This is a genomic window from Prevotella corporis DSM 18810 = JCM 8529 (assembly GCF_000430525.1).
Classification (GTDB): Bacteria; Bacteroidota; Bacteroidia; order Bacteroidales; family Bacteroidaceae; genus Prevotella; species Prevotella corporis.
Window position 1 is genome coordinate 173,015 of the sequence record NZ_AUME01000001.1, and the last position, 51,772, is coordinate 224,786.

A 51,772-nucleotide genomic window follows, 5' to 3' on the forward strand; every position below is an offset into this window, starting at 1 on the left:
ATTCGGTCTTACCCTGACTTTTCATCTCTTCCATGGCCGTGTTCAGTAGGTTGATACCTTTTTCAAGGGTGCGGAGGAATGAGTCTTCCTCTTCCTTTATCACACGGGCGATGAGCTCGCGCTGAGCTGGGAGCTCTGGATAGGCTTCTCCCATCTCCTGAATGAAAATGTTGAGCAGTTTGAAGATAAACGCTTCCTTCTGTCCAAGGAAAGTATAGGCATAGCGTACGGCACGGCGCAGGATTCGTCGGATGACGTACCCCGCTTTGGCATTACCAGGAAGTTGACCGTCGGCGATAGAGAATGCCACGGCACGCATGTGGTCTGCCACCACGCGCATGGCGATGTCAATCTTCTCCTGCTCGTCTTTTGCCTCTCCGTTCTCACCAGAAGGTGTGGTAAAACCATACTTTTTCCCGCTCAGTTGTTCAATTTGCTTGATGACTGGCTGGAAGATATCGGTGTCGTAGTTTGAGCTTTTGCCTTGCAACATACGCACCAGACGTTCGAATCCCATACCTGTGTCGATGACATTCATTGCTAACGGTTCGAGCGAGTTGTCCGATTTGCGGTTGAACTGCATGAAAACGATATTCCATATCTCAATAACCTGTGGGTCGTCCTTATTGACGAGCTCCCGACCAGCCATCTTTGCCTTTGCTTCAGCTGTGCGCGAGTCAACGTGTATTTCGGAACAAGGGCCGCATGGTCCAGTTTCGCCCATCTCCCAGAAGTTGTCGTGCTTGTTGCCGTTGATGATATGGTCTTCGGGCAAGTGTTTTGCCCAATACTTGGCAGCTTCGTCGTCTCGCGGGATGTTTTCTTCGGGACTACCTTCGAACACTGTCACGTAGAGGTCGGCTGGGTTTAGGTGCAACACATCCACAAGAAATTCCCACGCATGGTCAATGGCCTTTTCCTTAAAGTAATCGCCGAAACTCCAGTTGCCGAGCATTTCAAACATCGTATGGTGATAAGTGTCGTGTCCCACCTCTTCGAGGTCGTTGTGCTTACCGCTCACACGCAGACATTTTTGTGAGTCAGCGCGTCGGCGTGGCTCTGGATCTTTTGTTCCGAGGATAATATCTTTCCACTGGTTCATACCAGCATTGGTAAACATCAGCGTAGGGTCGTCCTTTATGACCATAGGGGCGGACGGTACGATGACGTGTCCTTTCGACTCGAAGAATTTCTTAAACGAATCGCGGATTTCATTAGCTGTCATCATCTTATTATTCTTAATTTTATAAAATTCATTGAAAAGTGTTGCAAAGATACGGACTTTTCACTATTTTTGCAAATGAAATGGTAAATGATTGACCGATAGTTGGCAAGGCTTTTCGTTCAACTCTTTGTGTCAAGTAAGGAAAAATAAGCAGCTATGGCAGAAAATTCACGTAAACTCTATTATTCCATCAAGGAAGTGGCGCAACAGTTAGCCGTATCAGAAAGTTTGCTCAGATATTGGGAGACAGAGTTTCCGCACCTTCGACCGAAAACCACGGGCAACCGTGTGCGCCAATATACCGAGAAGGACATTGAGCAAATCAAGGTCATTTACAACCTTGTAAAGGTACGTGGATTCAAGATTGCCGCTGCCAGGAAGATGCTTCAGGAAAACCGGATGGGGGCTGACAAGAGTCAGAAGATAATGGAAAGTCTCATCTCCGTGCGTGACCAGCTGAAGGAACTCAAACTGCAATTAGACGGATTGGTGTGACAAGCCGATTCGATGGCATAAAAAGCATTAAGGCTGAACAGTGTTGTTCAGCCTTTTTTATTTGTCAGTGGATGCATCTTCAATAAAGTTTTATGATAGGATAATGACACTTTTGTGTAAAGATTATTCATAAGAATTTAACAATTCAAATCTCCCGGTTCAGTATAGATGGGATAGGGGAGTGCACTGTTTTAGCTTTAAAATTCTGATTCATGAGGGTGGATTTAGCCTATTCTTGGCTTTTTCTGTGCGAAACCATAGCTTTCGTCGGTCGGAACTATAGCTATTCGTAAGTAAAACCATAGCTCTGGCGCAACGATAGCTATGCTTTTGATGATGAAATGTTGACAAAACGCACGATGGAAGATACACTATTATTGAGACATGTCTTTAAACAGATTGATTGTCAGTAGTTTATAAACCTGTCTAAAAATTGCGTATTTTCAGGAAGCTCTTGAATGTTTTGAGAAAATAGGCTGAATTTTCGCCCTTTTGTAAAGAAAATTCAAAGATTCGATTGCTGCATAGTCTGAAAAAAGAGGATACGCAGCGTACCCTCTTTTTCTTATGAGTGTGTTTTTTTCGCAATTTAGTTGAAGAAGTATTTTACACCAATCTGCAACATCCAGCACTGGTTGTAGTTCTTGTCGAACGACCATGTCTTTGTAGGAGCATTGCCCTCCTTGTCTTTTCTCATCGAGAAGTAAGGAACGTTGTTGGCATCTATCTTGTCAACTTTTAGGAACTGACCGCTGAAGCTGCCGTTCATGTTCTTCTCCACTCCCCACTTTGAGTTGAACAAGTTGCCTATGTTCATCACGTTGGCACTCAACTGAAGGTTGTGGCGTGTGTTGCCGATGTTGAAGGTGAAGTCGTGTGCCCAGCGGAAGTCGAAACGATGGACGAATGGCGCGCGTGCGCTGTAAGCCTCCGCATACTCGCCCTTGTGGTTCTTCAGGTAAGAGTCCTGATTCACGTAGTTCCAGAAGAGTTGGCGATCAGACTCGTGTGTGAAATGAATCTGGCTGTCGTCGGCCGGAATGTACATCAAGTCGTTGGCAATCTTGTCGTTGTTGATGTCGCCGTAGTAAAAATAGCTGTAGCCCCTTGGAGAATAGCCGGTGTAGAAGAGTGCGAAATGGTCGTGATTATAAGTGTAGCTCACTGAAGCTATCAGGCGATCGGGAATCACATACTGCGAGTTCTGCAGTGCGTCGCTGTTCGGACCGTTGACGGTGTAGAGTCCTTGCCATGCCGATGATGCGTTGGAGCCGGGCATTCCCGACACCTCCTTCATCACTGTGTGGGTATAGGCTGCCATGATGCTCAGGTTGTCGATTGGCTCTGCGTTCAGTGTGAGGTTGAATGTCCAACCATAGCCTTTGTGCGTGTTCTCCAGCACGCAAGCATCGCTCACCTTATTATATGTGAAGTTGGTCGGATAGAGATAGCGGTTGTCGGCTCCGTTGAGGCGTTCCCATGTGGGCATCTCCGCATCCTTGATGTTCCAGTTCACCAGACGAACGTCGTTGATTTTTTTTGTATAGGTGAACTCTGCTGTTGCGGTGAAGGGGAACGAGGTGGGTATCTGATAATCAACGGCAATCGATGATTTCCATACCTGTGGCATCTTGAAGTCGCTGGCGATGGCGGCGATGGAACTTGGCACCGTGCCTTGCTCTGGTGTGATGCTTTCCGGCGCACCGAGCATGTCTCGCATCTGGTTCACATCGGTAAGGATGCCTCCTGTAAACTTGTCGAGTCGTGGGTCTCTCGATGTTACGACGCCGTTGGTGTATCGTGTCACGGCACTCACGAGGTTTTGGACCATACCAGAGTTGGAGGGCATGTTGGTGAAGAACACCAATGGCAGGCGACCGGTGAAGATACCTGAGCCACCACGCACTTTCAGCGTGCGGTCTTTGAACACATCCCATGTGAATCCGAAGCGTGGCGATATCTGAATGTTGCTCTTGGCCCACTTTCCGGTGTCGATGTGGCGACCTCCGAAGTCGAGTTCGTAGATGGCATTGTTACGCATGATGTCGTCATCGTCATAAGAAATGTTGTCGAATCGTATGCCGCCTGTCAGTTTCAGGTTGTCGAGCACGTTCCACTCGTCTTGCAGATAAAGCCCATACTGATTGAAACTGACTTCTGCCGCTGGATTGAGGTTGCCTGCATAGCCATAGGTTAGTGCAACAGCCTCAGGCGCAGCACCTGTGAGGAAATCATTGAGGCTGCGGTAGCGGTAATAGCCTGTTCCGTTTCGCATGTAGGAGTTATTAGCCATCTGATGCTCGAAGCTCAATCCTGCCGTCAGTTTGTGGCTGCCCAGATAATAAGTGAAATTGTCGGTGATGGTCGTAATCTTATTGTTCACACCATTGTTGTAAGTGAACAGCTCGTAACCGAGGCTCATGTACGGCTCAAGGGTCTGCTTCACGTTGTATCCGCCGAAGTCAACAGCGATGTTTTGTCCCGTTTTGGAATCGATTGTGGGGTAATCGCCCGTTGAGTAGTCGTACATGATGTCGATGAATGGGAATGGCGACGAGTTGCTGCCACGCATATCCTTGATGTTTGTGTAGGTAACGAGCAGTTGGTTGGAGATATTCTTGCCGAAACGACTGTTCAAGTCGGCAGAAATGGAGTTGATTTTATTCTCCATCGAGTACATGGAGTTTGCGAAGGCCATGGAATACTGCGATAAACGGTTGAATCCTCTCAGTCGGAAGCCAGTGTTGCCTGAATTTCCGTTGGTGGGGTTCCATGCCTTGTTGGTTGTTGTGTTGTAGCGAAGGGCAAGATGGTGGTTCTGATTGATGTTCCAGTCAAGACGAGCGAGAAACTTTGTGTTGCTCTCATCTGCAGGAAAGGCATCGTATGCCCCTGTATCATAGCCGTATTTGCTTCGCATGAACTCTTGAACTTTCTGCATATCGGCAATGGTGGTTCTTGAAATGTAGTCTGTTTTTCTGGCTACACCATCTGCAGAAGGATGCCAGCGGTTGGCCACTGATGGCACCTTGGAGGTCTCGAAGTTGGCAAAGAAAAAGAGTTTGTCCTTCAGAATCGGACCACCCAGTGTGAATCCGTAAGTGGTGTTGCGGTTGGTGCCGCGTTCTCCGAGGTCGGTGTGGTCAATGCGGTTACCGTGCATGTTTTCATTGTTGTGGTAAATGTAGGCTGCTCCCTTGAAAGTGTTTGTGCCTGATTTGGTCACGGCGTTGATACCTCCGCCAATGAAGTTGGTCTGCCGCACATCGTAAGGAGCGATCACCACCTGTACCTCGTCGATGGCATCCATTGAGATAGGATTGCCTCCTCCGGGGAGTGCCGACGAGAGACCGAAGTTGTTGTTGAAGTTGGCACCGTCGAGGGTGAAGTTGGTCGAACGTCCATCGCCGCCGGCGAAACTCATGCCGTTGGCATAAGGAGATATGCGCGCAATGTCGGATATGCTGCGATTGATGGTAGGCAGCGCTGTCATCTGTGCGTTGCTGATGTTGGTGGTGGCACCGGTCTTTTCGAGTGAGAACTTGCTGGCCTTGCCCGTAACGACAACCTCGCCCAGCTCATTGGCATCCTCTGAAAGCGCCGGCGACAGCTTATAGACCTCGCCGAGCTGAAGCATGATTCCCGTATAGGTCTTCGATTTGTGCCCGACATAAGATACGGTGACGGAGTAGGGACCACCGGTGCGCATACCTTGGATTTCGTAGCGTCCGTCGATGTTTGTGACACTGGCATAGCGTGTGCCTGAAGGCTCGTGTACAACTTGTACCGAAGCCCCAATCAGAGGCTCGTTGCTGCCAGATAATGTAACCTTGCCTCCGAGAGCGGAGGTGGTGACCTGTGCTGAAAGGGTCGATGCGAACATCACCAACAGCGCAAACAGGAATAGTAATCTTTTCTGCATTGTGGAATGAATTATAAAATTATGGTTTGTTTTTTACGTTTACCTTATTAATTACGGTGCAAAATTAGTTAAGGAATGTTTCTATCGTGTTACATAAAAATTAAAAACTCGTTGAAACTTCTTTAAACCTCTCTGTTTTTCTGTATTACACTCTGCGGACTGTATTTGAGCATCAGTCAGCCTTTCTTTATGAATAATCGGAATTTGGCCTATTTTACGCACTTGTAAGGTGTGGTGACGATGTCCGATAACCATCCTGAAAGGCGCTAAAAGAGTGTTAGTTGTTTTTAACTAAAAAAGTTTTCGAATAATTTTCCGATGCATTATCTTTGTAACAATTATTTTATTCAAAATTAAGATGAAGAAAGTATTGGTATTAGTAGTTGCTTGCGCCACAATGGTTGCATGCCAACAGAAAGGTAAGACTACCGAAGAAGCTGCAGCAAAAGACAGCGCTTCTGTAGAAGTTGTTGATTCCATGCGCTATGCTGGTGAGGTTCCAGCTGCTGATGGTCCAGGCATTCGCTATGAATTGGCTCTGGCTGCCGACAGCACTGACGGTTTCAGCATGACAGAAACTTATCTTGCTGCTAAGAAGGACGGCAAGGACGATGTGAAGAAATTCACAGGTAAGGCTGAGAAAATCGAAAAAGACGTGAAGGGTGAGAAGAAGGTTGCCTACAAGTTCACATTGGGCAAGGACGGGGCTGCTTACTTCATGGTTGTAAACGATTCAACTCTCCGCATGGTTAACGATCAGTTGGAAGAGTCTGCTAACAAGAGTCTCAACTACGATTTGAAGTTAGTGAAGTAATTGATTCTGAAAAGAAGAACGAAAGAATAAGGGATGTGCCTGATGGCGCATCCCCGTTTTATTTGTGGTTGCAGATAGATCAGGTTATTTCCTGGACATTCTGCATATCGTTGATCTGTTTCAGGCTCTTGATGATGATTCTCACGTCCTCACGGTCGTGAACACGGAGCTCGATACTGCCTTGAAAAATCCCATTATCGGTGGAGAGGGTGATTTTGCGTATGTTTACTCCGAATTTATCGGATATGACCTTTGAGAGCTCGTGCAGCATACCTTTGCGGTCGATTCCCTGAATCGCAATCGTTGCATCGAAGAACAAGCGCTTGTGCATATCCCATTTTGCATCGAGGATTCGTGGACCGAAGCTTGCCTTGAGTTTGGAGGCAACAGCGCAGGAACGTTTGTGAATCTCTATATGCCCTTTGTTGTCGATGTAACCAAGAATATCGTCGCCGGGGATAGGATGGCAACAATGGGGGAAAATGTATCGGCTGATATTGTCCTCATTGATGAAGATGGGTTTCTTTTTGTTCAGTCCCTGATCAACCACAATCAACCCATCCTGTATGTTAGTAGTGGAGTCGTTGGTAGTGAAGGAGCCTTCCTTTTGCGATGACCTCTTCAAGAAAGGAACGTACTTTCGCCATTTGGCAGAGTAACCCTCGCTGTTCGGCTTTCGCTTGCCTTGCAATTCATCAAGGTCTGTATCTCCGAGTATAATGCTTTTCTCTCCGATGGCACTGAAAAGGTTGGCGTGCTTAGGAAGCTTATGCAAGTCGCAGAGCTTGTCGAGAACAGAGGTTGTCATCTCATAGTCGTGCTCTTTCAGCCAATTCTCAAGAATCTCTTCTCCTTGTTTCTGTATCTCCCTGTTCTCTCTTCTAAGGATGGCGAGAACCTTGCCTTTGGCTTTGGCAGTCGAGACGAAATTGATCCACGACTCATTGACGCGCTGTGCCTTCGAGGTGAGTATCTCTACCTGATCGCCACTCTGCAGTTTATGGCTCATAGGTACAAGCTTGTGATTCACTTTGGCACCGATGCAGTGGCTTCCGAGGAAGGTGTGAATTTGGAAAGCGAAGTCAAGGGCCGTACATCCCGCTGGCATCATCTTGATTTCGCCCTTTGGTGTGAACACGAATATTTCTGAAGCGAAGAGGTTCAGCTTGATGGCATCGAGGAAATCCATTGCGTCTGGCTGCGGATCATCAAGAATTTCCTTGATGGTGTGAAGCCAGTCGTTCAATTCTCCCTCATCCTCGGTGATCTCATTGGAGCCTTCCTTATATTTCCAGTGTGCCGCAAAGCCCTGTTCTGCAATCTCATCCATCCTGTCGGAGCGGATTTGTATTTCTATCCAACGTCCTTGCTTGGACATCAATGTGACATGGAGGGCCTGATAACCATTGGCTTTTGGATGGTTGACCCAGTCACGTAAGCGGTCGGGATGGCTCTTGTAAAGTTTGCTGATGGCAACATAAATCTGGAAGCATTCGTTGACTTCTTCCTGTCTGCTTTTCGGCGTAAATATGATTCTTACGGCAAGGATATCGTAGATTTCTTCAAAAGTAACGTGCTTGTTTTGCATCTTATTCCAAATGGAATAAGGGCTTTTTACACGTGCCTTGATCTTATATTTCAATCCCATTCTGTCCAGTTCAGCACGAATTGGGGCTGTGAACGTGTCGAATAATGTATCGCGTTGTTCCTGGGTTGAGGCTATTTTCATTTCAATAGCTTTGTATGCGTCAGGATGCTCATAGCGGAAACTCAGGTCTTCAAGTTCTGTCTTGATTTTATTGAGTCCGAGTCGGTTGGCCAATGGTGCGTAAATGTAGAGAGTTTCGCCCGCTATCTTGTATTGTTTGTTGGCTGGTTGTGAGGCCAGAGTACGCATGTTGTGCAGTCGATCGCAGATTTTGATGAGGATGACGCGTATGTCGTCACTCATGGTGAGCAGCAGTTTCTTGAAATTCTCTGCTTGGGCGGATGCCTGTTCTCCAAATATGCCGCCTGATATCTTGGTAAGGCCATCCACTATCTGAGCTATTTTCGTGCCGAAGATGTTTTGAATGTCCTCAACGGTATAGTCTGTGTCTTCTACAACGTCATGAAGCAGGGCTGAACAGATACTTGTCGAACCCAGACCAACCTCCTTGCAAGCTATCATGGCTACCCCGATAGGATGCAGAATGTAGGGCTCGCCTGAAAGCCGGCGTACCCCCTTGTGCGCCTGTCGTGAGAAATTGAATGCCTTTGTGATAATATCCACTTTCTTGCGGTGCGGTGAGGCAAGATAAGTGTCTAAGAGAAGCTGGAAAGCCTCGTCCACCATCTTTTCTTCTGCTGACTCTTCAATATCGGTTTTCTCAATTTCTTTATCCATATAATCCTCCTAACATGATATTAAGGTGAACCTTTCTAATAGGCGGTTTTGATTCCTTTATCCCCTCCGCTCCCAGTATGGGCTTCGTTGGCATTGGCAGCCATGCTTGTCTGTGTGCCAACCGTTGTCTGTAGTTCTTGGTAGAGCAGTGGGGCAACACTGTTGAAGCGGTCAACCTCTTCTGCTGGAAGTACGAGGGTTGCAACACCGTTGTTTGTTTTTACGATACCTTGTTTATATTGTGGGTTCAAGGTTTTAAGATCTTCGATGCTCATTTCCATGATATTTGCGATTTTGGTGAACGAGACATCTTGGGTAATCTGTACTTTTCCTGGTATTTGCGGTAGTCCAGTCGTCTCTGGGTATAGATTATAGTCTCCAAAGTAGGTCATTACGTAGTTGGCGGCAATGAAAGCCGGCACATAACCTCGTGTTTCCTTTGGCAAGAACTTGTAAATTTTCCAGAAATCAACGCTCCCCCCAGCCTTATCAATGGCATTTCTAACACGGTTCGGGCCGCAATTATAGGCTGCCAGGGCCAATGTCCAGTCGCCAAAACTTCGGTAAAGGTCGCTCAGCATGCGGGCTGCTGCATAGGATGATTTAATCGGGTCGCGTCTTTCATCAACGTAACTGTTGATACAGAGGTCGTATTGCTTCCCCGTTGTACTCATGAATTGCCACAATCCTACGGCTCCTACACGTGAAGTGGCATTAGGATTGAGGCCTGATTCAATAACGGGAAGATATTTCAACTCTAATGGAAGGCCGTAAAAGCGCAACGCTTCCTCAAAGAAGTGATTGTAATATTTTGCACGTGACAGCAGATAACAGGTTGATCTGCGCCCCGACTTGACATACCTGTCGATGTGTCTCTTCACTTCCTCATTGTAGGTCATAGGTATTGAGCTTGGCAAACGTTTGATACGGCGACTGATGGCATCCGTCTCAGTCTCTGTTTCTCTCTCATTCGCTCTGAAATAGCTGTGGCTTCCTTGCTGTTGGTAGAACTTTTCATCAGTAAACTCCACCGATAGCGGATCCTCCTCGACTATTGGGATATAAATTTCCATCGTTCTGCCATTACTGTCTGTCACTACTTGGCTTTGAGCCAGCATCGTACAGTTGGCATAGGTCGATAAGAGTGCTGAAAGTATGTATATTTTCTTGACCATTCTATTAATTGTGGGGACTTGCTATGGATTTGCCCGTCAGAAAGTAAGGCTGCATCCAATGCCTAATGCTGAGCTCTTCAGCGGATTGCCTGAACCTATCATTGAATTGTCGTTGATGATTGCCGGTGCGATATGTAGTGACAAATCGTCTGAAATATCGAAATCGGACAACGATGCATCCACGTAAGCGTCGATAACGGAAAGCGCGTATATTCCTATGGTGGCGAAAATACTCAGGTCGCGCCATCTACGGTAACGGTCTTTTCGCTTTTTGAACAAGTCTTGATAATATTGCTTGTTACCTTCATTGACTGCATTTCCCAAGTGGAGGAAGTCATTGTAACTCTGTGTCGAGGGATCGCTGTCCATAATATCGACGTATGCACGTGAATAATCACGATACATTTGGTTATTCCACGTCATTGCATAGATGCAACCTGCAATTCCGCCGTAAAAGATAGGCAGTTTCCAGTATTTCCGATTGTAAATCTGTCCTGCTCCAGGCAGCACTACGGCCAGCCACAGGGCTTTCTTGGGATTTGGCCGCCATTTGCTCCAATCGCGGTTGATTTTTGCACTGTCCTGTATTGATGTGCCCTTGAGCCTTGCCTCTCTATCGGGTGATAGCAGCAGTGTGTCCATTGCGTCGTGCGGTGGAATATCTATCACCGTAACGGCTACAGAGTCACCTGGGTAGATGACTTTGATGGGTTCTTCTTTTGTGGATTGTGCCATCATTACGGCCGGAGTTGTGAACACCAGCAAACCCAGCAGCAGCCATTGGCGAAATATATTGTTCAGACTCTTCACTTGCGCACAACCGTTCGTTCAACTATCATTTTATTTTGTCCATCACAGCCATGATATGTTCTAACTCTTCCTCAGATGAGAAAGGAATGCTGATTCGGCCTTTCCCATTGGCATTGTAGCTCATTTGGACTTTTGTGTCGAAGAAATCTGACAGTCGCTTCTTGAGAATGTTAAATTCTTCTGGCAGTTTGGATTTGGTTGCTATTTTTTTCTTGGCTGTCTGAATGTCCTCTCCGTTCTTCAGTTGTTGGCAGAAATCCTCCACCTTTCTCACACTGAAGCCGTTTTTCTGTATTTCGCGGAACAATTTCAACTGAAGCGATGGGCTATCGAGCGAGAGCAGCGCGCGGGCATGCCCCATGTCTATTTCTTTCTTCTGCAAAGCCATCTGCACCTGTGCCGGGAGTTTCAGCAATCGGAGATAATTGGCTATGGCTGCGCGACTCTTGCTGACACGTTCTGCAACCTTTTCCTGTGTCATTCCGCTTTTCTCAAGCAAGTGCTCGTATGCGAGGGCAATCTCAATGGCATTTAAATCCTCACGCTGGATGTTCTCAACTAAGGCAAGTTCCATCACATTCTCATCCTTGATGGTTCGGATGTAGGCTGGAATAGCCGTTAGACCTGCCAGCTGAGAGGCTCTCCAACGGCGCTCACCGGCGATAATTTGAAACTTATTGTCGTCCATCTGTCGAAGTGTAATCGGCTGGACGATACCCAGCTCCTTGATGCTGTTGGCCAATTCTTCAAGGGCTATCTGATCGAACTCCCTTCGGGGCTGGTCGGGATTTGGCTCAATCTGGTCTAACGCAATCTCATTGATGGTTGAACTGCCCTGTGTGCTGACCGCTTCCGTAGAAATCAAAGCGTCAAGACCTCGTCCGAGGGCATTTGTTTTGGAACCTTTGTTGTATTTTTTATGAACTGCCATGCTGATTTGTAGGTTTACAGATTACTTTTTCAACTTCAGAATGAACTTTTTTTATTTTTTTCGATTATCTCCTTTGCAAGTGAGAGATGATTCTTTGCTCCCGTTGATTCGGCATCGTAGAGGATGACGGGCAAACCGTGGCTCGGACTTTCAGAAAGTTTCACGTTGCGTTGGATGACGGTTTTGAATACCAACTCTTGGAAATGGCGCTTCACTTCGTCGTAAATCTGTCGGGCCAATCTGAGACGGCTGTCGAACATGGTTAGCAGGAAGCCTTCAATCTCAAGTTTCGGATTCAGTTTGCTTTTGATTATCTTAATGGTGTTTAGTAGTTTACTGATTCCTTCCAATGCAAAGTATTCGCATTGGACGGGAATGATGACCGAGTCGGCAGCTGTCAGTGCATTGACGGTAATCAATCCTAATGAGGGACTACAGTCAATAAGGATGAAATCGTAGTCATTCCGAATCGGAGCAAGCAACTTGCTGACCATATTCTCACGGTCGTTTATCTTCAACATTTCTATTTCCGCACCCACTAAGTCGATGTGGCTCGGCACGATGTCAAGCCCTTCGATGTCTGTGGTGTAGATTGCATCGCGGATATCAGCATGGTTGATAATGCATTCATATAGCGAGCAATCCACCTCCTTGATGTCAACACCCAGTCCGCTCGAAGCGTTTGCCTGTGGGTCGGCATCAATGACGAGTACGCTTTTTTCCAATGTTGCGAGCGACGCTGCAAGGTTGATGGTTGAAGTGGTTTTACCCACTCCTCCCTTTTGATTGGCCAATGCAATTATTTTTCCCATTTCTTTCCTTATCCTTACTTGATTTGGCGACAAAGATACATATTTTATGCGAGATTAAGCTAATTCTAAACCTTTTTTCGTAATTTTGCAATCAAAAGAAAGCTAAAGTTATGGATTTTAAGAGACCCCTGATTCTTATTTCAAATGACGATGGATACCACTCCAACGGAATCAAAACGTTGGTGTCGTTCCTTGCTGATTTTGCCGAAGTTGTGGTTTGTGCGCCTGAAGCTGCAAGGTCGGGTTATTCGTGTGCCTTTTCAGCGACTGATCATCTTTTGCTGAAACGGCGTCATAACATTCCCGATTGCGAGGTTTGGTCGTGTACTGGAACACCAGTAGATTGCGTTAAGCTGGCCATCGACCAGCTTTTGGATGGGCGTAGGCCCGATTTGATACTCGGTGGCATTAACCACGGTGACAATTCGTCTGTGAACAATCATTATAGTGGCACGATGGGGATTGCGCGTGAGGGATGTATGAAATTTATTCCATCCATCGCTTTCTCAAGCTGCGACTATAATCCTGACAGCGATTTAACTCCCCTTCGACACTATGTCCGAAAGATTGTTAAGAAGGTGCTGGCCGAAGGATTGCCAAAGGGAATATGTCTGAACGTCAATTTTCCCAAGACCGATTCCTTTCTTGGATTGAAAGTGTGTCGAATGGGGTACGGGAGTTGGGTAAAAGAGGTTGTTCGCTGCGTTCATCCAAGAGGTTTCGATTATTATTGGATGGTCGGCAAATATCTGAACACTGAGCCTCAAAAAACGGATACTGACCAGTGGGCTTTAGACCATGGGTATGTTTGTGTGACGCCGGTAACCATCGATGTAACAGATTATAACATGCTTCGTTCGATGAAGGACTGGGAAGATTAGCTTTCCTCCGTTTTTTTTGTGATTTTTGAGAAATATTGTGAACCGTTAGCTTATGAAATACTATATAATTGTTGGCGAAGCTTCGGGCGATTTGCATGCCTCACGGCTGATGATGTCGTTAAAGGAGTATGATCCAATAGCCGAGTTTCGATTTATTGGTGGCGACTTGATGTCTGAAGTAGGCGGCCATCGTGTCCGCCACTGTAAGAATTTGGCTTACATGGGTTTTATTCCCGTATTGCTGCACTTGCCCACCATCTTCCGGAATATGAAGATGTGCAAAGAAGATATCGTGAAATGGCAGCCCGATGTTGTTATCCTTGTTGATTATCCAGGCTTTAACCTGAATATCGCCAAATACGTAAAGAAGAACACGAGGATACCTGTCTATTACTATATCTCGCCAAAGATTTGGGCTTGGAAAGAGTGGCGCATCCGATCTATCAAGCGTGACGTCAAGGAGATGTTCTCCATACTCCCATTTGAAGTGCCATTCTATGAAAAGAAACACAATTACAAGATTCACTATGTGGGGAATCCAACGGCTGAGGAAGTGGCTTCTTTCCGTAATCGCTACACTGAGAGTAAGGATGAGTTTGTGAGTCGGAACGGTTTATCTGATAAACCGATAATTGCCATCTTGGCTGGTAGTAGAAAACAGGAGATAAAAGACAATTTGCCCGCTATGTTAGAGGCAGCCAAGCACTTCGAGGACTATCAGTTGGTTATTGCCGGTGCTCCATCTATTGATAATTCATTTTATCTTAAATACGTAGGTAAAACACCTGCGAATATAGTAAAAAATGAAACTTATGAGCTGCTTTCGCACTCCATAGCTGCCCTTGTTACGAGTGGAACTGCAACTTTAGAGACGGCGCTCTTCAATGTTCCGCAGGTAGTGTGCTACAAAACTCCTCTGCCAGCTTTGATTCGGTTTGCTTTTAATCACCTCATCAATGTGAAGTACATTTCTCTCGTCAATCTGATTGCCGACCGAGAGATTGTGCAAGAGTTGCTTGCCGACCGTTTTAGGGTGTATAACATAGCCAATGAGCTGTATAGAATTTTACCGGGGCAGACTGGACGCGAGGAGATGTTGCAGAATTATCAGCTGTTGCACGAACGTTTAGGAAATCAAAGCGCACCCGATAACGCTGCAAAGATTATGGTCAACTTACTACAATTGTAGTCTTATCAATTTAAAACCCTAGTTTCGGCTTTGTCAATGATGCCTTATGCCAGCAATCGACAGGCCCTTTTATTACATTAATTTGCCTTGTCTGAGCACATGCATTAACAATGGGGTTGTGATAGGTGAGCTTTTGCATTGTCATAGATGAGCTATGGTCTTGCCATTGGTCACCTTTTGCAAAAGCTTCTCTCTTATTATTTGTTTTGTTTTCTAATCGATTAATTGTCAGTGTTTTAGGTTGTAGTTGTAGAAGTTGTAAGTTCTATTGGCCTTGCCTTTGCTAACTCGTGCAAAAAATCGTCAAAAATAGTGCTGGAAATAAGGGCTTCTTTTTATCATTAGTATGGTAAACTTTTGCTGTTTTTTGAAATTTACCCCCAGTTAGATATAAATCCTTTTGGCATACCTTTATTGCGAACGTCAGGAAGCCTCATTCTCATCGTGTAACTGTGAAATTGTGGTCTAATGGTCGGATTTGGGCTATATATAAGTAAGTGATGGTTTGTAGCCGGTTGCAGCACCGCCTCACCTATTCTTTGGCCCTAAACGAAAGTTAAAAGTGGATAAACTCCATTCGCATCCAGCCAATTACTTGATGCAATGCCTATTAAAAGGCCTCTGCTTTAAAAGATAGTTAGTGCATACAGATACACCACTGCTGCTGGAATGGCCATCAGCGACGAGTCGAACCTGTCGAGCATACCACCGTGTCCAGGCAGAATGTTTCCGCTATCCTTTACTCCCAATGTGCGCTTGAAAAGACTTTCCACTAAATCACCCCATGTTCCGAAAACCGCAACGACGATTCCAAGTCCTATCCACTGGGGAATGGTGAGCATATTTACACCGCTTTCGTTTGTCGTAGAATAGCCTATGAGTGCGGCTACGATGACGACGAGGATTCCGCCACCGATGCTTCCTTCCCAACTCTTGGCTGGACTGATGCGGGGGAACAGCTTGTGCTTTCCGAAAAGTGAGCCAGAACAATAAGCTCCTGTGTCATTGGTCCATAGGAAGATGAAGATGCTCAATGGCAATAGCATGTCGATGGTCATCTGTCCGTTTGCGTCTCTTTGGAAGGCGAGGACGTTTATCATCGAAATCGGGAGTGCAATGTACATCTGTCCCAGCATGGTGTAGGCCCAGTTCATAATCGGATTCTCATTCTTTAGGTAGAGCTCGGCTATGAAAAGGTAGATAATCGTCAGAATGTATGGGACAAACACGCTGAATCCCTCAACGAACCCAAGTCGCTGACCAGCCAATGCCACGAAGAAATAGACCCCTGCCACTGTTGAGATGAAGCGATTGATGCTCACATGCTCTATTTGTGATATGAGACCAGTGTACTCCCATATTGTCATGCCTGTGATGGTGGCGAAAAGCACCACCATATAATGGGCCGAAAGGAAACCTGCCACCATGATGGCCACGAAGAGAATACCTGTGATGGTGCGTGTTATGAGGTTCTTCTGTTTGTCTGTCATTATTCTTCTGCTCTGTTGTTAGCTTGGTTTGCATCAACGTCACCAGTCATATCGTTGTTGTCATCTGCCTCGCTATCGTTGTTTTTTTTCGCAGCTTCATGCTCTGCTTGCGCTTGTTTGACGCTCTCTGGCATGTTCTCTAACTGTAATTGTGACTTGTCTTCCAAATCCATCAGTTCCTGAGTGCGGCTCACCCAAGGACGCTTACCGAATATTTCCTCAACATCCTCTGCCATGATGACTTCGCGTTGGATGAGCAACTGCGCCAGACGGTTATGCCCCTCCTTGTGTTCGCTAAGAATCTGTTTGGCGCGGGCATACTCTCCGTTCACCATCTTTAGCACTTCTTCGTCAATTGTCTTGGCCGTGGTCTCCGAATAAGGCTTCTGGAATCCTGGATCCTCATTATTATAATAGCACACGTTGGGCAGTTTGTCGCTCATACCAGCATAGGCAATCATTCCGAAGGCGCTTTTTGTGGCACGTTCGAGGTCGTTTATAGCCCCTGTTGAGATGTGTCCGGTGAACAATTCCTCTGCGGCGCGCCCTCCCAGCAGAGAGCACATCTCGTCGAGCATCTGTTCCTTGGTGGTGATGGGTCGTTCTTCCGGCAGGTACCAAGCAGCTCCCAAAGCCTGTCCACGAGGAACGATACTCACTTTTACGAGCGGATTGGCATGCTCACAGAACCAACTGATGGTTGCGTGGCCAGCTTCGTGTAGGGCTATAGTACGCTTTTCCTCAGCGGTCAGTATCTTTGTTTTCTTTTCCAGTCCGCCAATGATGCGGTCAACTGCGTCGAGGAAGTCCTGTTTGCCAACAACGGTTTTGTCGTGACGGGCCGCAATCAGTGCGGCTTCGTTGCAAACGTTGGCAATATCGGCACCGGAGAAACCTGGAGTCTGGCGTGCCAGCAAGTCGATGTCTAAGTTCTTGTCGAGTTTCAGCGGACGCAAGTGTACTTGAAAAATAGCTTTTCGCTCTGGCAAATCAGGTAAATCAACATGTATTTGGCGGTCGAATCGGCCGGCACGGAGCAATGCCTTGTCGAGCATATCCACACGGTTGGTGGCTGCCAGCACAATAACGCCACTGTTAGTACCGAATCCGTCCATCTCGGTCAGTAAGGCGTTGAGCGTGTTCTCTCGTTCGTCGTTGCCGCCCATTGACGGATTCTTCGAGCGGGCGCGGCCAACGGCGTCAATTTCATCGATGAAAATGATGCAGGGGGCTTTCTCTTTTGCCTGTCGGAACACGTCTCTGACGCGGCTTGCCCCCACTCCTACGAACATTTCGACGAAGTCTGATCCGCTCATTGAGAAGAACGGCACGCCCGCTTCTCCTGCTACAGCCTTCGCCAGCAAGGTTTTACCAGTTCCTGGAGGACCTACGAGCAGCGCTCCCTTAGGTATCTTTCCACCAAGTTCAGTGTATTTCTTTGGATTTTTGAGGAATTCGACAATCTCCTGTACCTCTTGTTTGGCCCCTTCCTGTCCGGCAACGTCCTTGAACGTTATGCCCAGTTCGCCTGCCTTCTCGTATAGTTTGGCCTTCGATTTGCCGACGCTGAACACTCCGTTGCCTCCGCCTGATCCACCGCTCATCCTTCGCATGATGAATATCCAGAATCCGATGATGAATATCCATGGAATGAGGCTGATGAATATCTCTTTGAACCCATTCTCATCTTTGTTCTCATAGCTGTAACCTTTGATTTTCTTCTTCTGTACAGCCGTATTGAGGAATGCTTCCAGATTGTCGATAGAACCTATCTCAACTGTGATATATGGATTCTTGCCAACTTGATCTGTGCCTTGTTTGAAAATTTCACGGATATGTTCAGGGCTGACATACATTTTGAGCGAGCTTTCATTCTTGTTCACAACTACATGGGTAGCATAACCCTTGTTGATGTATGTCTGAAAAGCGGTGTAATCTTTTTGGATACCTTGATTACCTGAAAGTACATTCTCAGCTCCGCCTGTTGAAAAGAATATCAATGCGATGGCGATGGCGAGCACATAAAGCCAGTTCATGTTGAACTTTGGCATCTTAGGCATGTTAGGTTTGTTGTTCGGATTCTGATTGTCCATTTATTACATAGAATATTTGATGAATAAAACTGACCGTTCCGGCAAGCGTCCTTAATCCAAATCCTCAATTTGCGTCAGCGTAGCGTCCTCCCAAAGGTGTTCCAAGTCGTAGTAAGCTCTTGTTTCGGGGATGAAGATGTGAACCAGAACATCGACAAAGTCAATGGCCACCCATTGGTTGTTTCCCAATCCTACGCAGTTTACTGGCTTTTCGCCGTGATGTTCGCGTACATAGTCGCCCACTGACTCAGCTATCGCTTCGACCTGCTGTGGCGAATTGCCGTGACAGATGACGAAATAATGGCAGATTGTGCCGTCGATCTTTGATAAGTCTGCAATTACTATGCCATGTCCTTTTTTCTCTTGAATACCTTTGGTAATGGAATTTACTAATTTCTTTGTCTCGTTCATTAAATTGATTATGAATTAAGTGCCACAAAGGTAGTGCAATTCGGGTGAAGAGCAAAATAAATTTGTTTTATTTTACATATTCTCTTAAGCGGTTGTTTGTCTGCTATGCTGCAAATGTAACCAGCAAGGGTCGGTGGGAGGGTTAAAAATCGCCATCTGTACGCTTTTTAACTAAAATTCTTTTGATTTTCTTTGGTGGTTCGTAAAAAGATAGTACCTTTGCAAACGCAATTCAAAATAGGAGTTGTTACATATTGGGATATGGTGTAATGGTAACACTACAGATTCTGGTCCTGTCATTCCTGGTTCGAATCCGGGTATCCCAACTGAATCGAAAGGCAGATGATTGAAATTCAATCATCTGCCTTTTTCATGGTGGTATTCTGTGCCTCCGCAAAGTTGTCATAGTGCGTCAAAGTGTTTGGTTGTAAACTTTTCCGAGTTTTCGGCTCACCGCCTGGCAACCCACTGGGGAAAAACGAACAGGCAGCCTCTGTCGGTTTGTGGAGGCTGTCTGTTGAAAGATGGGTATTCAGAGGCAAAAACGCTGTTTCTTTTGTAATCGGAAACAGGTCTATTTGTAAGAAGCCTTCAGAATTTCGACAATCTCAGCGTGGTTGAGTGGCTCTCGGTCGAGTGCCACCAGTCCACCCATTACCTCCAATGCATTGGTGGCCATCTTGTCAAACTCTTCGGGCTGTATGCCATATTCGCTCATTTTCAAGTCATCTACCTTGCACGCTTTCTTCAAGTTGTCTAATGCGGTGATGAAATCTTCAGGCTTGGTGGCATCCTCCTTGCCGAGGAACTTCGCCATGTTGACGAAGCGTTCGTCGCAGACATGCTTGTTGATGTGGGTGGTGAAGAACGCCTTTGAAATCATGATAAGGCCCGCACCGTGTGGCAGTTCCTCATGGTAAGCGCTCAGTGCGTGCTCTATGGAGTGCTCTGCGGTGCAGCCACTGGTATCCATGGAGTAGCCGCTCATGGTGTTGGCAAAGGCCATACGTGCCCGTGCCTCCATGTTGTTGCCGTCTTTGAAGGCGATGGGGAGGTAAGTACCGATGTTGCGGATGGCAGCTTCCTGAACCATGTCGGAGAAAAGGTTGCTCCGATTGGAGATGTAGCCTTCCAGACTGTGGAAGAGAGCATCGAAGCCTTGATAGGCGGTGAACTGTGGCGGAACGCTGGTCATGAGCTCCGGATCGACGATGGCATAGACGGCAAAGGCTCGCGGGTCGCCGATGCCCAATTTTTCGTTGGTCTCTGGATTGGTGATTACTCCTGCTGCGTCAACTTCCGAACCCGTTCCTGCCGTCGTGGTAATGGCAATCCACGGTAGCGGATTGTTCACCGCAGGCTTGCCCTTGCCCGTCCGCCCTGTGGCATAGTCCCAAAGATCGCCAGGATTGGTAGCGTTGATGGCCATAATCTTTGCTGCGTCCATTACACTGCCACCTCCCAGTGCCACAATAAAGTCGCAGTTGTTGTCGTTGGCGAACTTGGCACCTTCCTCGACGGATGCTTTCAGCGGATTGGGCTGTACGTTGTCGAGCACGACATATTCTACTCCAGCCTGCTTCAGCTCGGCTTCTGTCCGATCGAGATAACCGTTGGCGCGTGTTGATTTTCCGTTGCTGATGACAATCATCGCCTTTTTGCCCGGCATAGGAAGCGTATGAAGATTCTTTAATTGTCCTGCGCCGAAAAACACCTTTGTTGTAGCAGGAAAAACGAAATGCATACCTGTTTTCATAATAATCTGTTTAGTTATTGGGTGATTTGTTATTTGCAACAAAGATACTGAATTTGAATGATATTTCCATGTCCCTTGACTTTTTTTCACCTTCTGTTTTCGTCTGCTGGAAGTCAGTTTCGGTGAAGGGTGAGTTGATGTTTTTTACAGATTTGTAGGTTGATTCGTAAGCTACTGGTTTTCAAATGGTTAAAAATAACTCTTCTTTGGTGTCGCAAAAGGTCAGCTTTTGGCTTGCAATAACTTACCTTTTACGATGTAATAGCTCACCTTTCGCAAAAGGATAGATGGTGGTTCATCAAGCGGTGGAAGAGAGGCTTTTTTCAGTAATCTGTCGTCTTGTTGTTAGCTTTATTTACGATAAACTCTGTTCAACTCAAAATGTTCATTAGAGCGCAAATTACTTTCTCTCTGATTAGATATCATGCTATTCTTCAACTTAGCAGTTTATTTTGTCTCTTTTTGTCCGCTTTCTCGGTTGTTTAGTCAGTTAAACGCCTTCTTCATCAAACAAAAATAGATTAAAACAAACTTGCAAAGCTATCAAAATTCTAACAATCGATTTGGATTAAACAGAATCGGTACAGGCTTCTGTGAGCCGATTGGGGCAAAACACAAAAATCCCGCTATCAAAAATCTTCCATTTGATAGCGGGATTTTAAATTTATGCTGGTTTCAGGAATGAGGCGTAAGTGAATCTCCCGTCACATTCCAATGAATATCAGTCCTTGTTCTCGGCATCGATGGCCTTGATTTTCTGTCTGATTTCTTCAGTATCGTCCTTCAGTTTCTGAATGCGGCGGTTCATATCGTCGATAAGACTGTTGCCTTTCTTGCTACTGATATTCAGGAAACCCAAGTTGTTTTCGTAAGTATTGATTTCCTGTTTGAGCTGTTCGTAGCGGCGCATCAGACGTCCGCGCTCATTATCGAGAGCGTTTGCACCACGGTCGGCCACCTTTTTAAGGTTGTTGCGGAAATTATCCATGCGGCGACGTGCTGCGTTGATGTGCAAATCCTTGTACAGTTTGTCCAAAATCTCGTGGTATGCCTTGTAAACTTTGTCCTTTTCCTTGAAGGGTACGTGTCCTACGGCATTGAATTCTTCAGTCAGTTGATGGACTTCCTCCTGTATATTCTCTTTTCCTGCTTCTGCTAGCTGGACAAGTTTCTCGATAATCTCATTCTTCTTATTGAGGTTTTCCTGCTCTTCATTTCTTGTATCGGCATGAGCGGCATTGCGAGCCTCGAAGAAATGATTGCAGGCTGCAAGGAAATCGTTCCACAGTTGGTCTCCTTGCTTCCTTGGTACCATACCTATTGTCTTCCATTCCTTCTGCAGGGCTATGAATTTGTCGGTCGTTGCCTTCCAGTCTGTTGAGTCTGTGAGGCTCTGTGCTTTTTCAACCAGTGCCTTTTTCTTCTCCGCATTCTCAGCGAACTGATTCTTAAGCTTATTGAAAAATTCGCCTTTCTTTCCGAAGAAGTCATCGCATGCTGCTCTGAAACGTTCAAAAATCTTCACATTCATCTTCTGAGGGGCGAAGCCGATGGTCTTCCATTCTTTTTGGATATCGATGATCTCCTTCGTCGATTTTTCCCAATCAGCCGATCCTTTGTGTTCTCTCTTGGCTATTGCCTCAACTTTCTCGCATAGTTCGGTCTTCTTTACGAGGTTGGTCTCTTCTTGAGAGCGGATGTCCTCAAAGTGTTGCTGGTGCCTTTTGTTCACTACCGTGCTGGCAGTCTTGAACCGAGTCCATATTTCCTCGCGCAATTCTTTTTCCACTGGTCCAGTTTCCCTGAACTCTTGGTGCAGCTCTTGTAGCTGGTGGAATGCGCTAACGACATCTTCTTCGTCAGCGAGCTTTTCTGCTGCCTCACAAAGCTGTGTCTTTTTCTCTAAGTTTTTCTTAAAGTCATATTCTCTTGCTTCCCTATTCAGGTTAAGTAAGTCGTAGAATTGCTCAACGTACAACTGATAGTTTCGCCAGAGTTCGTTGTTTTTTTCGGCAGGAACGGCCTTTATGGTCTTCCACTCCTGCTGCAAGGCTCTCACCTCTTGGAAGTTCTTGTTGGCTTCTTCGGGTGTTGTTGCCATGGTTTTCAGCTTTTCCAAGATGGCTTCTTTTCTTTTAAGGTTCTCCTGTTTCTGCTCTTCGAGTTCTAAAAATGCCTTCTGGCGCTTTTCTTTTATGATGGACATGCTTGCCTTAAAGTTCTCCTCATCTTCGTCCGGGAACACTTGATACTTCTCCGGATCGCCCCCATTGTCGATGAAAGCCTTTTGCTGGGCTTCCCTTTCTGCAAAATGCATCTTGTAGAAAGTTGTTTTCAAGTGGTCTATCTCTGCTTTCTCTGGTGTCTCATCGCTTTCTGCAATCTCTTTGATGCGCTCAACGATATCCTTTTTCGAGTTATAGACTTTTAATGTGGGAGATTGTGTTTCTTCGGCCTTTTGCCCTTCGGCATTCTCTGTCGATTTCTCTATTGCAGTTTCAGGTGTTGGTGTTTCGGCAGCTTTTGAGTCATCTTTTACTTCCTTTTCCACAGCCACCTCTTGCTGCTTCACTTCTTCTGCTCCCTGATTCAGGGCGTTCTCTTGAGAGTCCATCATTTCACTTTTTAGTTTATGATTCGATTTTTGTCATTATTTGTTGTGCATAGTTTACACATCAAAGGGCTTTCTATGGTTACAACTTAATTGTTATAAAGTGCAAACTTAGATAAAAAGTTTTAAACCACCTAATTTATATTAAGATTTTTTACTCTGTCGGTTAAAATTGCGCTGTGTCTGGCAAATATCTGGTGACATTGATGGTCTGTTGTCATTATGGGATTGTTGTGTGTCCAGCTCTGTCTCCTGTCTTTTTTGAGCATGAATCTATGTTCTCAGGGATGGTTTATATGAGTCTTTTATGCCGAAGAATCCACCATGATGCGCCAGACACGATCACCGAGATGAGCAATGCCACAATAAAGCCGAACTTACTGGTCTCCATGCCGTTGACAACGTTCATTCCGAAGAGCGATGCAATGAGGGTTGGGAACATCATGATGATGGAAACGGATGTCAGCGTACGCATGATGGTGTTCATGTTGTTGTTGATGATGCTGGAATATGTGTCCATCGTCGATTCAAGAATGTCGGAGTAGATGCTTGTCGTTTCGCGTGCCTGGCTCATCTCGATGTTTACGTCTTCGATAAGGTCAGCGTCGAGCTCGTCAACTTGTAGCTTGAACTTCAGTTTGGCCAGCAGGTTCTCGTTGCCTCGTATGGATGTGATGAAATAGGTGAGCGAATCTTGCAGGCGACTGAGTCCGATGAGACTCTCGTTGTTCACCTCCTTGTCGAGGTTTCGTTTGGCCTTCTCTATGAGGTTGTTGATTTGTTTGAGTCGTTTCAGATACCACACCGCCGAACAGAGGAAGAGCCGGAAGGTCATATCGACATAATCGGTGAATCCTTCGCCACGTTTTTGCTGGTAAGTGACGAAGTCGAGCATCATGTTGGTCTCGAAATTGCACACGGTAATCGTCACGTCGCGCTTGTGGATGATACCCAACGGAACTGTTGTGTAAGGCGTTCTTGAGCGGATCTCCTTGACATAGGGAATGCGGAGGATAATAAGCATCCATCCATCGTCATATTCGTAGCGCGCACGCTCATCGGTATCGCTGATGTCCGACAGGAAATAGTCGGGCAAGTTGTAGGTTTCTTCTAATTCTTGTTGTTCCTGCTCTGTTGGACAGGTGACTTGAATCCAGCAGTTGGGTTGCCATTCCTTGATGGTATTCAGGGGTCCGCTAATGTTCCAGTATGTTTTCATTTGCTAATCTCCAAAAAAAATTATGGTGGGGATTAGCAAACTGTTATGTTGCAATCCTCACGTTAAAAGTTAAAGGTCGTCGCGTGATAATCGTCCATTCGTATTAAAAGATTGATTTGCGAGTGCAAAATTAGGCAAAATAATCTGTTTGACCAAGCAAAATGTCAAGTTTTTGTTCCTTTTGTTGAGCTCATTCATTCCGATTGATGGACATCTTAGGGCAGACAGTGTCTGTTATTCGGTACATTACTACTGAATGACACGCTGTTGGTTAATGATTTATGTATGTACAAGTGCCGATCGTTAGCCCAAGTGTGGTCTGCCACTCCATGTGGCTTTACAAAAGTGACATGCTAAGTGGGTGTGAAAAATGTTGACAAAAGGTCTTTTTGTATCCAAATTGTAATCGTTTGAAAATCAACGCTATAGCAAAGTTGTTTTAAAAGCTTACCTTTTGCACGGCAAATGCTGCCCTTTCGTGTGCTGATAGTTGACCTTTCGTTGTGCGAAAGGTTAGTAGCGGTTAGAGACTGTTTGATTTATTTTTTACAGATATTTTACTGCTTTATGTTGAACACCTGTTTTTTATGCATAGAATCCCACTACCAAAAAATCCGTTGCATCGGCAGTGTCATCGCCTCAATGCAACGGATGGGATGTTATTCTGACTCGGTCAGAATGGATTTCGTCAGATGTTTATTTAGCTGGGATTTCCTCCAGTGTCTTCAACAGCAAGTCCCAGAATGGCTTGGCTGTTGCAATCTCGAAACGCTCTGTAGCTGTGTGCGGGCTGCGGATGGTCGGGCCGAGGCTGACAACGTCGAGATGAGGATACTTGCCGAGGATAATGGAGCACTCAAGGCCAGCATGGTCAACCTGTACGATAGCCTCCTCGCCGTTGAGCTCTTTGTAAACCTTCTTCAGGAGGTTCAGGATTTCGCTGTCTGGGTTAGGATCCCAACCGCTATAACTTCCGCTCAGTTCTGTCTTCATGCCCACCATGTCGAAACAGCTCTTGATCTGATTGACAACGTAGTCTTTCATGTCCTCACGTGAAGAGCGTGCCAGAATCTTAATGTCAGCCTTGTTGGCGTTGATGTTGACAATGGCAAGGTTGGATGAGGTCTCAACAACGTTTGGATAAGCAGGAATCATGCGAACGATACCGTTGTGGCATGCGTAGATGGCATTGATGAGATTGTCCTGAATTTCTGTCGGAACGAGTGTCGAAGGCTTCTCTGTGTCTTCGACAAAGAACTCAACGTTCTTCTCGATGGTCTTGAACTCGCTCTCGATGAGTTGGCGCTGATCCTCTACCATCTTCTTCAGTGCAGCCACTTTGTCGTCGGCGAGCGCCAGAACAACCTCTGCCTTGAACGGAATGGCATTGCGCATGTTGCCGCCCTGCCAGCTGGCAAGACGCGCTCCCAGTTCAACGACAGCTTTACGCACAAGGCGGACCATCTCTTTGTTGGCATTGGCGCGTCCCTCGTTGATCTCCAGGCCAGAGTGACCTCCTCGGAAACCTTTCAATGTCACTTTCACGGCAGTTTCCTGATCGTTCTCTACCTCCTTGTACTCAAGTGTTGATGTGATGTCGATGCCACCAGCAGAACCGATTACAAACTTACCCCATGTTTCAGAGTCGATGTTCATGAGGATATCGCCGTTCAATTCTCCCTTTGGAAGGTCGTTTGCACCAAACATTCCCGTCTCTTCGTCCTTTGTTATGAGACCTTCGATTGGACCGTGCTTCAATGTCTTGTCCTCCATGATGCCCATAATAGCCGCAACACCAATGCCATCGTCAGCACCCAGTGTGGTGTTGTTGGCATACACCCATCCGTCGGTGATGTGTGTCTCAATAGGGTCGGTCTCAAAGTTGTGCTTGCTGTCTGGACTCTTCTGTGGAACCATGTCCATGTGGGCCTGAAGGATAACTCCCTTGCGGTTTTCGTAGCCGGGACTTGCTGGTTTGCGCATGATAACGTTACCAGCCACGTCAACAGATGCCTCGACTCCAACTTTCTTTGCAAAGTCGAGCAAGTATGCTTGAATTTTCTCCATGTGTCCTGATGGACGTGGAACTTTTGTCAACTCGTCAAAATTGCGCCAGAGTGCTTCTGGACTGAGATTTCTAATTTCACTCATAGTTCTTTTTATTTTAAGGGTTAGTATTTATTCCGATAGATTTTCCTCATGATGGCTGACCTAAAGGCAACTCTTTGCTGGCTGTCGGTTTCGTGAAAGCCAGTGCGATCCAAGCGTAAACGCCAAGCAGTACTACCAGTAAAGTTTGGATGGTATGGACAATCAGCACGAAATAGAGTGCATGAACGTCGGCAACACCATATAATATCAGCATTGTTTTCACAGCAAAATGCCAAGGTCCCGCCCCGTTGGGTGTGGGAACAATGACCGCTATTGAGCCTACCACAAAGCAAAGCAGAGCGCACGTGATGTCTAAATTGCTCGTTGCTTCGAAACAGAAGAACGTCAGGTAGAAATGGAGAAAGTAACTCACCCAGATGGCAAAGCTGTAGAACAGAAACAGCGGCACGTTCTTCAGCCTTCTCAGCGAGATGATGCCTTGCCAGATGCCCGAAAGGGTTTCCTTCACTTTGTCGTGGATGGCCAATTTCTTGCGGATGACATAGAGAAGAGTCAAGGCGGCTATGCCGCAGATGCCTGTAACAAGCCATCCGGTTGTAGAGAACATGTACAGAAAATCGTCAATCCTTGTTCCTGTTCTTGAGAAGAACGTGCCGAAAACTCTTATTTGGGTAATGAATGCCAATGCCGTTATCAGCAATACAATCAGGCTATCGACCGCACGTTCTGTAACTACGGTGCCCAAAGCTTTTGAAAAACCTATTCTGTCGTAACGGTTGAGAATGCCACAACGGGCAAACTCGCCTACCCTGGGTATGACAAGGCTCACGGCATACGACAGAAAGATGGAGTTGACTGAGACGGAGTTGCGTGGTTGCTCACCCATAGGCTCCAGAGTCTGCTTCCACCGCCATCCGCGGAATGCCTGTGCCAGCACCCCGAATGGCAAGGAGAGCAGCATCCATGTCCAGTTCATCTCGTCGATGAGCACACTTTCAATGCTGGTGAAGTCGAAATCGCGGTACATCCAATAAAGAATGCTGCCACCCAAGAGGAGCGGTAGGATAATCTTTATGCCATTATAGAGCAGTTTCTTCTTTCCCATTCGATGAGCAAAGATACTAAAATGCTTTTAAATACAAAATAAAATATCTATCTTTGTAGCCAATTAAAGAAAAATTATGAAATCAGTCAGACCTAAAAAAAACCTCGGTCAGCACTTCCTTACCGACCTGAATATAGCCAAGCGGATTGCCGACACTGTGGATGCCTGTCCTGAAATACCAATATTGGAAATCGGACCAGGTATGGGAGTTCTCACTCAGTATCTCGTGGAAAAGCCAAGGGAGGTTAAGGTCGTGGAAATCGACGACGAGAGCGTGTCGTATCTCTATCAGAAGTTTCCGGCACTGCACGATAATATCATGGGTGAGGACTTCCTGCGGATGAGTCTCCATGAGGTGTTCGGCGGACGACAGTTTGTCTTGACGGGCAACTACCCTTATGACATCTCGTCGCAGATTTTCTTTAAGATGCTCGACAACAAGGAACTCATACCCTGTTGCACGGGAATGATTCAGCGGGAAGTGGCGCTTCGGATGGCTGCCGAGCCAGGGAACAAGACTTATGGCATCTTGTCGATACTCGTTCAGGCATGGTACGACGTGGAATATCTGTTTACTGTTGATGAAGGGGTGTTCAATCCACCACCAAAGGTGAAGAGTGCTGTCATCAGAATGACCCGCAACGCTACTACCGATTTGGGCTGCGATGAGAAATTGTTCAAACGTTTGGTAAAAACCGTGTTTAATCAGCGTAGGAAAATGTTGCGCGTAAGTCTAAAACAGATGTTCCAAACTATGCCACGTGAAGGTTTCTACGCACAGGAGGTTATGACAAAACGCCCGGAACAGCTATCAATTCCGCAGTTTGTGGAGCTGACAAACAAGGTGGCGGCAGAATTAGAATATATAGACGGTAATCGATAAATGGAGAAAAAAGAAACTTATGAACTGCTTTTGAAGCAGGTAGAGGCACTCATAGAGGGTGAGGCGACTAATGAAATGGGGGTGTTGGCTAACGTGTCATCGGCCCTCCATTATGCGTTCGACCGTTTCTTTTGGACTGGATTCTACTTGCAACGTGCTGAAAATTCGCTTCTGCTGGGACCTTTCCAAGGGACAGTGGCTTGCTTCAACATTCCCATTGGAAAAGGAGTGTGTGGCAGTGCCTTTGCCGAGCGTCGTACTCTCATAGTCCCCGACGTGGAAAAGTTCCCCGGACACATCGCCTGCAGCTCCGAATCAAGGTCGGAAATCGTAGTTCCGTTCTATGATGTGAAGGGCGAACCTGTTGGCGTTCTTGACATTGACAGCAGGGAACTCAACGCTTTTGATGAGACAGATGCCCACTATCTGGAGAAAATCATGAAAGTGTTGACGGAAAAAATCTATCAACGATGATACAAAAACAAAGCAAACGTTTGTGAAATTCCGAAATATTGCATATATTTGTACTAAATTTTTAATACAATAAAGATTATGATAGACGTTAAAGCAACTTTAGGCGAAGCCGAAGAGCGCATGGAAATGGCTGCAATGTATCTTGATGAGCAGCTGGCTCGTATTCGAGCAGGCCGCGCCAACGTAGCCATCCTCGATGGAGTACGCGTAAGTTCATACGGTTCAATGGTTCCTTTGAACCAAGTAGCTTCCGTAACAGTGCCCGATCCACGTACAATTGCCATCAAGCCATGGGACAAGAAGGCTATAAAAGATATAGAAAAAGCAATCATGGACTCGGATGTCGGCATCACACCTGACAACAACGGCGAGATAATCCGCCTCAGTTTGCCTCAGCCTACCGAAGAGAGGCGTAAGGATCTTGTGAAGCAAAGCAACAAGATTGGTGAGCGAACGAAAGTCGAAGTGCGCAATGCGCGTGCCGATATCAAGGACAAGCTGAAGAAAGCCATCAAGGACGGTCTATCCGAAGATTTAGAAAAAGATGCGGAGGCGGACTTGCAGAAGATTCACGACAAGTATATCAAGAAGATAGAGGCATTACTTGAGGAGAAAGAAAAAGAGATAATGACAGTATAGACAGGCTCGCCGTCGCCCCATCATTGTGTCAAGGTGGGGCGAGTGGGCTTTTGTTGTCATCTGATACATGAAGAATAGGGCTTTATGCGTGGCTTGGTGATAAAGAATACCGGCAGTTGGTACACGGTGAAGACCGACGATGGCCGAATTATCGAAAGCAAGATTAAGGGCAATTTCCGATTGAAGGGAATCCGCTCGACTAATCCTGTTGCTGTGGGTGATTATGTCCAGCTCATCATCAATCAGGAGGGGACAGCTTTTATCTCTGAGATCGAAGACCGTCGCAATTATATCATTCGTAAATCCCCCAACCTTTCGAAGCAGAGTCATATCATTGCTGCCAACCTTGATCAGGCTTTCCTCATCGTTACGGTTAATTATCCAGAGACATCCACGACCTTTATTGACCGATTTCTTGCCGGAGCAGAGGCATATCGAGTCCCTGTCGTACTCGTTTTCAATAAGTACGACCTTCTCTCAGAAGAGGAACGCACCTACCAGAAGGCCATGATGAAACTCTACAAGACTATCGGTTATCAGTGTGTCGAGGTGCAATCGACAGCCGATGCCCCAGAAGGCAAAAGACTTGACCAGCTCAAACCCCTGCTTGAGGGTAAGGTAACGCTGATGAGCGGGAATAGTGGGGTAGGCAAATCGACCATCATCAATGAGTTGTTGCCTGACGCCCAGCTTCGCACTGCGGAGATTTCCGATGCCCATAACACTGGGATGCACACCACAACATTCAGCGAAATGTTGGCATTGCCTACTGGCGGTTACATCATAGATACCCCAGGCATCAAGGGATTTGGCACATTTGATATTGACAAGGAAGAGTTGACAAGCTATTTCAGGGAGATTTTTAAGTATTCGGAGGCCTGTCGATTCTCAAATTGCACACATACGCACGAGCCGGGCTGTGCTGTTTTGAGGGCGGTTGAGGAGCATTATATATCAGAAAGCCGCTACAACAGTTATCTTTCCATGCTCGAAGACAAGGACGAAAATAAGTATCGGGAGCCCTTTTGATCCCTTTTGTATCTGTTATTCCCCACTGTTATGTTCTTTTTCTTACGAGATGTTTGTATATTTGCAAATGAGATGACTTGGAAACTGACACTTTTTTGACACCATAAGTGGAAAGACCTTTACTAAAATGATAATTCTGTATGAAAAAAAACATTATCCCTGCAATTTTATTCTTTGCTGTATTGACAGTATCGGTAAAGCTTTCTGCAGCCAATAGGCCAGCTGACGAACAGGATAAGGTCATTGACAAGGTGCAATACCGCATCATTTACCAGACGAAAAGTGTCAGCGATACAGCGAGTCGCGATTCAACTGGCGCTTACCAGTATGACACCGACGAAATGAGGCTCGACATCGGGACTAAGATAAGTCGATTCTATAGTTACATCAATGAACATTACGATTCGCTTTTGGATAAATATGCCGAGCGGGGCGACGTGCAAGTGTTGCCTGATTCGGAAGCAGGCAGCTTGCAATGGGTGGTTTACAAGAATTTCCCCGATGGGAAAACGCAAGTTTTGGACAACGTCTTTATCGACGAATTCAAGATCATCGAACCCACTCAACAACCTGAATGGCAGATGGTGGAGGGCGCATGTCAACCCAAATGGGAAGTGATTGCTGACAGTGTAGTCACGATTCTTGGCTACAAATGCCAGATGGCGCGCACAAGATTCAAAGGAAGGGAATGGTGGGCATGGTTCGCCGAAGACATTCCGCTCGACAACGGTCCGTGGAAGCTGTGCGGTCTGCCCGGCCTGATACTCCGTGCCTTCGATTCGGAGCAGCAATATATGTTCGAGGCCGTCGGATTGCAGCAACTGAAGGGCACCGCCGACATCGTGTATAAGGCCAAATACGAAAAGTATGAGCCGATATCGATGAAACAATTCGTAGAGTTGCGCAGCAAAGTCACACCGATGGATGCTTTTTCTGCGAAGGGTATCAAGATAAGTGTTGACACCAGCGCAGCTGATGTTGACAAGAACGAGCTGATGCAACATCTCAATGGGCGGACTCCTTATAATCCAATTGAGATTGTTGAATAGTAAATATATAGGTTTTCATACATGAGAAGATTTTATTTTATTCTTATAACGTGCATTTTTTCACTGTCCATCTCGGCACAGCGTGTCATCAATCCGAACCATAGAAAGGAGCAAACGGTAATTGACAAAGTTCAATACCGGGTAACTTATCGCACCAAAAGCGTGCAGAATACGGAAAATAAAGATGAGAGGGGAGGATATATTTACAGCTCAGACGATATGCGACTCGACATCGGGTCGAAGCTGAGCAAGTTCTATAGCTATTCGAAGGAAGCCTATGAAGCAAAGATGCTGGAATATTATCAGAAGGGTAGCTTTGACACACGTCCGAAAATGAATGGCGGCGCATTGTCGTGGGTACTTTATAGAAACTATCCTACGGGTAAAACGCTCTACCTTGATGCTGTGTTGATGGATGAATTCCGAGTCGAAGAACCGATGGAACAGCCCGATTGGCAGCTTGTGCCCGACAGCGTGGCGACGATTCTTGGATACAACTGTCAGATGGCACGCACGATATACAAGGGAAGGATGTGGACAGCATGGTACACCGAGGACATTCCGCTCGACAATGGTCCGTGGAAACTGTGCGGTTTGCCCGGACTGATACTCCGTGCCTACGATTCCGACCAGCAATATGTTTTCGATGGCGTAGGACTGGAACAGTTGAACGGTTCCGCCGATGTGTTATATAATAAGGTGTACGACAAGGCCGAGCAGACCACGATGAGCCAGTTCGATGATTTGGCGGCCAAGACGACAATCTATGATGTCATGCGTGCCAAGGGTTATGAAGTGAAGGTTGTAAGTGTGGGCAACGGTGATGGAACGAAAGAAGATGTTCTGAGAAGTTTTCGACAGCGAACACCGCGAAATCCTATAGAATTGGCAAACTCTACAAAGCAATAGCGGACAGTGACACAAGTGAAAAAGCATATTTGTCTGATAATCCTCTGTATTCTGTCGGTGTTGCCTGGTGCAGCGCAGATGAAAATTTCGGGTGTCGTGGCCGACTCTCTCACCAGACAACCCGTGGCGAAGGCTAACGTTATGGTGTTGAAAAATGGTAAAACTGTGAGTTTCGCACGTACCGACGAGCATGGAAGATTCACCGTATCGACATCATTGTCATCATTACAACAGACTGAACTGCAGGCCACGGCAATGGGCTTCGAGAAGAAACGACAACCGCTCGCCAAGCCATCGGACAACCAGATACTCTTGTCGCAAAAGACTTTTGAGATGCAAGAGGTGATGGTCAAGGCAGGTCCAGTGACTGGAAGGAAAGACACCATTACGTTCGACCTTACCAGATACGCTTCAGAGCGCGACAACTCGCTGAAGGATGTGCTGAAGAAGCTACCAGGAGTGCAAGTTGCTGGCAACGGACAGATAAGCGTCAACGGGAAGAATCTCAGCCGTTTCACCGTCGAGGGACTCGATTTGAGCGATGGACGATATAATAAGCTGACTGAAAACATCAAGGCTAAAGATGTGAAAAAGGCCGAAGTCATAGAGCACGACCAGCCAATAAAGGCCCTGCGCAATAAGATTCACACCGACAATGTGGCCATGAACGTGGTGTTGAAGGACTCAGCGCGTGACCAACTCTCTGTCACGCTACGCCCCTATTTCATGGTGGGCGAGCCAACTCATGTGGGTGGAACGGCGAATGCTATGCAGATAGGTCGGAACAGGCAGATGATGTACGACGTTGCATACGACCGCAGCGGTCGGGATGTAAGCGAAATCAACCGTCAGTTCAGCTTCGATTTCCGTGCACCGCAGCCCTCGACGCTCCCCGACTGGTATCCGGTGGCCTCGCTCCAAGCTCCAATCTCCGATAGCCGTCTCCGCTTCAACACATCGCAGAATTACGGTGTGAGTCACCTGACGAAAACGAAAACCGATGCTGAGGTCCGATTCACGGCAGGTTACTTTCGTAATGTTCTTCGTCAACGAACCGACAACCACTCTGTTTATTATCTTGAGGATGCGCCGACGGAAACCTTGGAGAAGCGCAACCTTCTGTTGAAGGAAGATGAGCTCAACTTTGCCTTCAACCGAAAGTTGAACAACGATAATAGTTATGGCAACATCAAGTTCACCCTCGACGCTTCACAGAGCGATGCCCTCTCAATGCTGGAAAGCACAGGGAACGGGGCAACGAGCCAGCAAGTACGCAATCCCGAAATCAATCTTTCGGGCTACATCTCCAATACTTACACCAAGCGACGTGGAACGTTGAGCTGGAATTCCATACTCGACTACCACCACTCACGCAACGATCTCTATCTGGATGCCAGTCGTTCGTCGCTCAACAACAATCTCTGGCACACCAGTCACAGTCTGGAATGGTCAACTCGAAGGAGATATGTCACGCAGACCTATGATGCCGAAGTGTCCATGGAGCATTTGAATGTGATTCACGGCGACACGAAACTCGCTTTTGCCACTTCTCCCTCATGGAGATACGAGCGAGGTAGGGTGAAACTAAGCTATACACAAGGAATCAACATGGATTACTATAGCCGAATGGACAAGTTGAGACTCTACCTCTTACCATCGCTCTATTTTCAATACAAGAAGAGCAGTCGGACAGAAATTTCCACAAGATTGAGCTACGGCGAGTCAGGCAGCGACATATCCGACTTTGCCATTGGGAGCTATCGGAACAGCTACCGTTCGATTACTACTGCGCCAGATTTCATTGCCTCTGCCCGTTCGCTTAATTTCTTCATGAGCCACAGCTATAAGAAACTGGTGCGGGAGTTCTTCGTTAACACACAAATCAGAGCCTTAAGAATGTGGAAAAACTCGGCGATGGATATGCGGATAAGCAATGGGAACTATCTCTACTCCACAGTTAAGCACAACAACCAGTACGACAATGTCAATGTTGGGATAACCATATCCAAGGGCTTCTACGACCTTCATCTGAAAACGGCCGTCACCATGAGCGGCGGTTACAGCCGTGGCGAGCAGTATTCGGCGGGCAACGTGGTGAAATACGACTATCGACAGTTGGCTTTCAACCCGACATTGTCGTTTGCGCCCTCGTGGATGCAGGTCGATTATGAAGGAAACTTCCAGCTCGGTAAATCCCATTCCGATAATGTCTCGTTGGCAACACTCTTCAATTGGAACCAGCGGCTGACGCTCACGTCAACCATATCGAATGTTGACATCTCGTTGATGGGCATGTTTTATCACAACGAGTTGCAGACGTCATCAACCGTTAATACCTTCCTTGCAGATGCACAGGTCGTTTGGCGTCTGAAGCACGTGCGCCTTTCGGCTCAGTTGAGCAACATTCTCAACAAGCGGCCCTATGTCGAAACCTCCTATAGCGGTGTGGGAATTTTCACCAATGAATATCAGCTGCGCCCGCGGGAGTTCCTCCTATCAGTCCAATTTTCCCTTTAGTTGGTTAACAATAGCCAATAAGTGGCAGTCTTTGTGATATTCCCTGTTTCAGTTAGTCATAAAGATAGCCACTTCTTTGTGCCAAGCTAAGCACCCACCTTGCAGTCTTTTTGCAACGATATTGTAAAGTGTTGAAAATCAGCACGATATCTTTCTGTTAGCAAAAGGTCACCTTTTACATGCTGATAGGTCACCTATCATCGTGCGAAAGCTTAGGTTTTGAAAATAGATTGATAACCTATTATTGTTTTTTGATTAATTGAATATGCAATAGTTGATGAAGTTACAAATTGTAATAAAATCGTATTAATAGAGTGCTATTCTTTCTATTATTGGATGAAAAATAAGCCTTTTTCGTGTCAAATATGCAGTTTTGTTTTAAAATTGTAAGCAAATTTAAACATCCTTATTCGGAATTTATTTGATGGTAATAATATATTCACTCATGAAACTTGCACCTGGCTGCAGATGGTTCATGAGATATCGGTCCTTGAACTCTCCGCAATAGTTTTCTGCATCTGCAATCCCATACCACGGTTCTATGCAAAGGAAAGGCGCATTCTTACCGTAGGGAGTCCAAATTCCTACGGCCGGAGTGTTGAAATGAAGCGATACTTGCGGCATTCCTTTTCTATTAAGTAACTGTATGTCATTAAGTTGGCAGCGGTCGAAGACCAAAGCGTCATCCTTGAAAGTCTGTTCGTCGAACTCCAATATGCCTTCGTCAGTCTCAAAGTCTTTGTAGGCTTCCAGTCGGTTACCCTCGTGGTTGAGAACCGTGCGCTCCAACTTTTCTTGGCTGAGTTTCAGGTAGCCCTTGACAGGCTCACCCTCTTTCATATCGGGAATATTGAAGGCCGGATGTCCGCCTATCTGAAAGTGAATCTCTTTATCGTCAATGTTCTGTACGTGCCAGACGGCGTGTATCTTGTTTCTTTCCAGTTTATAGCTGATTCCCAGAATGAAGTGGAAAGGATAATTTTCATAACTTTCCGCTGTGTCATGCAAACTGTAAACCAACCGATTGTTTTCTCGCTTGATGAGTTTGAACTTCGAATCGCGCGCAAACCCGTGTCTTTTGGCATGGTATTCCTTTCCGTCAACTCTGAAAGTGTCGTGCCATACTGCACCAACAATAGGAAAAAGGATGGGAGAGCGTCGGCCCCAGTATCTTTTGTCACCTTGCCACAGGTATTCCCTCCCATTCTCGTCCTTGATACTCGACAGTTCAGCGCCTAAGTCTGAGACTTGAATTGTCAGATAGTCATTTGCTATTTTTTCCATGTCGCTATGTTGTTTCCGAAATAATTTGAAAGCCTACTGTTTCTTTTAGAATGATTAGGCTGGTGGTCTTGCAAAGTTAAGGATAAAAATTGAAAGCCAATACCTAATTTTCCATGTTTATTTTCCTTTTTCAAGGTCAAATCGTCCAAAAGTGATAACAAATTGAAAGAAAATTGCAGATAAATTCATTTTTTGTCATTAAAATATTTGCCATATCATTTTTATAATGTACTTTTGTACCGCCTTATTGATAGAAAGACATTCTATTTAAACCGTATTGTAATTAAAAACCGTGGGATTACTGATTCCATTAACCTTTGAGAATAATAATTTTAACCGTGTACAAAAATGAATAACAATGTAAAGATTACTACTCTTTTCACCCCCGAAAAAGTAAATGCGAGCATGTTGCAGGTAAAGTCTATCCTATCTACAAAGAAATTCTGGGTAGAATTATTCATCATGACCGCGGGTATGTTCGTAGCAGCGCTGGGCGTTTATTTCTTCTTGATTCCAAGTAAACTGATTATCGGTTCAATAACAGGTTTGTCTTTGGTACTCGCAAAGTTGATGCCTTTTATTTCAGTTGGAACCATTATCTTCGTAATAAATGCCATTTTGCTTGTCCTCTCTTTTGTTTTAATTGGTAATGAGTTCGGTGCGAAGACTGTATATACAGCTCTGATTTTAGGTCCGATGATCGATTTCATTGGCTCTATTTTCCCAATGTCCGAATCTATCTTTGCCGTTCATGTCGCAGGGCAGGTGATAGCCAATCCGTGGTTCGATTTGCTGTGCTTCGTAGTTATATTAAGTGCCTCACAGAGCATCCTCTTCAGTATTAACGCCTCCACTGGTGGTCTCGACATCCTTGGTAAAATTATTAATAAATACACAGGTGTGAGCCTCGGAACGTCTGTGAGCGTAGGCGGAGCACTCATCTGCTGCACGGCATTTGCCATCAACGATGTTAACTTGGTTGTTATAGGATTGATTGGTACGTGGCTCAACGGTATCATTATCAACCACTTCATGGTTGGTATGAGTGGGAGAAGACGTGTCTTTATCATTTCAAAGGATTACGAAAAAATCATGGATTACGTCATTAATGTCATCAAGCGTGGCGTAACGATGCACGAAATTATCGGTGGCTTCAGCCATGAGAAGTCAATGCAGCTGGAGATTATTCTCACGGGTGACGACCTTCAGAAACTGATGGCTTATCTTGGAGACGAGCACATCGAATCATTCGTAACAACAGACAATGTAAATGAAGTGTATGGTCTTTGGAACAGAAGATCGAAAAAGCACTAATTGAAAAATATTTGAGTTCCACAGAGCTACTTGTCTCTGTGGAATTATTTTGTTTTATATTAACTGATATTATGAATTTTAGAACTATTTTTGCGCTATTGGTTTTGAGTTGCACCACTGCGACGGCACAGAATAATAAACCTTTGAATCTCACTGTTGAGGCGCGTGGTGACTATCAGTACACCTCTGTTGATGGAGAGAAGAACAAAGACCAAAGCGGTTTTAAGGGAAACATTGTTGATTTTGTGTTGAAAGGCGATCTTTCGCCAAAATTCTCCTATGCTTACCGTCAAAGACTCAACGGAATCAACAAGGATTATACATTCTTTGATGCTACCGACTGGCTTTATTTGAAGTATAAACCCACGAATAATCTGTCGCTTATTGCTGGTAAGTACATTGTGCTTGTGGCTGGTTGGGAGTTGTATCCAGCACCAATCGACTGTTATTTCCTTTCTGAGTTTTGCTACAACTTCCCTTGTTATCAGTGGGGATTGGCAGGAGAATATGTCACCAATAGCAAGAAAGATGCTTTTGTCGCTCAGGTTTGCCAGAGCCCTTATCAGAAACCGTACAAGAACAGGACAGGTAACAGCGCAGACATGTATGCCTACAACTTGCAATGGATGGGTGTTCACGGCTTTTATGAGTCAAACTGGTCAGTCAATCTCTTAGAATATGCTCCTAATAAATTCATCAACTACATCTCGTTAGGCAACAGATTCCACTTTGGTGAGAAAGTTCAGTTGGAGTTGGATTTCATGAATCGGGCCGCTTCACATCAGGCTTTTTTCGGTAAAGACTGCTCTGTCGTGGGGCAAGTGTCATACCAACCTACTGAGAAAGTAAATGTTTTTGCTAAGGCAAGTTATGAAGTTAACAAGTCTGGTACCGATGCTGACGTGGCGGTTCAAGATGGAACGGAGTTGACGCGCATAGGTGCGGGTATGGAGTATTTCCCGTTAAAGGACAAGAACGTTCGTGTTCATGGATATTACAGCTACGCATTTGGAAAGAACACCAATCCCAATGGCACCGTCCGCGATAAAGAATCGCAGGTGAATGTCGGTGTTACTTGGAGAGTAAAAGTTCTCTAATATAAAATATTATCTGAGGGAAGTGCTTGTGAAAAGTACTTCCTTTCTTTTGTTACAGATTGTAAGTTGGTGGTGATATTTACCCCTTGCTACTATTGTTTTTAGTTATTTTTTTAAGTTATACAGTTGTTTTTATAACCAAATGTTTTAATCTGTAACATTCTAATCGAAGCTGAATTAGTTGAAAAGATGAGTTCTTTTGTTTTTATTGAATTGTTATTAATTCTCTTATATTTAGCGTTTTATATGTAAACAACACCTGTTTTAATCATTTCTTTGTCCCTTTCTCCCTTGACTGCTTACTGCTAAAACCCGTTCCGAACAGCTATTTTATCAACTTATTTAGTTAATTTCTTTACTATTTCATCTTTCTGTTGTATCTTTGTACTCGAAAAATATAACAATTTACTATAAGGAGGACTTGAAAATGCCCTTATATTGTATAGAATTAACTTTGGATTAAAATTTAATAGTTATGGTTGAAAGTCAGCTAAAGAACGTGTTTCGTGAGGTAAAGAATTTCCTTTTTATTGCCATTGCTATCTCAATAGCAAGTTTTGGCTGGTGTGCGTTCATCTTGCCCCATAAGATTCCTATTGGTGGAATAGCCGGTTTTTCGTCGGTGGTGTTCTGGGGAATGCAGATCCCTGTGCAATACACTTACTTCGTGTTGAATATCACCTTGCTTTTGGTAGCCTTGCGGATTTTGGGTTGGAGGTTTTGCGTCCGAACCATCTTCTCTGTTGTGGTATTTACGTTGCAAACGTCGTTTTTTCAGTCGGTTTTGGCTGGCCAGACTTTGTTTGTCGATCAGCCTTTCTTGGCCTGTGTGATTGGCGGAGCTTTGCTTGGAATTGGTACGGGTATCGCTTTGCAGTACAATGCCAGCACTGGAGGCTCTGATGTCATAGCGGCGATGATCAACAAGCACCACGACGTGTCGTTGGGGAAGGTGATTTTGGCTTGCGACCTGATAATCATCACTTCGGGATACGTTGTTTTGAAGAACTGGGAGAACATCATTTACGGCTACATTGCCCTGTTTGTCATGACCTCCGTTGTGGATTATGTCATTAATGGCTTGCGAGGCTCAGTCCAGTTCTTTGTCGTCTCGGAGAAGTGGCAGGAGATTGGAAATGCAATCAATAACGATGTGCAACGTGGCTGCACTTTAATCGACGCGCGTGGCTTCTATACAGGCAGGGAGGTAGGCATGCTTTTCATTTTGGCCCGTAGGGCAGAGACGAGGGAAATATTCCAAGTAATTGACCAAATCGACCCCGAAGCGTTTGTCTCTCAGAGTGCCGTGAATGGTGTTTATGGCATCGGATTTGACAAGATGAAGGTGGGAAAGCGTAAAAAGTTGACAGCGAACGAGGTTTAAGTTCTTGGAAAATAGTAACTTTGCAGCATGAATTATGATGAGATTAAAGATCAGCGAATTGCCGTTCTTTTGTCAGGCGGCGTCGATAGCTCGGTTGTTGTCCATGAGTTTGCCCAATATGGGCTGACTCCCGATTGCTTCTACATCAGGATTGGGCCTGAGGAGAAGGAGGAATGGGACTGCAACTCCGAGGAAGACCTTGAGATGGCTACTTCTGTTGCGCGCCGTTATGGTTGTCGGCTCGAAGTGATCGATTGCCATAAGGAGTATTGGAATCAGGTGACGAAATACACAATGGAGAAGGTGAAGGCTGGGTTCACGCCTAATCCTGACGTGATGTGCAATCGGATGATAAAGTTTGGTGCTTTCGACGAGAAGCGTGGGCATGACTATGATCTCATTGCCACTGGTCATTATGCCCAGACCGAATGGATAGATGGTAAGAAATGGCTCTGCACAAGTCCAGATCCGGTTAAGGATCAGACCGACTTCCTGGCCCAGATATACGACTGGCAGCTGAGGAAAGCAGTCTTTCCGATTGGTCACTATGCCAAGAATGAGGTGCGCGAGATTGCAGAGCGAGAGCATCTCATCAATGCAAAGCGCAAGGATTCGCAAGGCATCTGCTTCTTAGGGAATATCGATTACAACGAGTATGTACGTCGATATCTTGGTGAACAGGTTGGCGATGTTGTTGAATTGGAGACTGGTCGGAAAATAGGCCAGCACAAAGGACTTTGGTTCCACACGATAGGACAGCGCAAAGGATTAGGTTTTGGTGGCGGACCGTGGTTTGTGGTCAAGAAAGATGTCGGTAGCAACGTGCTTTTTGTCAGCCACGGTTATGATCCAGAGACCGCTTACAAAAAGGATTTCAAGGTTCACGACCTGCATTGGTTGACATCCTCTCCCAGTTCTTCCGATAAGACGGCTTCTTCTGCTGACAACGGTTTGGCTGCGGTGGCTGGCGAAGTTCCCGCAGATAGGATTCCGATAACCTTTAAGATTCGTCACACACCTGAGTTCCACAGAGGCTATCTGGAAATGTCTGTACCGTCGGCAACCTCGGCTGTCTCGTCAGAGGCTGTCATCCATTCCGCGGAGAAAATTCACGGAGTGGCGCCTGGTCAATTCTGTGTCATTTACGATGAGGCACATCATCGCTGCTTCGGGTCGGCAGAGATTACGGTTTAGGCTTGATGTGCGCATGAGTTGAGTTGGGCCATTCGTCAGAATCTCTTAGAGTGTTCTGCCGATTTGAAGCGAGATGAAAATATTTTACAACACGGTCTTCCGTTTCGCCGCTTGTAAGCATTTGAAAATAAGCACGTTGAGGTCTGCAATGTAAAAGGTCAGCTTTGAACAAACCAAAGCTGACCTTTTACTTTGCGATAACTGACCTTTGGGGCAGTGATAGGGCAGTGATGGCGGGCGGAAATGGGAAAATATTTTACAAAAGCGATGTCCGAAACGGTTAAATCCATCGGCTATCAATGGTTGATAGAGGCAACGCTAACAATATTGGGTTGTGGAATTGCAGGCGAATGAGCCGATTCGGGATTACTTGAACACTTGATCGATGAGCCGTTTAGACGGGGATGCTGGCCCGTGCAGCTGGCTATAAATGTGCAAAAACGCTGGTGAAGCACTTTTTGCGTTCATGCGAAGGAGTTGGAAATGCTGTTCTGCAGCCAATCTATCTGATGCAATATTTCTTCAGGAAGTCCTCGTAATTGTTCTTATAGCCGTTGAACACGTTGATATCGACATCGCCATGAATACCGCTTACTCTGCCATCGGGACTCAACTGCCAGATGCTGAGTTTGATTTCAGGCTTGTACTCGCCGTAACGGGCAATCCAGACAAAATAGTTGCCTTGAATGTCGGCGGCAAGTGGTAGGTATTTCTTGGTGAACATCTGGCTGATGTAGAGAATTGGGCGCACTCCCGTTCGCTTATGGACGATAGACATCCAGTCGCGGATGTGCTTGAACATCGCCTCCGGTCCGCCCATTCTCATTATCTGTGCGTCGGAAGGCTCGACATCGAGAACTGCTGGCAGGTTGCCTTTGCGGAATTTGCTCTTGCTCAGGAAGTATTGAGCTTGTGCCGCGCCTGATGATGTGGTCGAGAAGAAGTGATATGTGCCTACCCTTATGCCGTGTTTCGAAGCCTGAGCATAGTCCTCGTTATAATAATTGTTGAAAACTGTGCATCCCTCTGTCGATTTGATATACATGAAAGAAATGGGGTAGTTGACCTCTCCCTCCAACTTTTTCTCACTGATTTTTCCTAAATCGATGATTCGGAGTTTGCTCCAGTCTATTTTAAACTTCTTATTACCTTTCTCGTGTTGATGTCTCGATATGTCGATGCCATATATCCGTTCGTTATTATAAGTGAGGCGCTCGCCCTTGAACACGTCGTTTTTCCACTCACCCACCATCAAGTATTCGTGTGGAGCTATGTAAAAACCGAATCCATTGCGCTTGCCGTTTTCCCAATGGCCGTAGTAGAAACTTCCGTTGTTTCCGTAGTGCCGTCCGTATCCATTGGGTATGCCGTTCTTTTCCTCGCCGATATAGTAGCCTAATGAGTCGGGAGTGCCAATCTGAAGCGGCTTGTTTAGTGCCTTTTTTGCCAGTGATGTTTCCTTCATCAACATGGTTTGGGCAAGTCCTGCATCCATCCTCGTTCTCACGTTGATGGGTGTCAGTTTGTTGACGGTCTGAATTAAGATGTCGCCTTTGTCTGCATATATCTGCAATCGTCTGCACTCTTTTCGTTTTGCATTGGCGTTTCCTAACACAACATAGCGGTTGATTTGCCGAATCCTCAAGTGCGAATCGCTTTTGATGTTCCTTATTGCAGCAATTACTTTGTTGAGTGAGTCCATTTGGTGGGTCACGTATTTGTGATAGTCGGCAATCCTGTTATAACCGAAGTCCTTAACACTGTGCATTCGCATATAGTAGGAGAGTTCGTTGTGCTGGGTTTGCAGTCCGGCCAGCTCGTCGTCGGTCGCGAAATATTCGTGCAAGAGGAACTGATGGATGGCATCGCTGCTCAGGTTGACGATTCTTGACGGGCGGTTTTCCCATTTCGTGACAATGCGTCCGAAGCAACTGGGCACGACTGGGTAGCGATTCACCCAATATCCCTTCATTCTGACCTTGCGGGTCTTGATGGAATCCTTGTTGACAGTTCCGCCTATCAGCAACGAGCCCTCGTAGTTGGCGAAATATAAACTGGGCTTTCCGTTGATTTCCAGTTGATAGTAAGACTCTTGTTCTATCACCACTGAACTGTCTTCCATATCTTCCAGTGTAAGAGGAATCAGCCGATAAACAAGGAAGGCAACCAACAATAACCCCATCAGTAAACTGCCGATGAGAAGATGCTTTCTTGAAATGTTGAAACGTGGCATGCTTTATCGAGTCTTCTTTTGAATGCAGGGAGTGAAAGGCTAAAAGCCTGGTTTCAGATTCCTGATTAGGTCGTCCCAGTTGTCAGCGAACTTGCGGATGGTTGGGAATAGAATGTTGGCGCCTTCGTCCAGCAGAGAGGAGTCGGACAATGGCCCGCTGTTGATAGCCACTGTAAAACAATGTGCGGCCACTCCGGAACGGATGCCCAGAGGTGCGTTTTCGACCACGATACCTTCGTAAGGAGCATAGTTTCCAGCCTTTCGCAAGCCCGTGAGGTAAGGATCTGGATTAGGTTTGCCACGTTTCACGTCGAAAGCCGTCGTCACTTGATCTTCGGTGAGAAAGTCGCTGAAGTCGTTGAGCAACCGCTCGATGAGTGTTCGCTGGCCACTGCCCGTCACAACACCGATTTTCAGTCCGCAATTCCTTATCTTCTGCATCAGATCCCTTACGCCATCGAAAATGGAAGGTGGGAGCAACTCGTGGAAATATCTTGCCTTCAGCTGATAGATGGCTTCGGCTTCCTCGTCAGTGAGGTCTTTGCCTAACTGGGCTTTTGCATACTTTTTCACGGTGTCAACTCCACGTGCGCCTTCTGTTGCATAAGCGTCTTTGGCCGAAAACTTGATGCCGTTCTCCTTCATGGCAAGCATCCACACTTGCGCATGATTGGGCATGGAGTCATAAAGAACACCGTCCATGTCGAACAGCACAACTTTTGGGTTGAAAGGGTGGGCTGACCCCCGATTGTATTGATTGATTGCTTCTTGAAACATAGTTCGATTAATTGAAAATCCCATCCCCATCTCCTCATGATGGGAGAGGGGGATGGGAGAAAAAACAAACTGGACGTACGGTTATAGCCTCTCTCTGATGGCTTTGCTCTCAGCTTCATAGCCTGGTTTGTCGAGCAATGCGAACATGTTCTTTTTGTAAGCTTCAACTCCCGGCTGGTTGAATGGATTTACTTGCTGTACCAGTCCACTGATGCCACACGCCTTCTCGAAGAAGTAAATCAGCTGTCCGAGATAATATTCGTTCAATGTCGGGATGCTGATGCGGATGTTTGGCACGCTGCCATCTACGTGGGCAAGACGTGTTCCGAGCTCAGCCATCTTATTTACCTCATCAACGCGCTTTCCCTCGAGGAAGTTCAAACCGTCCAGATTTTCGTCATCGTGGGGAAAAAGCAATTGGTTGTTAGGCTTTTCAACCGACAAAACGGTCTCGAAAATGGAGCGCTCGCCCTCCTGAATCCATTGTCCCATGGAGTGAAGGTCTGTCGTAAAATCGCACGCTGCTGGGAAAATGCCCTTCAGGTCCTTGCCTTCGCTTTCGCCGTAGAGCTGCTTCCACCACTCCGACATGAAGTGAAGTTTTGGCTGGAAGTTCACAATGATTTCTATTTTCTTGCCTGCTTGCGAATAGAGAGCTTGGCGCACGGCTGCATAGCGTGCGGCAATGTTTTCGCTGAATGGCCTGTCTTTGCCAGTTTCTTGCTCCATTTGCTGGGCACCGCTAATCAATTGCTCGATATTGAATCCAGCAACAGCGATGGGAAGTAAGCCTACAGGGGTGAGAACAGAGAAACGGCCACCAACATTGTCAGGTATCACGAACGTTTTGTAACCTTCTTGATTGGCTGCGGTGCGTGCTGCGCCTTTGTTAGCATCGGTTACGGCTACGATGACATTCCTTGCTTCTTCTTTTCCGCGCTGTGTTTCGCACTGTTTTTTCAGCAAACGGAAGGCAAGAGCTGTCTCTGTGGTTGTGCCTGACTTGGAAATGTTGATGACACCAAACCTTTTGTCCTTCAAATATTCAGTTAATTCGTAGAGATAGTCCTCTCCTATGTTGTTGCCAGCAAAAAGAATGGTTGGGTTTTGTTTGTCTTTTATGAGCCATGCGAAACTGTTGCTCAAGGCTTCGATGACTGCTCGTGCGCCGAGATATGAGCCTCCAATGCCCGCAACCACAACAACCTCGCACTTTTCACGGAGCGTTTTTGCCACAGTTTGTACCTCATTAAGGAATGAAGGGGTAATACTTGATGGCAAATGCAGCCATCCGAGGAAGTCGTTACCTGGGCATGTGCCGTTTTCAAGTGCCTCTTGAGCTGCGGCCACTTGTGGAGCGTAGCCCTCAACTGAACCAGGGTTCAAGAATTGGGCAGCTTTAGAAATGTCTAATTTAATACTTTCCATTGTCGTTTACCTGAATAAATCTGTTAATAATTTAATTATCGGAATGAATCTGTTAATAATTTTATCTCTATTTGCGGACTGATGCGTTCGTAAAGAATGTTATAAACGGCATCAAGTATAGGCATATTGACGTGCAAGTGCCGATTGATTTCTTTCATGCACTTAGTTCCGAAATAGCCTTCCGCAATCATTTCCATTTCCACTTGTGCCGATTTCACGCTGTATCCTTTGCCTATCATCATGCCAAAGGTGCGGTTTCGGCTGAAATTGCTATATCCCGTGACGAGTTGGTCGCCCAAATACACGCTGTCAATCATCGAACGTGGGATAGGGTTGAGCGCTGTCAGCGCGCGCTCCATCTCTTGCATGGCATTGGAGATGATAACTGACTGGAAATTGTCACCATATTGTAGCCCAGCGCAGATGCCTGATGCGATGGCATAGACATTTTTCAGCACCGATGCGTACTCAATGCCCAGCACATCTGGCGAAGTCTTGGTTTTTACGTAGTTGGAGGCGAGCACTTCGGTCATGGCTTGTGCTTTCTCTTGGTCGGAACAGCCGACCGTGAGATAGGTAAGGCGCTCCATTGCCACTTCTTCGGCATGCGAAGGGCCGCCAATTACTGCCAGGTTCTCATCGGGCACGTTCAGTACGCGATGAAAATACTCAGAGCAGACCAGGTTTTCGTCGGGAACAATTCCCTTTATTGCTGTTACGATGAATTTATTGTTGAGTTTTGACTTCACCTTCTTCAATATTGCCTTCAGATATGGTGATGGCGTAACGAAGATAAGTGTGTCGTAATCCTGTACCAGTCGGTTTATGTCTGAGGATAATGTCACTTCGTTCATGTCGAAATGCGCACTTGTCAGATAGGTTGGGTTATGCCCAAGCCTACGGAAGTCCTCTATTCTCTCATCGCGTCGGAAGTACCAGCCAATATGGTGGGTGTGTTCCACCACTATCTTGGCGATCGCTGTTGCCCAACTTCCGCTTCCGATGATTGCTATGTTCCCTACGTCGTACATCTTTGCAAGATAAAAGGATAAGAAGGGGAGATGTGAAAGGTGTGTGAGTAAGATTCTCCAACCGTTGTTCCTTCCTTCCCTCTTACCTTTTTATTTTTACAATTGATTGGCTTTGTCAATCCACTGCTGAATTTCGTCAACAGAAGGCTTGTCGTAGCCGAGTTTATACTTTTTGTTTATTTCTCCGAGCTTTTGCTGCAAGCCTTGCGCTTTCTCCTCCTTGATGTTTTGGATGAGGTTGAACCCGCACTTGCGAAGTACGTAAACCCAATCCTCTTCCACGCCAATCTCTGCCCATTCCTTAACGCTGCTTTGTGGCATCTTTGCCTCTGGCTTCATTTGTGGGAAGAGTAGCACTTCCTGAATGTACTCCTGACCGGTCATAAGCATGACTAAGCGGTCGATACCGATGCCGATACCTGATGTCGGAGGCATTCCGTACTGTAGTGCGCGCAAGAAATCCTGATCGATAATCATGGCCTCGTCGTCGCCATTGTCAGCTAACCGCATCTGTTCCTTGAAGCGTTCTTCCTGATCGAGTGGGTCGTTGAGCTCCGAATAGGCATTGGCCAGTTCCTTTCCGTTGACCATCAGCTCGAAACGCTCTGTCAGTCCGGCCTTTGAACGGTGCATTTTGGTTAGCGGTGACATCTCAACGGGATAGTCGGTGATGAATGTTGGCTGGATGTATGTGCCTTCGCAGAACTCACCGAATATCTCATCGATGAGTTTTCCCTTGCCGAAGCTGTCGTCGATTCCCTCCAACTTGAGGTCGTCGACGGCGATATGGCGTATTTCCTCTTCGCTTTTGCCGTTGAGATCGAAGCCTGTCTTCTCCTTGATGGCATCAAGTATGGGCAGACGGCGGAACGGTGCCTTGAAGCTGATGAGGTTTTCGCCCACCTGTACTTCAGTCTTTCCATTCACTTCCGTGCAGATTTTCTCCAAGAGTCTCTCGGTAAAGCCCATCATCCAGTTGTAATCCTTGTACTGAACGTACAGTTCCATGCATGTGAACTCTGGATTGTGGAAGCGGTCCATACCTTCGTTGCGGAAGTTCTTGCCGATTTCGTAAACCCCCTCGAAGCCTCCTACTATGAGTCGCTTCAGATACAACTCGGTGGCGATACGCATGTACATCTCTATGTTCAGCGCATTGAAGTGTGTGGTGAATGGGCGTGCGCTGGCTCCTCCGGGAATGCTCTGCAGCGTCGGAGTCTCGACTTCTGTATAGCCAGCTTCGTCGAAGAAGTTGCGCATGGTGCGCAGCACTGTTGCACGCTTCATGAAGGTCTCTTTCACACCATCGTTGACCACGAGGTCAACGTAGCGACGGCGATAGCGCAGCTCTGGGTCGTCGAACTTGTCGTAGGCCACCCCGTCCTTGTACTTTACGACAGGCAGTGGCTTCAAACTCTTCGATAGTAGTGTTATCTCTTGTGCATGAACTGAAATCTCTCCCATCTGTGTCTTGAACACAAAGCCCTTGATACCCACGAAATCGCCAATGTCAAGCAGTTTCTTGAAAAGTACATTGTAGGTGTCTTTGTTCTCACCAGGGCATAGGTCGTCGCGTGTGACGTAAACCTGTATTCTGCCCTTGCTATCCTGTATCTCCGCGAACGAGGCCTTTCCCATGACACGGCGACCCATAAGCCGTCCGGCAATGACTACTTCGCGCTTCTCGTTCTCGTTAAATTCCGATTTTATATCTGTCGAAAAAGCATTGGTTGGAAACTCTGCTGCTGGATATGGGTCAATACCCAGACGGCGCAACTCCTGCAAGCTCTGACGGCGTACAATCTCTTGTTCTGATAATTCTAAAACGTTCATTCTTTTTAATAATCGAATTATATTCTATATAGTTTGCAAATTTAATAAATTATTTGCAAACAAAGGGTGATTTTATGTTTTTTATAAGGTATGTCCGATTTGGCATTGTCTTGTGATGACTGTCTCTGGCGAGCGTGCAGCCTGCCATAGTCGGCCTTTGCGAAACTGTTATTTGGGTTCATTTCTCTGTCAGACGATGAATGATGATTCGTTTCCGCCACTACTGGCGATAAGTGATTGTCAATCAGAATCTCTATATTTGTCTCCTGTTGTTTGAGTAAATATTCTTTACAATATTGTCTTTTGACAGATTGCTCGTAAGTTGCTGATAGTCTTTATAATAGTTTTTTAGTAGCAATACCTTATCTTTTACATTGCAATAGTTGACCTTTGATGGTGTGAAAGCTCATCTTTCGCACTTCAAAAGCTAAGTTATTGTTAGTCATTTGTGAAATAATTTTACAAAATTGGTTGCACGCTGAGCGTGGAACGACTGTCTTCTTCAGTCGTTATGGGAGAAGAAACGAAAAAAGGAACACCGCCTTTCTGGCGACGTTCCTTTATCAGTGTTCTAATGAACGAGAGAGAATTATCTTTAATTTGTTCTGGCAACTTCGATTATTCTTTCAGGCATTTTTTCGACTTTTTGAGCAACTCTTTCAGGAATGTGTCCGGTACGAGATTGATAAGCCTGTCCAACTCTTTCACGACCAGTTTCTGTTCGTCTGAGTCGAGTTGGCTGGCATTCTTGCAGAGATCATAGATGGTGGCTACATAGTAAGATGTCGTTTTCCCTTTTGGGTATTTTTCCGTCAGATTGCTCATGTTGTTGAATATCGATAGCCATGATGCGCTCTCCAGCTCCTTCGCCATAAGGTATTGGTCGCCCACATCATAATAGGTGTTTCCGTCGTGAGTGTTTCTGTCGAACTTCTTTATGTACTTGTCTATCTTCCAGTCTTGCTTCCCCAGCCATTTCGATGCCTCGTCGTCGGTCTTCAATTTGTCGATGTCCTGAAAGATTGTTCCCTTCCGTTTCTTGTCGAAAAACAATGAGGGCTGGGTTATGCGGGTGAATTTCTCATATTTTGCCTCGCTGACTCCTTTCGGACGTGGTGAGTAAGTCTCTATGAGCCTTCCCTTTACGGAACTGTCAGTCGGCCGTCCATCAACTATTGCGTCTCCCTTGTCGACTTCCCATTCCACAGCGTAGGCATATCTCATGGTGCTGTCACTGGGATCTTCGAAGCACATGACGTTGAGGTTTTCGTATTTTTCGCCTACTATGACCGTCATCTTTCCCATGAGCGTGAAACTTGCCATACCGTTGTGGTCGTCTCCAGTTCGGCTGATGATGTTGTAGGCATTGCTTTCGTCTGCGTTGAAAGCCTCGTTGATCGCCTCTATGCGGCTCACGTCCTTGCCTTTCAGCGTGAAATTGTAGATGGTGAGATAGTTGTCGAACTTCTTTTTCCCAGCTTGCTTGGCTTTAGTCTCGAACTTGCTGACCTTGACTTCTTTGATAAACTTTTTGAATGCTGCCTCGATGTGTTCCTGTGCCTGCATGGTTGCCGGCGCAAGTGCGAGCGTCAGGCTGAAAAACGTTGTAATAATCTTTTTCATAAGGCTATAATGTTTTGGTTTTCTGAATCTTTTCTTTTGTATTCTGTTGTGCCGTCCTCGTTAAAGACGACATCAAATCCACTGGCTTGCATGACGGCATCGCCGACCTTCAGTCGAGCCTCGATGATGGATGCGTCAATGGCTGCCACCTCTTTCTCTATCTCTTGCTGGTAGTCGCTGGCTTCTGGCTTGGCGTTGGTATGCTCTGCAGGGCTCTTCTCTTTGTTCTCCACAGGCTTTTGGACAACTGTCTCACTGCCTCTGGCCGACTGCTGGGTGACTATCGGTGAGCTTTTCCCTACTTTTTCCTCCATAGCGACGTGTCTTTCCTCAGCGGAAACAGCCGATACCTTTGCTTCGGTCCGAATTGGATGCTGTTCCGTAGTGCAATCGGCAACAGGCTTGTCATTCAAATTTCCACGAATCCAGTAGAATGCTAAGCCGACGACCAGCAACAGGCAAGCCGCTGCCACCCAACGATGCCATGACGGGGATGATTTTCCCATGGTTTCGTCAGTTAGTCGGTCAGCGATGGGCGCTCCTTGCATACCGTTGTCAAAGTAAGCGAACATCGTTTGGTAGTCTTTCCATTCCTTTGGGATTTCTTTCTCTGACCTGAAGTAATCTGCAAGCTGCGCTTCCTCCTCCACAGTGGTCATCCCCTCCATGAAAAGGCTGAGCAGTTTCTCAATATTTTCTCTGTTATTGTTTCTCATTTCCCGTTCCTCCTTCTGATTTCTTCAAGCAACCGTCGTCTCGCCCTTGCCAAAAGCGTGCTGACTGATGACTCTTCGATACCCAGTCGCTGTGCTATCTCGCGATTGTTCTGATGTTCCACCTGTCGCATCTGAAGAATGGCATATTCAGTGGTGGGCAACGATTTCATTTTGTTCTCCAGCCATCGCAACTCCTCTGAGCTTTCAATCTCAGTCGACGGTGAGACGGCGGTCAGTGACACAGCATTCATCGCACTATCGTCGAGCATTTTGAACTTCTTTTTGCGGTGCATGTTGAGCGTCAGGTTACGTGCCATCTTGCCAGCAACGGCTTCCAGTGAGCGAAACCTTTCGAGTTCGTTGTGCATTTGCCAGAAACGAAGCATCGCATCCTGTGCTATGTCCTCGGCTTCGTCCTCCGTTGCCCCCGCGTTTCTGCTGGCTTTCAGGGCCGCTCTCCGAAGTTTGGGGGCTATTTGCGCAAATGTTTTCTCTTTCATTACTCGGCTATTGGTTCACATTAACATGACACTGAATAGGTCGTTACTCAAACATTAATTAACTTTCTTTCACTTTTCGTGGTTCATTTATGGCTTCGTGAATTCAACAAGCAAGTGCAAATTTACTTAATTTGTTCGTAAAAGCACTCGTATGGTGTTTTAAATCCTAATTTCTTTCTTGGTCTCATGTTAATTTTCCTTGAACACTTTGTGATTTGTTGATGGCTGACATGTTCAAAAGTTTCTGATTTTGGCACGTATTGCCTAATCAGTCCGTTTGCATTTTCTATGCCGCCCTTCTGCCATGAAGAGTATGGATCGGCAAAATAGATGTTGACACCAAGGCTTTTTCCTATCATTTCATGGCAAGCGAATTCAGTACCGTTGTCTGTTGTAATAGACTTGACATGCCCTTTGAATG

Annotated in this window: 40 protein-coding genes and 1 tRNA gene (1 of these 41 only partly in view); 16 read left to right on the forward strand and 25 right to left on the reverse strand. The window is 46.1% G+C overall.

Annotated features, from left to right (window positions below):
- A protein-coding gene (gene alaS / locus H515_RS0100680) for an alanine--tRNA ligase (protein ID WP_025876017.1) crosses the window boundary here: on the reverse strand, positions 1-1,228 show its start. Its footprint begins 1,433 nt before the window's first position; the window shows 1,228 of its 2,661 coding nt (coding positions 1-1,228); its start codon is at positions 1,226-1,228; its stop codon lies beyond the left edge, outside the window.
- Between the two features lie 153 nt (positions 1,229-1,381).
- On the opposite strand from alaS, the gene H515_RS0100685 reads away from it, so the two are divergent.
- Positions 1,382-1,720, forward strand: a complete 339-nt coding sequence (locus H515_RS0100685; protein ID WP_025876019.1) for a MerR family transcriptional regulator — start codon at positions 1,382-1,384, stop codon at positions 1,718-1,720.
- Between the two features lie 589 nt (positions 1,721-2,309).
- Here the strand turns inward: H515_RS0100685 and H515_RS0100690 are convergent.
- Complete coding sequence (locus H515_RS0100690) at positions 2,310-5,642, reverse strand: TonB-dependent receptor (protein ID WP_028901445.1); 3,333 nt, start codon at positions 5,640-5,642, stop codon at positions 2,310-2,312.
- Positions 5,643-6,000: 358 nt separating this feature from the next.
- Between H515_RS0100690 and H515_RS0100695 the strand changes: the two genes are divergently transcribed.
- Positions 6,001-6,456: a copper resistance protein NlpE N-terminal domain-containing protein gene (locus H515_RS0100695; protein WP_025876271.1), complete on the forward strand. Its 456-nt coding sequence runs from the start codon at positions 6,001-6,003 to the stop codon at positions 6,454-6,456.
- Between the two features lie 79 nt (positions 6,457-6,535).
- Here the strand turns inward: H515_RS0100695 and H515_RS0100700 are convergent, their stop codons facing one another.
- The 5 genes from H515_RS0100700 to H515_RS0100720 are packed head-to-tail and all read right to left on the reverse strand — an operon-like array spanning position 6,536 to position 12,570.
- Complete coding sequence (locus H515_RS0100700) at positions 6,536-8,842, reverse strand: RelA/SpoT family protein (RefSeq protein ID WP_025876270.1); 2,307 nt, start codon at positions 8,840-8,842, stop codon at positions 6,536-6,538.
- A 35-nt stretch (positions 8,843-8,877) separates the two neighbouring features.
- A complete protein-coding gene (locus H515_RS0100705) occupies positions 8,878-10,017 on the reverse strand; it encodes a lytic transglycosylase domain-containing protein (protein WP_028901446.1) in 1,140 nt (379 codons plus the stop codon).
- Between the two features lie 36 nt (positions 10,018-10,053).
- Entirely contained in the window at positions 10,054-10,827 is a 774-nt protein-coding gene (locus H515_RS0100710; RefSeq protein WP_025876269.1) for a DUF5683 domain-containing protein, read from the reverse strand.
- Positions 10,828-10,852: 25 nt separating this feature from the next.
- Positions 10,853-11,758: a ParB/RepB/Spo0J family partition protein gene (locus tag H515_RS0100715; RefSeq protein ID WP_025876268.1), complete on the reverse strand. Its 906-nt coding sequence runs from the start codon at positions 11,756-11,758 to the stop codon at positions 10,853-10,855.
- A gap of 35 nt (positions 11,759-11,793) precedes the next feature.
- On the reverse strand, positions 11,794-12,570 hold the full coding sequence (locus H515_RS0100720; RefSeq protein WP_028901447.1) for a ParA family protein: 777 nt from the start codon (positions 12,568-12,570) through the stop codon (positions 11,794-11,796).
- A 110-nt stretch (positions 12,571-12,680) separates the two neighbouring features.
- Between H515_RS0100720 and surE the strand changes: the two genes are divergently transcribed.
- Positions 12,681-13,451, forward strand: a complete 771-nt coding sequence (gene surE / locus H515_RS0100725) for a 5'/3'-nucleotidase SurE (protein WP_025876266.1) — start codon at positions 12,681-12,683, stop codon at positions 13,449-13,451.
- 52 nt (positions 13,452-13,503) lie between these two features.
- Complete coding sequence (gene lpxB, locus H515_RS0100730) at positions 13,504-14,640, forward strand: lipid-A-disaccharide synthase (protein WP_025876265.1); 1,137 nt, start codon at positions 13,504-13,506, stop codon at positions 14,638-14,640.
- A gap of 626 nt (positions 14,641-15,266) precedes the next feature.
- Here the strand turns inward: lpxB and H515_RS0100740 are convergent.
- The 3 genes from H515_RS0100740 to rsfS are packed head-to-tail and all read right to left on the reverse strand — an operon-like array spanning position 15,267 to position 18,634.
- Positions 15,267-16,130, reverse strand: coding sequence for a phosphatidate cytidylyltransferase (locus H515_RS0100740; protein WP_025876264.1), 864 nt, complete (start codon positions 16,128-16,130; stop codon positions 15,267-15,269).
- Positions 16,130-18,223, reverse strand: coding sequence for an ATP-dependent zinc metalloprotease FtsH (gene ftsH / locus H515_RS0100745; RefSeq protein WP_028901448.1), 2,094 nt, complete (start codon positions 18,221-18,223; stop codon positions 16,130-16,132). Before ftsH ends, H515_RS0100740 begins: the two co-directional genes overlap by 1 nt.
- A 51-nt stretch (positions 18,224-18,274) precedes the next feature.
- A complete protein-coding gene (rsfS, locus tag H515_RS0100750) occupies positions 18,275-18,634 on the reverse strand; it encodes a ribosome silencing factor (RefSeq protein ID WP_025876263.1) in 360 nt (119 codons plus the stop codon).
- A gap of 255 nt (positions 18,635-18,889) precedes the next feature.
- On the opposite strand from rsfS, the gene H515_RS0100755 reads away from it, so the two are divergent.
- Positions 18,890-18,960 (forward strand) — tRNA-Gln (locus H515_RS0100755).
- Positions 18,961-19,208: 248 nt separating this feature from the next.
- Here the strand turns inward: H515_RS0100755 and H515_RS0100760 are convergent.
- From H515_RS0100760 to H515_RS0100780, 5 genes are all read right to left on the reverse strand, one after another.
- Positions 19,209-20,390: an iron-containing alcohol dehydrogenase gene (locus tag H515_RS0100760; protein WP_202898981.1), complete on the reverse strand. Its 1,182-nt coding sequence runs from the start codon at positions 20,388-20,390 to the stop codon at positions 19,209-19,211.
- A 721-nt stretch (positions 20,391-21,111) separates the two neighbouring features.
- Complete coding sequence (locus H515_RS0100765) at positions 21,112-23,007, reverse strand: DUF349 domain-containing protein (protein WP_028901449.1); 1,896 nt, start codon at positions 23,005-23,007, stop codon at positions 21,112-21,114.
- A gap of 286 nt (positions 23,008-23,293) precedes the next feature.
- Complete coding sequence (locus tag H515_RS0100770) at positions 23,294-24,220, reverse strand: magnesium transporter CorA family protein (protein ID WP_025876255.1); 927 nt, start codon at positions 24,218-24,220, stop codon at positions 23,294-23,296.
- 696 nt (positions 24,221-24,916) lie between these two features.
- Positions 24,917-26,371, reverse strand: a complete 1,455-nt coding sequence (locus H515_RS0100775; RefSeq protein ID WP_025876253.1) for an aminoacyl-histidine dipeptidase — start codon at positions 26,369-26,371, stop codon at positions 24,917-24,919.
- Positions 26,372-26,417: 46 nt separating this feature from the next.
- Positions 26,418-27,437 (reverse strand): lysylphosphatidylglycerol synthase transmembrane domain-containing protein, encoded by a 1,020-nt coding sequence (locus tag H515_RS0100780; RefSeq protein ID WP_025876251.1) that lies wholly within the window; start codon positions 27,435-27,437, stop codon positions 26,418-26,420.
- A 76-nt stretch (positions 27,438-27,513) separates the two neighbouring features.
- Here H515_RS0100780 and rsmA point away from each other — a divergent pair, with 76 nt between their 5' ends.
- The 7 genes from rsmA (at position 27,514) to H515_RS12760 (ending at position 34,937) form a co-directional block, all read left to right on the forward strand.
- Complete coding sequence (gene rsmA / locus H515_RS0100785; RefSeq protein ID WP_025876250.1) at positions 27,514-28,320, forward strand: 16S rRNA (adenine(1518)-N(6)/adenine(1519)-N(6))-dimethyltransferase RsmA; 807 nt, start codon at positions 27,514-27,516, stop codon at positions 28,318-28,320.
- Positions 28,321-28,794 carry a GAF domain-containing protein gene (locus H515_RS0100790; RefSeq protein WP_025876248.1) on the forward strand — a complete coding sequence of 158 codons (474 nt, stop codon included), beginning with the start codon at positions 28,321-28,323 and terminating at the stop codon, positions 28,792-28,794.
- Between the two features lie 78 nt (positions 28,795-28,872).
- Positions 28,873-29,433: a ribosome recycling factor gene (frr, locus tag H515_RS0100795; RefSeq protein WP_028901450.1), complete on the forward strand. Its 561-nt coding sequence runs from the start codon at positions 28,873-28,875 to the stop codon at positions 29,431-29,433.
- Between the two features lie 84 nt (positions 29,434-29,517).
- Positions 29,518-30,462, forward strand: coding sequence for a ribosome small subunit-dependent GTPase A (gene rsgA / locus H515_RS0100800; RefSeq protein ID WP_025876246.1), 945 nt, complete (start codon positions 29,518-29,520; stop codon positions 30,460-30,462).
- Between the two features lie 140 nt (positions 30,463-30,602).
- The gene (locus H515_RS0100805) at positions 30,603-31,511 is read left to right on the forward strand and encodes a GLPGLI family protein (protein ID WP_028901451.1); all 909 of its coding nucleotides are present in this window, start codon (positions 30,603-30,605) and stop codon (positions 31,509-31,511) included.
- A 21-nt stretch (positions 31,512-31,532) separates the two neighbouring features.
- Positions 31,533-32,420, forward strand: a complete 888-nt coding sequence (locus tag H515_RS0100810; protein ID WP_025876244.1) for a GLPGLI family protein — start codon at positions 31,533-31,535, stop codon at positions 32,418-32,420.
- Between the two features lie 15 nt (positions 32,421-32,435).
- On the forward strand, positions 32,436-34,937 hold the full coding sequence (locus H515_RS12760) for a carboxypeptidase-like regulatory domain-containing protein (protein WP_238300118.1): 2,502 nt from the start codon (positions 32,436-32,438) through the stop codon (positions 34,935-34,937).
- A 417-nt stretch (positions 34,938-35,354) separates the two neighbouring features.
- Here the strand turns inward: H515_RS12760 and H515_RS0100820 are convergent, their stop codons facing one another.
- On the reverse strand, positions 35,355-36,221 hold the full coding sequence (locus H515_RS0100820; protein WP_025876241.1) for an aldose 1-epimerase family protein: 867 nt from the start codon (positions 36,219-36,221) through the stop codon (positions 35,355-35,357).
- A 348-nt stretch (positions 36,222-36,569) separates the two neighbouring features.
- Between H515_RS0100820 and H515_RS0100825 the strand changes: the two genes are divergently transcribed.
- From H515_RS0100825 to mnmA, 4 genes are all read left to right on the forward strand, one after another.
- Positions 36,570-37,535 carry a YitT family protein gene (locus tag H515_RS0100825; protein ID WP_028901452.1) on the forward strand — a complete coding sequence of 322 codons (966 nt, stop codon included), beginning with the start codon at positions 36,570-36,572 and terminating at the stop codon, positions 37,533-37,535.
- A gap of 71 nt (positions 37,536-37,606) precedes the next feature.
- Positions 37,607-38,632, forward strand: coding sequence for a porin (locus H515_RS0100830; protein ID WP_025876238.1), 1,026 nt, complete (start codon positions 37,607-37,609; stop codon positions 38,630-38,632).
- Between the two features lie 475 nt (positions 38,633-39,107).
- Positions 39,108-40,016, forward strand: coding sequence for a YitT family protein (locus H515_RS0100835; RefSeq protein ID WP_025876237.1), 909 nt, complete (start codon positions 39,108-39,110; stop codon positions 40,014-40,016).
- 27 nt (positions 40,017-40,043) lie between these two features.
- Positions 40,044-41,210 carry a tRNA 2-thiouridine(34) synthase MnmA gene (gene mnmA, locus H515_RS0100840; protein ID WP_025876236.1) on the forward strand — a complete coding sequence of 389 codons (1,167 nt, stop codon included), beginning with the start codon at positions 40,044-40,046 and terminating at the stop codon, positions 41,208-41,210.
- Positions 41,211-41,712: 502 nt separating this feature from the next.
- Here mnmA and H515_RS0100845 read toward each other — a convergent pair.
- From H515_RS0100845 to H515_RS0100885, 9 genes are all read right to left on the reverse strand, one after another.
- Complete coding sequence (locus H515_RS0100845; RefSeq protein WP_025876235.1) at positions 41,713-43,443, reverse strand: GH25 family lysozyme; 1,731 nt, start codon at positions 43,441-43,443, stop codon at positions 41,713-41,715.
- A 39-nt stretch (positions 43,444-43,482) separates the two neighbouring features.
- Positions 43,483-44,220, reverse strand: coding sequence for an HAD family hydrolase (locus H515_RS0100850; protein WP_025876234.1), 738 nt, complete (start codon positions 44,218-44,220; stop codon positions 43,483-43,485).
- Between the two features lie 81 nt (positions 44,221-44,301).
- Complete coding sequence (locus H515_RS0100855; protein ID WP_025876233.1) at positions 44,302-45,648, reverse strand: glucose-6-phosphate isomerase; 1,347 nt, start codon at positions 45,646-45,648, stop codon at positions 44,302-44,304.
- 35 nt (positions 45,649-45,683) lie between these two features.
- A complete protein-coding gene (locus tag H515_RS0100860) occupies positions 45,684-46,679 on the reverse strand; it encodes an NAD(P)H-dependent glycerol-3-phosphate dehydrogenase (RefSeq protein ID WP_025876232.1) in 996 nt (331 codons plus the stop codon).
- 96 nt (positions 46,680-46,775) lie between these two features.
- Positions 46,776-48,512, reverse strand: coding sequence for a lysine--tRNA ligase (lysS, locus tag H515_RS0100865; protein ID WP_025876230.1), 1,737 nt, complete (start codon positions 48,510-48,512; stop codon positions 46,776-46,778).
- Positions 48,513-49,130: 618 nt separating this feature from the next.
- Positions 49,131-50,135: a hypothetical protein gene (locus tag H515_RS13680; protein ID WP_025876228.1), complete on the reverse strand. Its 1,005-nt coding sequence runs from the start codon at positions 50,133-50,135 to the stop codon at positions 49,131-49,133.
- A complete protein-coding gene (locus H515_RS0100875; protein ID WP_025876226.1) occupies positions 50,132-50,851 on the reverse strand; it encodes a hypothetical protein in 720 nt (239 codons plus the stop codon). The genes H515_RS13680 and H515_RS0100875 overlap by 4 nt, the downstream gene beginning before the upstream one ends.
- Positions 50,848-51,351, reverse strand: coding sequence for an RNA polymerase sigma factor (locus H515_RS0100880; RefSeq protein ID WP_025876224.1), 504 nt, complete (start codon positions 51,349-51,351; stop codon positions 50,848-50,850). The genes H515_RS0100875 and H515_RS0100880 overlap by 4 nt, the downstream gene beginning before the upstream one ends.
- Positions 51,352-51,473: 122 nt before the next feature.
- Positions 51,474-51,772 (reverse strand): IS30 family transposase (locus H515_RS0100885; protein WP_154653605.1); only part of this gene is annotated, 299 nt, incomplete at its 5' end.

Excerpts from the sequence above, each read along its gene's own strand:
- H515_RS0100835 (WP_025876237.1), top strand. The coding sequence starts at position 39,108 with ATGGTTGAAAGTCAGCTAAAGAACGTGTTTCGTGAGGTAAAGAATTTC.
- lpxB (WP_025876265.1), top strand. The coding sequence starts at position 13,504 with ATGAAATACTATATAATTGTTGGCGAAGCTTCGGGCGATTTGCATGCC.
- H515_RS0100720 (WP_028901447.1), bottom strand. The coding sequence starts at position 12,570 with ATGGGAAAAATAATTGCATTGGCCAATCAAAAGGGAGGAGTGGGTAAA.
- H515_RS0100765 (WP_028901449.1), bottom strand. The coding sequence starts at position 23,007 with ATGATGGACTCTCAAGAGAACGCCCTGAATCAGGGAGCAGAAGAAGTG.
- H515_RS0100810 (WP_025876244.1), top strand. The coding sequence starts at position 31,533 with ATGAGAAGATTTTATTTTATTCTTATAACGTGCATTTTTTCACTGTCC.
- H515_RS0100705 (WP_028901446.1), bottom strand. The coding sequence starts at position 10,017 with ATGGTCAAGAAAATATACATACTTTCAGCACTCTTATCGACCTATGCC.
- lysS (WP_025876230.1), bottom strand. The coding sequence starts at position 48,512 with ATGAACGTTTTAGAATTATCAGAACAAGAGATTGTACGCCGTCAGAGC.
- H515_RS0100805 (WP_028901451.1), top strand. The coding sequence starts at position 30,603 with ATGAAAAAAAACATTATCCCTGCAATTTTATTCTTTGCTGTATTGACA.
- H515_RS13680 (WP_025876228.1), bottom strand. The coding sequence starts at position 50,135 with ATGAAAAAGATTATTACAACGTTTTTCAGCCTGACGCTCGCACTTGCG.
- H515_RS0100780 (WP_025876251.1), bottom strand. The coding sequence starts at position 27,437 with ATGGGAAAGAAGAAACTGCTCTATAATGGCATAAAGATTATCCTACCG.
- H515_RS0100860 (WP_025876232.1), bottom strand. The coding sequence starts at position 46,679 with ATGTACGACGTAGGGAACATAGCAATCATCGGAAGCGGAAGTTGGGCA.
- H515_RS0100850 (WP_025876234.1), bottom strand. The coding sequence starts at position 44,220 with ATGTTTCAAGAAGCAATCAATCAATACAATCGGGGGTCAGCCCACCCT.
- rsfS (WP_025876263.1), bottom strand. The coding sequence starts at position 18,634 with ATGAACGAGACAAAGAAATTAGTAAATTCCATTACCAAAGGTATTCAA.
- H515_RS0100700 (WP_025876270.1), bottom strand. The coding sequence starts at position 8,842 with ATGGATAAAGAAATTGAGAAAACCGATATTGAAGAGTCAGCAGAAGAA.
- H515_RS0100880 (WP_025876224.1), bottom strand. The coding sequence starts at position 51,351 with ATGAAAGAGAAAACATTTGCGCAAATAGCCCCCAAACTTCGGAGAGCG.
- H515_RS0100740 (WP_025876264.1), bottom strand. The coding sequence starts at position 16,130 with ATGACAGACAAACAGAAGAACCTCATAACACGCACCATCACAGGTATT.
- H515_RS0100685 (WP_025876019.1), top strand. The coding sequence starts at position 1,382 with ATGGCAGAAAATTCACGTAAACTCTATTATTCCATCAAGGAAGTGGCG.
- rsgA (WP_025876246.1), top strand. The coding sequence starts at position 29,518 with ATGCGTGGCTTGGTGATAAAGAATACCGGCAGTTGGTACACGGTGAAG.
- surE (WP_025876266.1), top strand. The coding sequence starts at position 12,681 with ATGGATTTTAAGAGACCCCTGATTCTTATTTCAAATGACGATGGATAC.
- ftsH (WP_028901448.1), bottom strand. The coding sequence starts at position 18,223 with ATGGACAATCAGAATCCGAACAACAAACCTAACATGCCTAAGATGCCA.
- H515_RS0100790 (WP_025876248.1), top strand. The coding sequence starts at position 28,321 with ATGGAGAAAAAAGAAACTTATGAACTGCTTTTGAAGCAGGTAGAGGCA.
- H515_RS0100695 (WP_025876271.1), top strand. The coding sequence starts at position 6,001 with ATGAAGAAAGTATTGGTATTAGTAGTTGCTTGCGCCACAATGGTTGCA.
- H515_RS0100825 (WP_028901452.1), top strand. The coding sequence starts at position 36,570 with ATGAATAACAATGTAAAGATTACTACTCTTTTCACCCCCGAAAAAGTA.
- H515_RS0100820 (WP_025876241.1), bottom strand. The coding sequence starts at position 36,221 with ATGGAAAAAATAGCAAATGACTATCTGACAATTCAAGTCTCAGACTTA.
- mnmA (WP_025876236.1), top strand. The coding sequence starts at position 40,044 with ATGAATTATGATGAGATTAAAGATCAGCGAATTGCCGTTCTTTTGTCA.
- H515_RS0100770 (WP_025876255.1), bottom strand. The coding sequence starts at position 24,220 with ATGAAAACATACTGGAACATTAGCGGACCCCTGAATACCATCAAGGAA.
- H515_RS0100855 (WP_025876233.1), bottom strand. The coding sequence starts at position 45,648 with ATGGAAAGTATTAAATTAGACATTTCTAAAGCTGCCCAATTCTTGAAC.
- frr (WP_028901450.1), top strand. The coding sequence starts at position 28,873 with ATGATAGACGTTAAAGCAACTTTAGGCGAAGCCGAAGAGCGCATGGAA.
- H515_RS0100715 (WP_025876268.1), bottom strand. The coding sequence starts at position 11,758 with ATGGCAGTTCATAAAAAATACAACAAAGGTTCCAAAACAAATGCCCTC.
- rsmA (WP_025876250.1), top strand. The coding sequence starts at position 27,514 with ATGAAATCAGTCAGACCTAAAAAAAACCTCGGTCAGCACTTCCTTACC.
- H515_RS0100690 (WP_028901445.1), bottom strand. The coding sequence starts at position 5,642 with ATGCAGAAAAGATTACTATTCCTGTTTGCGCTGTTGGTGATGTTCGCA.
- H515_RS0100775 (WP_025876253.1), bottom strand. The coding sequence starts at position 26,371 with ATGAGTGAAATTAGAAATCTCAGTCCAGAAGCACTCTGGCGCAATTTT.
- H515_RS0100760 (WP_202898981.1), bottom strand. The coding sequence starts at position 20,390 with ATGAAAACAGGTATGCATTTCGTTTTTCCTGCTACAACAAAGGTGTTT.
- H515_RS0100845 (WP_025876235.1), bottom strand. The coding sequence starts at position 43,443 with ATGCCACGTTTCAACATTTCAAGAAAGCATCTTCTCATCGGCAGTTTA.
- H515_RS0100830 (WP_025876238.1), top strand. The coding sequence starts at position 37,607 with ATGAATTTTAGAACTATTTTTGCGCTATTGGTTTTGAGTTGCACCACT.
- H515_RS0100875 (WP_025876226.1), bottom strand. The coding sequence starts at position 50,851 with ATGAGAAACAATAACAGAGAAAATATTGAGAAACTGCTCAGCCTTTTC.